Origin of the sequence: Pseudocolwellia sp. AS88 (genome assembly GCF_030551755.1) — a bacterium.
In the GTDB taxonomy this organism is placed as follows: Bacteria; Pseudomonadota; Gammaproteobacteria; order Enterobacterales; family Alteromonadaceae; genus Pseudocolwellia.
Map to the genome: position 1 here is coordinate 1 of NZ_JAUPEC010000028.1, position 57,671 is coordinate 57,671.

General features: G+C 35.4%; 47 protein-coding genes, 1 tRNA gene and 1 pseudogene (1 of these 49 running past the window's edge). 11 read left to right on the top strand and 38 right to left on the bottom strand.

The annotated features are described in order from the left end of the window. Positions 1-83 precede the first annotated feature (83 nt). On the bottom strand, positions 84-1,205 hold the full coding sequence (locus tag Q5N69_RS15950) for an alanine--glyoxylate aminotransferase family protein (protein WP_304370080.1): 1,122 nt from the start codon (positions 1,203-1,205) through the stop codon (positions 84-86). A 210-nt stretch (positions 1,206-1,415) separates the two neighbouring features. On the opposite strand from Q5N69_RS15950, the gene Q5N69_RS15955 reads away from it, so the two are divergent. Both Q5N69_RS15955 and Q5N69_RS15960 read left to right on the top strand, forming a co-directional pair. Beyond that, on the top strand, positions 1,416-1,949 hold the full coding sequence (locus Q5N69_RS15955) for a YaeQ family protein (RefSeq protein ID WP_304370081.1): 534 nt from the start codon (positions 1,416-1,418) through the stop codon (positions 1,947-1,949). 248 nt (positions 1,950-2,197) lie between these two features. Next, positions 2,198-3,550 (top strand): M20/M25/M40 family metallo-hydrolase, encoded by a 1,353-nt coding sequence (locus Q5N69_RS15960; protein ID WP_304370082.1) that lies wholly within the window; start codon positions 2,198-2,200, stop codon positions 3,548-3,550. Between the two features lie 78 nt (positions 3,551-3,628). Here the strand turns inward: Q5N69_RS15960 and Q5N69_RS15965 are convergent, their stop codons facing one another. Continuing rightward, the gene (locus tag Q5N69_RS15965) at positions 3,629-4,069 is read right to left on the bottom strand and encodes a GNAT family N-acetyltransferase (protein WP_304370083.1); all 441 of its coding nucleotides are present in this window, start codon (positions 4,067-4,069) and stop codon (positions 3,629-3,631) included. A gap of 131 nt (positions 4,070-4,200) precedes the next feature. Beyond that, positions 4,201-5,106, bottom strand: a complete 906-nt coding sequence (locus Q5N69_RS15970; RefSeq protein WP_304370084.1) for a DMT family transporter — start codon at positions 5,104-5,106, stop codon at positions 4,201-4,203. 373 nt (positions 5,107-5,479) lie between these two features. On the opposite strand from Q5N69_RS15970, the gene Q5N69_RS15975 reads away from it, so the two are divergent. Continuing rightward, positions 5,480-5,935 carry a methylglyoxal synthase gene (locus Q5N69_RS15975; protein ID WP_304370085.1) on the top strand — a complete coding sequence of 152 codons (456 nt, stop codon included), beginning with the start codon at positions 5,480-5,482 and terminating at the stop codon, positions 5,933-5,935. 95 nt (positions 5,936-6,030) lie between these two features. On the opposite strand, the gene Q5N69_RS15980 is transcribed toward Q5N69_RS15975, so the two are convergent. The 4 genes from Q5N69_RS15980 to Q5N69_RS15995 form a co-directional block, all read right to left on the bottom strand. Beyond that, positions 6,031-7,101: a branched-chain amino acid aminotransferase gene (locus Q5N69_RS15980; RefSeq protein WP_304370086.1), complete on the bottom strand. Its 1,071-nt coding sequence runs from the start codon at positions 7,099-7,101 to the stop codon at positions 6,031-6,033. A gap of 628 nt (positions 7,102-7,729) precedes the next feature. Then, positions 7,730-8,413, bottom strand: a complete 684-nt coding sequence (locus tag Q5N69_RS15985; RefSeq protein ID WP_304370087.1) for a lactate utilization protein — start codon at positions 8,411-8,413, stop codon at positions 7,730-7,732. After that, positions 8,410-9,840 (bottom strand): lactate utilization protein B, encoded by a 1,431-nt coding sequence (locus Q5N69_RS15990; RefSeq protein ID WP_304370088.1) that lies wholly within the window; start codon positions 9,838-9,840, stop codon positions 8,410-8,412. The genes Q5N69_RS15985 and Q5N69_RS15990 overlap by 4 nt, the downstream gene beginning before the upstream one ends. Then, positions 9,830-10,654: a (Fe-S)-binding protein gene (locus Q5N69_RS15995; RefSeq protein ID WP_304370089.1), complete on the bottom strand. Its 825-nt coding sequence runs from the start codon at positions 10,652-10,654 to the stop codon at positions 9,830-9,832. The genes Q5N69_RS15990 and Q5N69_RS15995 overlap by 11 nt, the downstream gene beginning before the upstream one ends. A 186-nt stretch (positions 10,655-10,840) precedes the next feature. Here Q5N69_RS15995 and Q5N69_RS16000 point away from each other — a divergent pair, with 186 nt between their 5' ends. Beyond that, positions 10,841-11,746 (top strand): LysR family transcriptional regulator, encoded by a 906-nt coding sequence (locus tag Q5N69_RS16000; protein ID WP_304370090.1) that lies wholly within the window; start codon positions 10,841-10,843, stop codon positions 11,744-11,746. Positions 11,747-12,022: 276 nt separating this feature from the next. Here Q5N69_RS16000 and Q5N69_RS16005 read toward each other — a convergent pair whose 3' ends face one another. The 11 genes and pseudogenes from Q5N69_RS16005 to rlmE all read right to left on the bottom strand — a co-directional run bounded on the left by Q5N69_RS16005 (position 12,023) and on the right by rlmE (position 22,258). Continuing rightward, positions 12,023-12,949: a cation diffusion facilitator family transporter gene (locus Q5N69_RS16005; protein WP_304370091.1), complete on the bottom strand. Its 927-nt coding sequence runs from the start codon at positions 12,947-12,949 to the stop codon at positions 12,023-12,025. 145 nt (positions 12,950-13,094) lie between these two features. Next, positions 13,095-13,283, bottom strand: a pseudogene (locus tag Q5N69_RS16010) (efflux RND transporter permease subunit); the annotation flags it as partial. Positions 13,284-13,302: 19 nt separating this feature from the next. After that, positions 13,303-15,015 carry a carboxylesterase/lipase family protein gene (locus Q5N69_RS16015; RefSeq protein ID WP_304370092.1) on the bottom strand — a complete coding sequence of 571 codons (1,713 nt, stop codon included), beginning with the start codon at positions 15,013-15,015 and terminating at the stop codon, positions 13,303-13,305. A 151-nt stretch (positions 15,016-15,166) separates the two neighbouring features. After that, complete coding sequence (locus Q5N69_RS16020; protein ID WP_304370093.1) at positions 15,167-15,685, bottom strand: hypothetical protein; 519 nt, start codon at positions 15,683-15,685, stop codon at positions 15,167-15,169. Between the two features lie 161 nt (positions 15,686-15,846). After that, positions 15,847-15,931 (bottom strand) — tRNA-Leu (locus Q5N69_RS16025). A gap of 71 nt (positions 15,932-16,002) precedes the next feature. Then, positions 16,003-16,398, bottom strand: a complete 396-nt coding sequence (secG, locus tag Q5N69_RS16030; RefSeq protein ID WP_304370094.1) for a preprotein translocase subunit SecG — start codon at positions 16,396-16,398, stop codon at positions 16,003-16,005. Between the two features lies 1 nt (position 16,399). Next, positions 16,400-17,158: a triose-phosphate isomerase gene (tpiA, locus tag Q5N69_RS16035; protein ID WP_304370095.1), complete on the bottom strand. Its 759-nt coding sequence runs from the start codon at positions 17,156-17,158 to the stop codon at positions 16,400-16,402. Between the two features lie 137 nt (positions 17,159-17,295). Then, complete coding sequence (glmM, locus tag Q5N69_RS16040; RefSeq protein WP_304370096.1) at positions 17,296-18,633, bottom strand: phosphoglucosamine mutase; 1,338 nt, start codon at positions 18,631-18,633, stop codon at positions 17,296-17,298. A 23-nt stretch (positions 18,634-18,656) separates the two neighbouring features. Continuing rightward, positions 18,657-19,475, bottom strand: coding sequence for a dihydropteroate synthase (gene folP / locus Q5N69_RS16045; RefSeq protein ID WP_304370097.1), 819 nt, complete (start codon positions 19,473-19,475; stop codon positions 18,657-18,659). Between the two features lie 108 nt (positions 19,476-19,583). Next, positions 19,584-21,518, bottom strand: coding sequence for an ATP-dependent zinc metalloprotease FtsH (gene ftsH, locus Q5N69_RS16050; protein ID WP_304370098.1), 1,935 nt, complete (start codon positions 21,516-21,518; stop codon positions 19,584-19,586). A 113-nt stretch (positions 21,519-21,631) separates the two neighbouring features. Continuing rightward, the gene (rlmE, locus tag Q5N69_RS16055; protein WP_304370099.1) at positions 21,632-22,258 is read right to left on the bottom strand and encodes a 23S rRNA (uridine(2552)-2'-O)-methyltransferase RlmE; all 627 of its coding nucleotides are present in this window, start codon (positions 22,256-22,258) and stop codon (positions 21,632-21,634) included. A 192-nt stretch (positions 22,259-22,450) separates the two neighbouring features. Between rlmE and yhbY the strand changes: the two genes are divergently transcribed. Further along, positions 22,451-22,747 (top strand): ribosome assembly RNA-binding protein YhbY, encoded by a 297-nt coding sequence (gene yhbY / locus Q5N69_RS16060; RefSeq protein WP_304370100.1) that lies wholly within the window; start codon positions 22,451-22,453, stop codon positions 22,745-22,747. Positions 22,748-22,883: 136 nt separating this feature from the next. Here yhbY and Q5N69_RS16065 read toward each other — a convergent pair whose 3' ends face one another. From Q5N69_RS16065 to Q5N69_RS16085, 5 genes are all read right to left on the bottom strand, one after another. Next, positions 22,884-23,714: an SDR family oxidoreductase gene (locus tag Q5N69_RS16065; protein ID WP_304370101.1), complete on the bottom strand. Its 831-nt coding sequence runs from the start codon at positions 23,712-23,714 to the stop codon at positions 22,884-22,886. A gap of 191 nt (positions 23,715-23,905) precedes the next feature. After that, positions 23,906-25,204, bottom strand: a complete 1,299-nt coding sequence (locus tag Q5N69_RS16070; RefSeq protein WP_304370102.1) for a PepSY domain-containing protein — start codon at positions 25,202-25,204, stop codon at positions 23,906-23,908. Between the two features lie 209 nt (positions 25,205-25,413). Further along, on the bottom strand, positions 25,414-25,836 hold the full coding sequence (locus Q5N69_RS16075) for a hypothetical protein (protein WP_304370103.1): 423 nt from the start codon (positions 25,834-25,836) through the stop codon (positions 25,414-25,416). 98 nt (positions 25,837-25,934) lie between these two features. Continuing rightward, positions 25,935-26,483 (bottom strand): SRPBCC family protein, encoded by a 549-nt coding sequence (locus Q5N69_RS16080; protein ID WP_304370104.1) that lies wholly within the window; start codon positions 26,481-26,483, stop codon positions 25,935-25,937. Between the two features lie 630 nt (positions 26,484-27,113). Beyond that, positions 27,114-27,662 (bottom strand): SRPBCC family protein, encoded by a 549-nt coding sequence (locus Q5N69_RS16085; protein WP_304370105.1) that lies wholly within the window; start codon positions 27,660-27,662, stop codon positions 27,114-27,116. A gap of 2,170 nt (positions 27,663-29,832) precedes the next feature. On the opposite strand from Q5N69_RS16085, the gene Q5N69_RS16090 reads away from it, so the two are divergent. Further along, positions 29,833-30,351: a hypothetical protein gene (locus tag Q5N69_RS16090; protein ID WP_304370106.1), complete on the top strand. Its 519-nt coding sequence runs from the start codon at positions 29,833-29,835 to the stop codon at positions 30,349-30,351. A 176-nt stretch (positions 30,352-30,527) separates the two neighbouring features. Here the strand turns inward: Q5N69_RS16090 and Q5N69_RS16095 are convergent, their stop codons facing one another. Both Q5N69_RS16095 and Q5N69_RS16100 read right to left on the bottom strand, forming a co-directional pair. Further along, positions 30,528-31,718 (bottom strand): DEAD/DEAH box helicase, encoded by a 1,191-nt coding sequence (locus tag Q5N69_RS16095; RefSeq protein ID WP_304370107.1) that lies wholly within the window; start codon positions 31,716-31,718, stop codon positions 30,528-30,530. A gap of 185 nt (positions 31,719-31,903) precedes the next feature. Next, positions 31,904-34,180 carry an EAL domain-containing protein gene (locus Q5N69_RS16100; RefSeq protein ID WP_304370108.1) on the bottom strand — a complete coding sequence of 759 codons (2,277 nt, stop codon included), beginning with the start codon at positions 34,178-34,180 and terminating at the stop codon, positions 31,904-31,906. 276 nt (positions 34,181-34,456) lie between these two features. Here Q5N69_RS16100 and Q5N69_RS16105 point away from each other — a divergent pair, with 276 nt between their 5' ends. After that, complete coding sequence (locus Q5N69_RS16105; protein ID WP_304370109.1) at positions 34,457-35,134, top strand: flavin reductase family protein; 678 nt, start codon at positions 34,457-34,459, stop codon at positions 35,132-35,134. A 130-nt stretch (positions 35,135-35,264) separates the two neighbouring features. Here the strand turns inward: Q5N69_RS16105 and Q5N69_RS16110 are convergent, their stop codons facing one another. From Q5N69_RS16110 to Q5N69_RS16150, 9 genes are all read right to left on the bottom strand, one after another. After that, entirely contained in the window at positions 35,265-37,835 is a 2,571-nt protein-coding gene (locus Q5N69_RS16110) for a glycoside hydrolase family 3 protein (protein ID WP_304370110.1), read from the bottom strand. Then, complete coding sequence (locus Q5N69_RS16115; RefSeq protein ID WP_304370111.1) at positions 37,822-39,111, bottom strand: sugar MFS transporter; 1,290 nt, start codon at positions 39,109-39,111, stop codon at positions 37,822-37,824. Before Q5N69_RS16115 ends, Q5N69_RS16110 begins: the two co-directional genes overlap by 14 nt. A gap of 117 nt (positions 39,112-39,228) precedes the next feature. Next, a complete protein-coding gene (locus Q5N69_RS16120) occupies positions 39,229-42,219 on the bottom strand; it encodes a TonB-dependent receptor (RefSeq protein WP_304370112.1) in 2,991 nt (996 codons plus the stop codon). 72 nt (positions 42,220-42,291) lie between these two features. Then, the gene (locus tag Q5N69_RS16125; RefSeq protein WP_304370113.1) at positions 42,292-44,940 is read right to left on the bottom strand and encodes a glycoside hydrolase family 16 protein; all 2,649 of its coding nucleotides are present in this window, start codon (positions 44,938-44,940) and stop codon (positions 42,292-42,294) included. A gap of 308 nt (positions 44,941-45,248) precedes the next feature. Next, entirely contained in the window at positions 45,249-46,103 is an 855-nt protein-coding gene (locus Q5N69_RS16130) for a LytTR family DNA-binding domain-containing protein (protein ID WP_304370114.1), read from the bottom strand. Positions 46,104-46,110: 7 nt separating this feature from the next. Further along, positions 46,111-47,217 carry a sensor histidine kinase gene (locus Q5N69_RS16135; RefSeq protein WP_304370115.1) on the bottom strand — a complete coding sequence of 369 codons (1,107 nt, stop codon included), beginning with the start codon at positions 47,215-47,217 and terminating at the stop codon, positions 46,111-46,113. A gap of 152 nt (positions 47,218-47,369) precedes the next feature. Continuing rightward, positions 47,370-47,813 carry a GNAT family N-acetyltransferase gene (locus Q5N69_RS16140; RefSeq protein ID WP_304370116.1) on the bottom strand — a complete coding sequence of 148 codons (444 nt, stop codon included), beginning with the start codon at positions 47,811-47,813 and terminating at the stop codon, positions 47,370-47,372. Positions 47,814-47,906: 93 nt separating this feature from the next. Next, positions 47,907-48,407, bottom strand: coding sequence for a hypothetical protein (locus Q5N69_RS16145; protein WP_304370117.1), 501 nt, complete (start codon positions 48,405-48,407; stop codon positions 47,907-47,909). Positions 48,408-48,503: 96 nt separating this feature from the next. Continuing rightward, the gene (locus tag Q5N69_RS16150; RefSeq protein WP_304370118.1) at positions 48,504-49,175 is read right to left on the bottom strand and encodes a hypothetical protein; all 672 of its coding nucleotides are present in this window, start codon (positions 49,173-49,175) and stop codon (positions 48,504-48,506) included. Positions 49,176-49,408: 233 nt separating this feature from the next. On the opposite strand from Q5N69_RS16150, the gene Q5N69_RS16155 reads away from it, so the two are divergent. Continuing rightward, the gene (locus tag Q5N69_RS16155; protein WP_304370119.1) at positions 49,409-49,597 is read left to right on the top strand and encodes a hypothetical protein; all 189 of its coding nucleotides are present in this window, start codon (positions 49,409-49,411) and stop codon (positions 49,595-49,597) included. A 127-nt stretch (positions 49,598-49,724) separates the two neighbouring features. Here Q5N69_RS16155 and Q5N69_RS16160 read toward each other — a convergent pair whose 3' ends face one another. The 3 genes from Q5N69_RS16160 to Q5N69_RS16170 all read right to left on the bottom strand — a co-directional run bounded on the left by Q5N69_RS16160 (position 49,725) and on the right by Q5N69_RS16170 (position 52,390). Beyond that, a complete protein-coding gene (locus tag Q5N69_RS16160; protein WP_304370120.1) occupies positions 49,725-50,183 on the bottom strand; it encodes a DUF1456 family protein in 459 nt (152 codons plus the stop codon). Positions 50,184-50,309: 126 nt separating this feature from the next. Continuing rightward, positions 50,310-50,894: a methylated-DNA--[protein]-cysteine S-methyltransferase gene (locus Q5N69_RS16165; RefSeq protein WP_304370121.1), complete on the bottom strand. Its 585-nt coding sequence runs from the start codon at positions 50,892-50,894 to the stop codon at positions 50,310-50,312. Continuing rightward, entirely contained in the window at positions 50,891-52,390 is a 1,500-nt protein-coding gene (locus Q5N69_RS16170) for a DNA-3-methyladenine glycosylase 2 family protein (RefSeq protein WP_304370122.1), read from the bottom strand. The genes Q5N69_RS16165 and Q5N69_RS16170 overlap by 4 nt, the downstream gene beginning before the upstream one ends. Positions 52,391-52,724: 334 nt before the next feature. On the opposite strand from Q5N69_RS16170, the gene Q5N69_RS16175 reads away from it, so the two are divergent. Both Q5N69_RS16175 and alr read left to right on the top strand, forming a co-directional pair. Next, positions 52,725-53,984: a D-amino acid dehydrogenase gene (locus Q5N69_RS16175; protein ID WP_304370123.1), complete on the top strand. Its 1,260-nt coding sequence runs from the start codon at positions 52,725-52,727 to the stop codon at positions 53,982-53,984. 10 nt (positions 53,985-53,994) lie between these two features. Beyond that, complete coding sequence (gene alr, locus Q5N69_RS16180) at positions 53,995-55,074, top strand: alanine racemase (protein ID WP_304370124.1); 1,080 nt, start codon at positions 53,995-53,997, stop codon at positions 55,072-55,074. Between the two features lie 92 nt (positions 55,075-55,166). Here alr and Q5N69_RS16185 read toward each other — a convergent pair whose 3' ends face one another. Beyond that, on the bottom strand, positions 55,167-56,438 hold the full coding sequence (locus tag Q5N69_RS16185; protein ID WP_304370125.1) for a valine--pyruvate transaminase: 1,272 nt from the start codon (positions 56,436-56,438) through the stop codon (positions 55,167-55,169). Between the two features lie 376 nt (positions 56,439-56,814). On the opposite strand from Q5N69_RS16185, the gene Q5N69_RS16190 reads away from it, so the two are divergent. Then, on the top strand, positions 56,815-57,671 hold the 5' portion of the coding sequence (locus tag Q5N69_RS16190; protein ID WP_304370126.1) for a methyl-accepting chemotaxis protein. Its footprint extends 286 nt past the window's final position; the window shows 857 of its 1,143 coding nt (coding positions 1-857); it begins with the start codon at positions 56,815-56,817; its stop codon lies beyond the right edge, outside the window.

Genomic DNA, 57,671 nt, shown 5'->3' on the forward strand with positions numbered 1-57,671 from the left:
AAAATATAAAACGCCCAATGAAGTACATCAGGCGTTTTAATTAAATGACTGTCAACCTATATTAGGACGGGTCATAACCAAATTTATTTACTTAACGCATCTTTCAAAGCAGCCAAGCATAAAGCTACATTTTCACTACGTGCTGCATAACCCATCAAACCAATACGCCAAGCTTTACCGGCAAATTTACCTAAGCCTGCACCTATCTCTAAATTGTACTCGTTCAATAAATAATTACGCACTTTCGCATCATCAATACCTTCAGGTATAAACACTGAATTCAGCTGTGGTAAACGTTCATCTGAGGGCACAATATAATTAATACCTAAATCTGCAAGGCCTGCTGCTAAAGCTTCATGTTGTTTTGCATGGCGTGCCCAGCTATTTTCTAAACCTTCATTTTTTAACATCAATAAAGACTCATGCAACGCATATAATGAGTTAACTGGCGCAGTATGATGATAAGTACGCTTGCCATCTCCAGACCAATAATCCATCACCAAAGACTGATCTAAAAACCAGCTGGGTACAGGCGTTTTTCTATTTTTAACAATTTGAGTAGCACGTTCACTAAAGCTAACAGGTGAAATACCAGGAACACACGATAAACATTTTTGGCTTCCAGAATAAATAGCATCAATGCCCCAATCATCAACACGAAGTTCAACACCACCTAGTGATGTAACCGCATCAACAATAGTTAAACAATCATGTTTTCTGGCTATCTCACACAAAGTTTTAGCGTCTGATAAAGCGCCCGTTGATGTTTCAGCATGAACAAAAGCAACAAAATTAGCTTCAGGGTTTTGCTGTAATGCAGCTTCTAAGGCTTGAGGTTCAACCGCTCTTCCCCACTCACCTTCTACCACTACAAGTTTAGCGCCTAAGCGTTTAACGTTTTGAGTCATTCTCATACCAAAAACACCGTTAACACACACAACAACGGTATCTTCAGGCGTAACTAAGTTAACAAAACAGGCTTCCATACCCGCTGAACCAGGTGCAGACAACGCAATAGTAAAAGCATTTTTAGTTTGAAAGGCATATTGTAATAACGATTTGACCTCATCCATCATTCCCACAAAAAGCGGATCTAAATGTCCAATAGTTGGGCGAGATAAAGCAGACAACACTTGCGGACTAACATCAGAAGGACCAGGTCCCATTAATGTACGCGGTACAGGAATAAAAGATTGAATAGTCATTACACATTACCTAAAAATTAAAGTGAAAATCATCTTAACACTACCTTTCGACACAAGAGCAATTCGTCAGACTTATACTAAGTATTCATTGTGACTATATGTTTATCTATTGCCCCCAAATAAACTCTACTAAATTTATCTCAAAACTCTTGCATGATCTTGTTACATAAAGGGTATAATTAACCATACTTACATTGAGATGAACTCAACATGGCTTTAAAAGCAACCATTAACAAAGCAATTATTCACTTATCAGATATGGATCGTAACTATTACGACACCTTAAATTTGACGATTGCTCAGCACCCATCAGAAACTGACGCCCGTATGATGGTTCGTTTAATTGCATTTATATTAAATGCCAACGAACACCTACAATTTGGTAAAGGCGTAAGTGACGAAGATGAAGCAGCAATATGGCAAATAAACTACTCTGAAGAAATAGAGTTGTGGATTGAATTAGGCCAACTTGATGAAAAGCGCATTAAAAAAGCCTGTAATAGAGCACAACAAGTAAAACTGTACTGTTATGGCAGCAGTGTTGAAACTTGGTGGAAGCAGTCAGAAAGTAAACTACGCCAGTTTGGTAAACTTTCAATTGAACAATTTAGTGAAGAAACCACAGACGCATTAGCTGAGCTAATTTCTCGTTCGATGGAATTTCAATGTAGCATCCAAGACGGACAACTATGGTTAACTGCTGGTGATGAAAGTTTGTTAATTGAAACAACTAAACTGCTTTAAGGCTTGGTTGTTTTAACTTGATATATTACCACTTTGTATAAATAGGCCTTTATTACACCTAATGATCTCAAAGTGGTTGTTTATTAAATCATAGGTACACATCTCTTTTTTACTTTGTTTTTCTCACAATTAACTCCAATTAACGTTTTCTAACATAAAAAAGTCACTAAAATCTGTATCTAGGTTGCAAAGCTGTTGTTTTTCCTCAATAGTAAGTCTTTAGAAATCCCGAAATACAGATACTTACTATGTTAAAAAACACTCCAATACGCGCTATTACTTTCGGCGCAAGCATTAGCCTTGCTAGTTGCTTAAGCTTGATATCAACCACGACTATCGCAGAAAACATTTCAGCAAAGCAAATGACGAAAGACATCACTTACTTAGCCAGCGATAGCTTAAAAGGCAGAGCAAGTTTCTCACCTGAAATTGATATAGCTGCTAATTACATTAGCCAACGTTTTGCTGAAATAGGTTTAAAAACCTTTGACGGCCTATCAACTTACAAACAAACCTTTAACATAACCAGTATTACCCCTGATAAAGTTTCAGTTAACTTAAACGGTAAAAGTATCGATAAAGATAACATTACTGTTGCAAGCACCATGAAAAGCTTTAGTTGGAAAAACAAAGCCGATATTAAAACCCATATTCTTGCTGCTGATGACGATTACCGAAGTGTGTTACGCGGCGTAAATAACGAAGGCGGTCAACATCTTATTTTGGTTGATACAGCACATGCAGATATTTTTAAACGCTACCAACAGTTTTTAAATAGTGGGTTAACTAAGCTGACATTCGATGATAAAAACAAAGCAGAACAAGGTGCTATTGTTTTAGTATTAACTAACGCGTTAGCAATAGAAAACATAGATATTGAAGTCACGACCAAGTTTAGTGAAAAATCGCTATCTAACGTTGTTGCTGTATTGCCAGGTAAAAGTAAAGCTGACGAAGTTGTTATGTTCTCTGCTCATTACGACCATTTAGGTACAACACCTGACGGTAAAGAGATATTCAACGGTGCTGATGATGATGCATCAGGTACTTCTGCAATTATTAATTTAGCTGACTATTTTTCTAAAAAAGGTAACAACGAAAGAACCTTAATATTTGCTGCTTTTACAGCGGAAGAAATTGGCGGTTATGGCTCTCGTTATTTCTCTCAACAATTGAATCCTGATGATGTTATCGCGATGATCAATATTGAGATGATTGGCAAACCATCTAAGTTTGGTGCTGGCACTATTTGGATGACAGGTATGGAGCGTTCAAACTTAGGTGAGCTTTTAAATAAAAGCTTAGAAAAACACGATATTGAAATATATAAAGATCCGTATCCTGAGCAAGGCTTATTTTACCGTTCTGACAATGCTACATTAGCGCGATTAGGTGTTCCAGCTCATAGTTTTAGCAGCACACAATTAGATAAAGATCAACATTACCATAAAACCACTGACGATCTTAGCAGCTTAGATTTAGATTCTATGCACAAGGTAATTGAAACTTTCTCTATCGCCAGCGAAGATTTAGTGAATGGTAAAATAACCCCAACACGTGTTGATGTGTCTAAAGTTGAAGGTCACGGTAAGATTTTTTAATCGCATAAGCTAAGCATTTATTGAAATTTATAGGCTCTAATTTACACTCTGTTGTTATTAGAGCTTTTTTATTGAACATTATTCATTATCACAACGCATTTTGTATTCTAACTTCAATTGCTCTTCTACATAAAAACCATGTCTGAGATATAAGCTTTTAGCTGGATTATCGAGTAATACATTTAGAGTGACAGGTAATTTACGTTCACGTGCTTTCTTTTTAGTAACATCTAAAACAAAGCTACCGACGCCCTTGCCATGAAAGGAAGGGAGTATTTGAAATTGTCGGATATGAATTCTATCCGCAAGCACGCCTAGCTTAATTAAGCCGATACTTTCTTTGTGGTTAGTTATGATAAAAGAGTCATTAAAAAACTCTTTGATCCGAGCTATGTGATCTTCATCTGAAAAGTAAAAGCCTGCATTATTCAAATGCTCGGTCATGGTTAATTTTCTAAGCTGTAATAGAAAATCAACATCAGTCGCTACTGCACGTCTAAAACCAACAGACAATTTCATTCAAATAATATCTCTTAAAAAGTGTAAATTTTATTGCCAACTATTATGCCTCTTAAATCTGTTCACAATAGCAGGGCTAATAACAGTGAGAAGAAATGCTTAAAACTTAACATAGCTCCCCTATTATTAACTTAGGTTGAAACGGTAACTCGTGTTCGCTTTCTGCCGCCCCATTGATATAAAGCCAAGCCCACCATAACAAATGCAGCGCCTATCATCAGGTGTTTACTCACAGATTCATTATTAAGTAATGCGCCAATACATATCGCCACGACAGGCGTGATCATCGTAATCAGTGCTACTGTACTCGCGTTTAAACGCTGTAAAATATAATAATACGCAATAAAGCCAATTAATGAACCGAATATACCTAAATACAAAATGGCGAGCAATGAACGTGTTGTCCACTCTTCTACTGGCAATGTACCATCAGAAATCAGCCATACAGCAAAAAATAGTGGAATTGAAAAAGTTAAGGAACCTACTGTTGAAGCAAGCGCATTAATTTTATAACCAACACTTTTAACCAATACACCACTAATACTGAAAAAGAACATGCCAGCAAAAACGGCTGCTAAGCCAAAGTAGCTACTTGTAGATAAGCTAGTGCCTTGCATGAAAATTTTATCGTAACAAACAATAGTTAAACCAGATACCGCTAGAAACAACGCGAGCTTTTTCGTTTTACTGAACTTTGGTTCACCCAATATTTTTTGAGCCAAAACACCCGACATAATAGGCGATAAGCCAAAAATTAACGAAATCAAGCCTGACGCAATATAACGAGCAGCAATATAAGTAAAAAGCATTCCGCCGAAAATACCTATGGTTGAATAGGCATAAACTTTAAAAGCTTGTCGGTTTATTGGCAGTTCAATTCTGCCAATTTTTAAAATCAGCCAACCTAAAACAACCGCTATTGTCATTCGTCCTAATACAGCTAATGTTGGATCTACGCTTTCACTACTCCACACTATACCTAATGGCGTAGTTGACCAAATTAATACAACAGCAAGATATGCAGCTGGTACCGACATTCTGTTTTCTCCTTGTTATGCCTAAGCAACTCTGCAAACTTTGTTTTTAAAAAGAAAAAAGCCGCAGAATTTACGTTCTGCGGCTTTAAAATAATTAGTTACTTTATTATCAATTCACCACAGTAAATACTGCCCAACACTTAGCCGTAACGACCAGGCGGTTGAGGATAGGATTTAATACTATAATGCGGCGATTAAGCATAGTTTACTGAACTCGTTAAAGTGTAAGTTAAAAAGATAATAAGCTCATACATAATCACTATTGTGCTTAACTAAGTCAACAACTAAAAAGCTTGTTTAGCTATTTGTTTGTTTACTTTATCTTATTAATATTTAAAGATAATGACAATAATACAGAAAACACGAGTTAACCATGTTATACAAAACCTTTACATCACCACAAAAAAAATCTATCGCTCTTGTTGCTCACGACAATATGAAAAAAGATTTAATGAAATGGTGTCAAAAATTCGAATCAAAATTAGCTTCTCACATCTTGTATGCTACAGGGACAACGGGAACATTATTATCTAAAAACACAGGCTTAGATTTTAATACTTTAATTAGTGGTCCATTAGGTGGCGATCAGCAAATTGGCGCTCTCATCACAGAACAAAAGATAGATATGCTTATTTTCTTTTGGGACCCACTGGAAGCACAGCCACACGACCCAGATGTAAAAGCTTTATTAAGAATTGCAGCGGTTTGGAATATTCCCGTGGCGTGTAATCAGGCTTCAGCAGACTTTTTAATTCAATCATCGTTATTTGATACAGAATACGAAAAGAAAATACCTGATTACGAAAGTTATCTAAACGGAAGAACGTAAAGCCTATTAATTTTTTAAGTGAATTAAAAACAAAAAACCTAAGTAATATTGCTATTACTTAGGTTTTTTTAATTAGGTTGATTAAGTTTTAAAGCTTAACCCGTAACTGATTGTATCCAGTTAAACTTATCTTCACGAGTACCGTATTGAATACCTGTTAACTCATCGTATAAATGCTTAGATACTTCACCTGTTTCATTGTTGTTTACTACAAAGTCTTTATCTTTATAACAAAGTACGCCAACAGGAGAAATTACAGCCGCAGTACCACAACCAAATACTTCAGTGATTTTACCGCTAGCAATATCAGCTAAAATAACTTCAATGTCTAAACGTTCTTCAGCTACTTCATAGCCTAATGTAGGTGCTAGTTTTAATAATGAATCGCGTGTAATACCAGGTAAAATACTGCCACTTAAAGATGGTGTCACAATACGCTTGCCTTCATACACAAAACAAATGTTCATTGCACCAACTTCTTCGATGTATCGACCCGATACCGCATCTAACCATAAAACTTGCGAGTAACCTTTTTTAACTACATCTTCAGAAGCATATAAACTTGCTGCATAGTTACCGCCAGTTTTAGCTTCACCAACGCCACCCACTACAGCACGACGATATTTATCTGCAACGTGAACAGCAATAGGTGTTAAACCGCCTTCAAAATAAGTGCCCGCAGGTCCACAAATAATAAAATGTTGATAGTTGCTACTTGCACCTAAACCTAGCTTAGGGCTTGTTGCGATCATTGTTGGGCGAATATAAAGAGATGCGCCATCTTTAGCCGGCACCCAAGCTTTATCTAAAGTGATTAAAGATTTAATAGCTTCTAAATGTAAAGCTTCGTCAACTTCAGGCATAACCATACGTTTAGCTGAACGGTTAAAGCGTTTAATATTTTCTTCTGGACGAAATAAGTTAATACCACCATCGTGAGCTCTATACGCTTTTAAACCTTCAAAAATCTCTTGGCTGTAATGAAAGACAGCAGCAGAAGGATCAAGTGATAATGAATGATAAGGACTAATTAGAGCATTATTCCAGCCTGAAGTTGCGTCATACTCTTGTGTAAACATATGATCTGAAAACGTTGTACCAAAGGCAAAATTTTCAGGACAAGATTGACGTTGATTCTCATCAAGCGGCTGAACCGTGATAGACATTATATTTCCTCAGTTATTCATTTTTTGTTAATAATACCACTTTATACTTCCTAAAATGAATATATGAATTCAAAATGTGAGTTTTTATTCACAATAAGGATAATGATATTTGGGACATAGATTCTTTATGATTTTTGCTTAAAAATCCACAAATAATTCAGTCAAATACTCAAAAAGTTACACATCATACCAAACGGATTAATTTATTGCTCACTTAGCGAGAATTTAAAGGCTTAGAGGCACAGGTTCATAGTTCCAGACTGAACCTAAGCACCTACATCCATGTAGGAACCTTGTCAAAATCAATAACGCGGCATATAAGCTTTTAAATTCTCGCCCTTGGTGAGCTCATTAGCAAACTGATAACATCACAAAATTAAAAAAATATAGAATAACTATGTTTAATCAATTTTGCTTGTTCTAAGCTTGCTAATATAGTTCTAAGTTGCTCAATAAATTAATCCGTTTGGTATTAAATAAACAGCCTTAAATATGAAGTTAAATCTTGAGGAAAATAAAGCTGAAATCACCATGGAACATTATGTTTATTAGGTATTTATCAGAGGTGTTCAATTAATATTAGTTAGCATCTAATCATAGGTACTAACTCACATTATTCTATCTAACGTTATTCATCCTCAACAATAATAATATGTAAAACTTCAGGCCCGTGAGCGCCTTTAACTAATACACCTTCAATATCTGTTGTGCCACTAACGCCTGATATTAAACACATATTTCGTGGCGTTTGTTTTTTCTTAGCTATTTCATTTGCGATAAGCGCGTAGTCATCCATGTAGTGAAGTATTTTTGACTTAGGTATAATGGCAATCAAATACAACGGAAGGAAGTTAAGTAAAATAGGCATTTCAGGACTCGAATGAGCAACAAACGAACCTGTTTCAGCAACACCATATTCAGCCCAACATAAACCCACAGTGTTATCGTTTACAATGTCGATATCTGTTGTTATACCCTGCCAATTTAATTTATTTAAGGGTTCAACACTCTGGACTTTAAGTTCAGCTGGTAAAGAGTTTCTGTCAAAAAACTGCTTTACCGAATGAGGTAACATATCAAGGGTCGAAATTTTCTCGCAGGTTGTTCCTATAACTAAACCCGCATCAATTCTTAACATTAATGCTTCAGTTGCGTCTTCAGACATTAATTGAGGACGCGCAAATTCACTCTCTTTTAAAAGTTCAAGTGCTTCATCTTCAATAGTTTTAGCATCGGCAGTGATAGTTGGTTTTGCACTTTTAATCGCATTGAATATTTTTTCTCTGCTCATATCGCTTATGTGTTTATTCATAATTTACGCTCCATCACTTTTAGATTTTTTAATTTTTTATATTGATGCATAAATGTTGTTGTTTCTGGCTCTATTAAGTCACGATTTTTCGTCCATCCAGAAGTAAAAGGCATAAACTTGATCCAGCCATTACGACTAAATATTTTCATAAATATAACGCCACATGACGAGAACAACTGAAACAATTGAGGTCTTTTAGCTAATTGGCCAAAAAACTTAACAAAAAAGCGATTGGTCAGTGGCTCATACTTTTTCTGCCACGATTGCGCACGCAGTGAGCGTAATAGTTTAGGAAGAGGAATATTAACAGGGCAAACATCTTCACAACGCCCGTTCATGGTACAAGCATGAGTTTGTTTATTGGCGACTTCAAGGCTTTGTAAGTGAGGCGTAAGTACCGAGCCCATAGGCCCAGGATATACAGAGCCATAAGCATGTCCGCCAATATGTTTATATACCACACAATGATTCATACAAGCTCCACAACGAATACAGCGCAGCATTTCTTCCATGCCTTCAGCGAGCATTTTTGTTCGACCGTTATCAACTAAAACAATGTGACATTCTTCAGGACCATCAGCATCGTTCTTTCTTTTAGGACCATTATGAAAAGTTATATATTGCGTGATATCTGCACCAGTAGCAGAGCGTGTTAACAAACGTAATAAAGGGATTGCATGTGCCATTGATGGTACAAGCTTCTCAATACCTGCAGTAACTATGTGTACTTTAGGTGGAGTAATTGTGAGTTCAGCATTACCTTCATTGGTTACTGTACAAGAAGAACCACTGTCGGCAAGTAAAAAATTAGAACCACTAATGCCAATATCTGATGTTAAAAACTTAGTTCGCAGGTCTCGACGTGCACTTCTTACCAGATCAGTAATTTCTTCTGAATAAGTTGGATCGCTATGAAACTCCCTAAAAAGTTTAACAACGTCTTCCCTGCTTCTATGCATAGCAGGCCAAATGATATGAGATGGTGGATCACCCGCCAGTTGAATAATATGTTCGGCAAGATCGGTTTCAATGCGCTCTATATCTGAATTATCAAAAGCGTGTGTTAAGCCTATTTCTTCCCCCAACATAGATTTGCTACGAGTTACTTTTTTAGCTTTGTGTTCACGGCAGATATCTAACACAATTTTTGAAGCTTCTTCAGCAGTACTCGCCCAATGAACAATAGTACCTTGAGCTAAAGCATTTTTTTCAAATTCAGCCAAATAATGATCCATATGCTTAATGGTATGGTCTTTAACTTTTTGACCTTGTGCTCGTGCTTTTTCAAATTCAGGAAAGTTTGCAATGGCATCAGTACGTTTTGCTTCAGCTTTGTCGGTTGTACGCCTGATGATCATTTTTAAATCAGGCTGCGCTAAAGCATCAGTAACATTTTGAGTAAAATTTTCAGGTTTATTAGCTTGCATCGTTAGCCCCTATAATCTTTGGTGCTAAACCCGCTAAAACTTCAGCGGTGTGCAATGCAGTAATTTTTTGATTACCTTCTCGGTTAAGCTTTCCAGCGATGTTCATTAAACATCCCATATCGCCACCAAGTAAATAATCAGCGTCAGCAGCAACAACATTTTCTACTTTTTCGCTAACAATGGCGTTAGATATATCTGAATATTTAACACAAAATGTTCCACCAAAACCACAGCATTCAGAATGACCATTCAATGGTTTATGCTCTAAACCTTTAACGGTAGAAAGCATTTCTCTTGGTTGCTCGTAAACATTAAGAGAACGATAACCAGAGCAACTATCGTGATAAGTGAATGTACCATCAAGTTCAACACCATTCGGTTTAAAATTACATACATCAACTAAAAATGAGAGTAGTTCATGAGTTCTGTCAGCTAAATGTTGAGCTCTTGCTTGCCAACTGGGTTGTTCTTTAAATACTTCTATAAAGTTCTTTTTGATCATTGAAGCACATGAACCCGAAGGTAAAACAACATAATCAAATTCTTCAAACTGTTCGATCACTTGATAAGCGATTTGACGAGTACCTTCGTCGTCACCTGAATTAAATGCGGGTTGTCCACAGCAAGATTGAGCTGCTGGAACTTCAACAGTACAACCTGCTTGCTCAAGCAAAGTGATGGAAGCAAAACCTACTGAAGGACGCATTGTATTTACCAAACAGGTAACAAATAGCCCAACTCTCTTCTCGGAAATATTTAAACATTCAATCGTGTTAGATTGATTCGCGTCAGTGTAATTATTTTTTTCAGACATTTATCCGCCCTTATTCTACCAAGGTAATTTGGATGTTACTTGCATTAAAATATATAGAAATGAGTATATGTATTTATATATCACCACATACTTTCTACGATATAAGCAATATACTCCTTCGAAATTTACCTGTATATTCGCAATAGAAAAACAAACTATTTCCATTTTAGATACAATGAGCAATATATGAACGGCGCATCTGAGTTAGCAATTTTTGCTGTAGTAGTAGAAGAGAAGTCTTTTAGCCTGGCAGCTCAAAAAACAGGTTTATCCAAAACGGTTGTGAGTAAGAAAATATCGGCACTAGAAAAGCAGCTAAATACACAATTACTTTATAGAACAACTCGAAAGCTTAGCCTTACTGACGCAGGTAAATTACTTTATAAACATGCCAAAGGTATTAACCAGCAAGCAAACGATGCTTTTACCGCGGTTAACGAGTTATCTAAAGATATTTCTGGTCATATTACTATGTCTGTACCTACCATTTCAGGTGAGTTATTACTGGCAGAGTTAGTATCAAGTTTTTGCAAAATCTACCCTAAAATCACCATTGAATTAAGGCTTGAAAATAAGCTTGTCGACTTAGTTGAAGAAGGTGTTGATTTAGCTATTAGAACAGCTGTTCTTGAAGATTCTTCTCTAATCGCAGTACCTTTAATAGAATCTAAATGGATTGTATGTGCATCGCCAGAATATTTAAAAACCCATAAAGCATTAAACACAATTGATGATCTGAAATCACATAACTGTCTTTGTTATGATCTGCAAGCAAATGGAAGTAATGAATGGCGATTTTATGATAATGACAAATATGAATCTATATTAGTAAAAGGCAGTATGTCTTCCAACAATGCTTATTCTTTAAAAAAAGCAGCATTAAATGATATTGGGATTATTTATGTGCCTAAATGTAGTGTTTATGAAGAGTTACAAGGTGGTCTGTTGGTCAATGTACTAAACGATTATAAAGCACGTTCGTTAGGAGTTTTTGCTGTTTATCCATACACACGATATAAACCAGAAAAAATAACCTTATTGATTGATCATATTAAGCAAGGTTATCTAGCCCTCGCTCATTATTTTGAATAATAAAACGAATAATGTAGAGCCTTTACCATATAATTTTATATAAAGTATTTGAAAAGCTAAAACCATACTGTAGATGTCATTCGTTCCATTACAAATTATGGCTGATTCAGTGATAAATAAAATCCAATAGAATATTTATTTTCTCTCGCCATTTCTTTCTCGATCATCGATGCAGTGAATATTGCATCGACAATCAATTTCTATTTCTATTTCTAGTGAGTGGTATTTTAATACTTCCTATGCTGTTAAAAAATTCGTTCTTGAATCTGAAAATATTTACTTTCCATTTTCAATTTTATAGCAGTTATTTTCATATGCGTGGCTAGGGCTATTCTCTATTGTGGAATGATGTATGCCATATTTATCTTTAAGAAGATCTTTAATAGGATTGAGATCATGCACAGAATTTGATGGTGTAAACGCTAAGCTTGTTTCAAGGAATATTTCTTTATCATCAAGCTGCCATACATGTAGGTGCCAAACTTTTTCAACCATGTTTAAATCGTGAAGTTCTGCACTTAGTTCATCAATATCAATGCTTTCAGGTACGGCTTGCATCAAAATTATCATGGTTTCCTTAGCCAGACTGTATCCGTGATAAATCACATAGAATGAGATAGCAATTGTTGCTAGTAAATCGACTATATACCACTGATATAAAATAATAAGGCTGCCTGCAATAATAACGACAACTGACGCTAAGGCATCAGACATGTTATGAATAAATACTGCTTTTAAATTTAAATTATGTTCAGCGCCAGATTTATAGGTAAGCCATGCAGTTACGGCATCAATGATGAGTGCAATTGATGCAATCCAAACGACTATCCAGCCATCTACAGGTTGTGGATTGAAAAATTTACTTATCGCTTCGTATATAAGATACAAGCCAACAATAATAAGTGTTGTGCTATTTATTAATGCCCCTAATATTTCAGCTCTTTTAAAACCAAACGTCATTTTACTGTTAGCTGGTTTTCTAGCAATTTTTCTTGCAAATATAGCAATCAAAATGGCGCCCGCATCACTCAAGTTATGTAATGCATCAGCAATAAGAGAAAGGCTACCAGATAAAATACCGCCAATAATTTGAGCAATAGTTAATAAAATATTAATAAATACGGCTAAATTTAATTTTCCATCATGTTGATGAGCATGGTGGTGTGTATGGCTGTGGCTATGATGATTGTGACTATTTGACATACTTTGTACCTATTAATCTTATTTGACACAGGAGTAATCCACATCACAATTTGTAACGATGAATGTGTAATGTGGATTAGTATTTAATGAGTCGGCTGCTTAATTCTTTCAATGAATTAGGCGCTTAGCGCTCTAATCTTATCTTTTAAAATCTATATAAAACAGGTAAAAAAAACGTTAGCAAGGTCGCTGTTACTAAATATCCAACAATTACAGTTGCTCACAGCCTTTGTATTTCAGCTCCTACACCATTTGACATTAACATGGAAATTAATGCAGATGTAATCGCTGTCGTTAATACAGGCATTAAGTCTGAGGTAGCTCTTTCAAGAATAATCGAGCTCAATGAATTACTACAAAGTTAACTCTAGCTCGTTTAAACGCTCAAATAATGGGTCTTTTTTAGCTTCAGCACCCTGAGTGTTGAATTCGATAACTTGTTCACTCTGTTGATTATAGCTTTGCCAAACAGGCTGATTAATAGCAGTTGGCTTGCCTGATTTAGCAAAGTTAACCCAGTAGTTATGCATAATGTCTGCAACCTTTTGGTCTTGTGCTGTGAAATAAGTTCCGTATTGCTGATTGGCGGTGTTAAATACAAATGGAATTTCAGTGGCATGATAAGCGCCTTTAACTTTATTCACTAAATGTGTTGGTACGTAGCTAAATCTATATAACCAAACCGGTTGCGAGTTTTCCGCAAGTTTACGGGCTACATAACGTGATGGTTCTACAAAAGCAATATCGCCATGGATCATAGAACCTAGCAGGGCTAAATCTATGTCTCTTGTATTTTTATTACCTCTTATAAGATGTGGCTGATATGCATTCATAAATTGCTTACGGCGATCGCCCGCTTTCTCTAAAGCTTTTCCAGAAATACCTTTGGCTGCTTGAGGTGCGAAATCATCTAAAAATCCCCATTCAAGTTCGTTAGCACCAACAATATGCGGTATTTTCATTTGATGACCTTTGCTAAAACCTTCTTCATCACTTTCAACAACGAGTTGTCCGTCGATCATGGGGCCGCTATAAGTCATTACATTGTTCATCGTGCTTAAGTTTAAGCCATTCACTACTTTATCTGCAGGTAAGCTACGCAGTTGTTTTAAAGCTTTTTCATCTGAACCTTCAACACCAACACTTTTAGCGAAAGCTATACCATAGTCTTCAGCATATTGTGTTTGTTGGTTAACTTGAGTGAGTTTATTTAATACGTTTTTATTAAGGTATAAATCAGGGCTCACTTTAGAGCTTCGTCCACCGCCTGATTGAGCAATAGCTTTATGAAATAATCCTTTAGCTAAAGGTGAAAGCATTAAAGCATTTACTGAGCGGCCACCCGCTGATTCACCAAAGAGTGTTACATTGTTAGCATCACCACCAAAATTTGAGATGTTTTGTTGTACCCATTTCAATGCAGCAATTTGATCCATAAAACCATAATTGCCTAAGACATTTGCATCATTTTCAGTACTAAGTGCTGGATGCGCAAAAAAGCCAAAGCGCCCTAGTCTGTAGTTAAAACTAACAAGAATAACGCCAGAGTTAGCAAAAGCTTCGCCACTGTATATGTCAGGTGATGTGCCACCATTAACGAAGCCACCACCATGTATCCAAACCATTACAGGTAATTTTTTACCTTCAGCTTGCTTTGGTTTCCATACGTTTATAAATAAGCAATCTTCGCTAACAGTTCCTGTTAACGGTGCAGCATCACCAGGAAATGGAAGTTGCATACAGTCAGCACCAAACTTAGAGGTGTTTTTGATGCCCTTCCATTGTTTATAAGGTTTAGGTGCTGTCCAACGTAATGCCTTAACAGGAGCTTGTGCGTAAGGTATTCCTAAAAATGCAACATGGTCTGCAGATTCAATGCCCTTTATAGCACCTGTTTCAATTTCTACTATGGCTAACGGCTTAGGTTTTATAAGCTGGGTTTGGCTTTGCGTAGTTACAATATCTGTCTGTAACGGTTCTTGTTTTACATGAAGAGAGCAAGATTGAATGAACAACGCACTGAGGGATAAAAGTATTGATATACGAATAGTAGAGTGGATTTTCATTCCATAGTGTCCTGTTGGTACTTAAATAAGAATTAAAAATGGATACAGCTGAAGGAGGATAACAAAATTGAGATAAAGATGCCCTAGCATCCCTCTAAAATAAATTTAAGATTAAATCAGAGGGATAAAAAGGCTTTGATTAGGCTAGGTCTTAAGATCCTAAAATAACAACAATCAGTGCAAATAAAGCACCAGCGAGAGAGATTTTAATACCATTTTTGAACGTTTTAGCTTTAGGCATAAACATTAAAAATGCTGAAATAACGAAGAAAAGTAAAGTGATACCAAAGCTGATATTAAGGATAAACAGTGGACTGTTATTAGTGGCTTTATGTAACTTAACTAATTTAGCTAAAGGTAATGGATAATCCATTTTGTTGATCACCGTTTCACCCGTTACTTTATTGTATTCGCCTGAATTAAAAACAATCACACTTTGAGATTCTGATGTTATTTCAAAACCTTTAACACGAATACTTTTACCTAGTTTTCTCGCTTCAAGTCCGGGCTCTAATTGACGTATTTCTGTAGTTGGGAATTTCATGAACTCAGTAGGTCTAAATATCAATAAAATACCGCTTATTGCGTATATAGCCATAATTCCGGCTAAGAAAAACCCAAGCCAACGGTGATACTTACGAAAACTATTATGTAACTGAGCTGATGCCATTTTTGCCTCTGATTAATCTGTTATTTTTAATAAAGTAATTTTTGCTTATTAAATAATAATTAAAAGTCATTTTTATGAAATATTAAATTTCTGACAAAAAAAAGAGCTTTGATACGATTAGGTATTAAAGCTCTATTTCATAATTTCAAGACTATATTCAGTGGTGCGGATGGGGGGACTTGAACCCCCACGACCTAAGTCACCAGCCCCTCAAGCTGGCGCGTCTACCAATTCCGCCACATCCGCATTACTAAATATAAACTTTATAATCTTTAAGTTATTTTGCTAATTTGAGGTTTTAGCTAACTTAATTTTTATTACTCAGGAATATCGCTTTCTTTCACGGCTTTAGGAGTACTCGCTGGAACGTCTGCATTATTAACTGCTGGAGTAATAGTATCTGTTGGGATATCGCTGTCAGAAGGAATTGATTGTTCAATACCTGCTTCTAAGTTGTTCCACTCATCAACTGATTTCACTTTGTTAGCTGTTAAGTTACCTAAAACTAAGCTAATTGCGAAGAAAGCTATTGCTAACCAAGTTGTTGCTTTTGTTAAAAAGTTACCAGAACCACTTGAACCAAAAATAGTTGCTGAAGAGCCTGCTCCAAATGAAGCGCCCATGTCTGCACCTTTACCATGTTGAATAAGCACTAAACCTATTAAACACAAAGCTACGATTAAATATATAATGATTAATACTTGATATAACATTTTATGATCCTTGAGCTGCCGAACAAATAATTTTGAATTCGTCGACTTTTAAACTAGCACCACCGATAAGACCACCGTCTATATCAGTTTGTGCGAATAATTCTTTACTATTAGCAGCATTAACACTACCGCCATATAATAATGACACACCTTCGGCAATTTCAGCATTGTTTTTAGCTAAAAACTGACGAATAAATTGATGAGTTTCTTGTGCCATTTCCGGAGATGCTGTTTTTCCTGTACCTATAGCCCATACAGGCTCATATGCAATAACAACATCTTTAAAACTTTCGATACCTATTTCATCTATAACAGGTTGTAATTGTTGAGATAATACAGCATCTGTTTTTTCTTCTACACGTTCAGCTTCTGATTCACCTATGCATAAGATAGGCGTTAAACCGTTAGCTAAAGCGAATTTTACTTTTAGAGCGATTTGTTTATCAGTTTCACCAAAGATGCTACGTCTTTCAGAGTGACCAATAATTACATAACTAGCAGACATTTCGTTTAGCATATCGGCAGAAACTTCACCAGTATACGCTCCACTTGCATGCTCACTTATGTTTTGTGCGCCTAATTTAATATTGTTATTTGCAATTTTTGCAGATAACGCACTTAAATATACAAAGCTTGGACAAATTACAACTTTTACATCATCCGAGAATTTAATGTTATTCAACTCACTTGTCATTGTGTCAACAAGTGCAAGATTTCCATTCATTTTCCAATTTGCAGCGATTATTCTTTGTCTTGGCATAGTTATTCCTACATTTAAGCGGCGAGATATTAACTAACTAGCGAATAAGATACAAGTATTATGCTTAATATCTTATTCAACTGTTGATTATTTAAACGTAAAAGGATTTCTACGAATAAATTATTATTATTTTAGATTTAAGAAGCGAGTTTTACTTCATCTGCAATTGAGTTTGCTAATGCTGTAACTTCGTCTAAATCAGGCCCTTCAACCATAACGCGAATTAAAGGTTCTGTACCTGATTTTCTTAATAAAACGCGACCTCTACCTTCGAGTGCTTTATTAACTTCATCTACTTTAGTTGTCACATTTACTGCTTCAATAGGATCGTTATCACCTTCGAATCTTACATTCACTAAAATTTGTGGCAACATTTTCATGCCTTGACGAAGTTCATGTAAGCTTTTTTCACTGATACAAAGCGCAGTTAATACATTGAGTGCTGCAATAATACCATCGCCCGTTGATGTATGCTTAAGGTTAATTACGTGACCTGAGTTTTCAGCACCTAATTGCCAACCTTTTTCTTTTAGCATTTCCATAACATAGCGATCGCCAACATTACTACGTGCGAATGGAACACCCATATCTTTAAGCGCAAGCTCTAGACCCATGTTGCTCATTAACGTACCAACAACACCGCCTTTCATTTTGCCTGACTTGATGTCGTTACTCGCGATAACAAATACACATTCATCACCATCAAGTACATAACCTGTATGATCAACCATCATTAAACGGTCACCATCGCCATCGAGTGCGATACCTAAGTCAGCTTTATGCTCTACTACCGCTTTACTGATAGCGTCCATTGATGTGGCACCACAACCATCATTAATGTTAGTGCCATTAGGTTGTGCGCCAATTTCAATAACTGTTGCGCCTAGCTCTCTAAATACATCAGGAGCAATGTGATATGTAGCACCATGCGCACAATCGACAACAATCTTTAGATGGCTTAATGAGAATCTATTTGGGAAGTTACTTTTACAAAACTCGATGTATCGACCTGCAGCATCTTCAATACGAGTTGCTTTACCAAGTTTGGCTGATTCAACACAAATCATTTCTTTGTCTAATTCAGCTTCGATGGCTAACTCAATATCATCAGGTAGTTTTTGCCCGTCTTGCGAGAAGAATTTTATACCGTTATCGTAAAATGGGTTATGTGAAGCACTAATAACAATACCAGCTTGTGCACGGAATGTTTTAGTTAAATAAGCAATACCTGGAGTAGGCATAGGTCCTAATAAACCAATATCTACACCCGCAGCTGAAAAGCCGGCTTCTAATGCTGATTCAAGCATGTAACCTGAAATACGAGTATCTTTACCAATAAGTACTTTTTTTGTGCCTTTAGCAGCTAATACTTTACCTGCGGCATAACCTAGCTTCATTACAAAATCTGGAGTTATTGGGTATTTACCTACCAAACCTCTGATACCATCGGTACCAAAATAGCGTCTTTCCGACATATGAATATCCTTGTTATTATTTTTTAAAATTGATTTACGGTGGCAAGTATTTTTAATGCATCAACGGTTTCTCTAACGTCATGAACCCGAATAATACTTGCGCCCTGCTGCGCTGCGATAACAGCTGTTGTGATACTGCCAGCTAAACGTTCTCCTACTTCTCTATTGAGTAAGTTCCCTATCATTGATTTACGCGATAATCCTGCAAGAATAGGCAAACCAAAAGATTTAAAAGAGGAGATTTTAGCGAGCAATTCATAATTCTGTTCAAGTGTTTTCCCAAAGCCAAAACCAGGATCTAAAATGATCCTGTCTGTTGCTATACCTACTTCATTACAAGCAGCTATACGTGCTTCAAAAAAACTGTGTATGTCTTTTATTAAGTCATCATACTGCGGCTTTACCTGCATGGTTCTTGGTAAGCCTTGCATATGCATTAAGCATATAGGTAAGTCTGTTTGCGCCATAACAGCTAAACAACCGTCATTTTGTAATGCTCTAACGTCGTTAATTATATCAGCTTGATGTTCAATTGACTCTGCCATTACATTTGCTTTGCTTGTATCAATTGATACTTTAATGTCAAAGCGTTGTTTTATGGCTTTTAAGAGAGGAATAACTCGTTCGGCTTCATCTTTCTCTGAAACATCTACAGCACCTGGTCGAGTAGATTCACCACCTATATCAATAATAGAAGCCCCATCTTCGATCATTTGCTCTACTTGTAATAAAGCACGATCAATTTGAGTAAACTTACCACCATCTGAAAAAGAGTCTGGGGTGACATTTAAAATGCCCATCACGTCAATAGTATTTGACTGGGTGTATTTAATATTTTGCATACAAAAACAGTGGTTTTTAACCTTCAGATAAAACAAAGCCTCGATACTTGGGTTCTACTTAAAGTAGAAGCAACGTATTGAGGCTATGGACAACTCTAAATGTTTCTATTATTTAGCAGGAACATCTGTTGGAGTAGTTAAATCAGCTTCGTCATCTTTTTTAACATCAGCTTTTGGTGGTTGATTGCTCGAATTAGAATCTGAGTTACTACCACTAAAACCGGCTGGTTCACGAACTTCTCTGCGTTCCATTAAGTCATCAATTTGTAAAGCATCAATTGTTTCGTACTTCATTAATGCATCTTTCATTGATTCTAAAATGTCTCGGTTATCTTTAAGAATTTGTTCTGCTCTGTTGTAATTGCGAGTTACAAATTCTTTGATTTCAGCATCAATTGCTTTAGCTGTATCATCAGACATGTTTAATGATTTTGAAGAAGTTCTTCCTAAGAATACTTCACCTTCCTCCTCAGCGAATAACATTGGACCCATTTTTTCAGATAAGCCCCACTGAGTAACCATTTTACGAGCAAGTTCTGTTGCACGTTCAATATCGTTTGATGCGCCTGTTGATACTTTTTCAAAACCATAAATAAGTTCTTCAGCAATACGACCACCATATAAAGAAGAAATGTTACTTTCTAAATGTTGTTTGCTATGGCTGAATCTATCTTGCTCTGGTAAGTACATAGTTACACCTAATGCACGACCACGAGGAATGATACTTACTTTATACACTGGATCATGATCTGGCACTAAACGACCAACGATTGCATGACCTGCTTCATGATAAGCTGTCATCGCTTTTTCGTCTTCGCTCATAACCATTGAACGACGCTCAGAACCCATTAATATTTTATCTTTCGCTTTCTCAAACTCTTCCATTGAAACTAAACGGCGAGCTGTACGAGCAGCAAATAATGCAGCTTCGTTTACTAAGTTAGCTAAATCAGCACCAGAAAAACCAGGTGTACCACGTGCAATAACTGATGGTTTAACATCATCACCTAATGGTACTTTTCTCATGTGTACTTTAAGAATTTGTTCACGACCACGTATATCAGGTAAACCTACAGTTACTTGACGGTCAAAACGACCAGGTCTAAGTAATGCTGGATCTAATACGTCTGGACGGTTAGTTGCAGCAATAACGATTACGCCTTCATTACCTTCAAAACCATCCATTTCAACAAGCATTTGGTTAAGTGTTTGTTCACGTTCATCGTGTCCACCACCCATACCAGCACCACGTTGGCGACCAACAGCATCAATTTCATCGATAAAGATGATACATGGAGCTGCTTTTTTAGCTTGTTCGAACATATCACGTACACGAGACGCACCAACACCAACAAACATTTCAACAAAGTCTGACCCTGAGATACTGAAAAATGGAACTTTAGCTTCACCAGCAATAGCTTTAGCTAATAACGTTTTACCTGTACCAGGTTGACCCACCATTAAAACACCTGATGGAATACGACCACCTAGTTTTTGGAATTTTGATGGATCTCTTAAGTAATCAACTAATTCTGATACTTCTTCTTTTGCTTCATCACAACCAGCAACATCGGCAAAAGTTGTTTTAATTTGATCTTCGCTTAATAAGCGAGCTTTACTTTTACCGAAAGACATAGCGCCTTTACCGCCACCGCCTTGCATTTGACGCATGAAGAATATCCATACACCAATCAGTAAAATCATTGGAAACCAAGAAACAAAAATAGTCGTTAAGAAGCTTGTTTCTTCAGGTAATTGACCTGAAGCCTTAACACCTTGCTTAACTAAATCGTTAATTAAGTCACGATCGTAACCACCAGGGATAACAGCAACAAATTCTTCGCCTGTTCTTTTAACACCTTTAATAACACCGCTTCTATCAACGGTTGCTTCACGAACTTGTCCTTGACGAACACTTTCGATAAAGCGGGTGTAATCAACTTGTTGTTCATTGCTGTTGTCTGGCGTAAAACTTTGAAATACCGACATCAAAACTACTGCAATAACCAACCATAAAATAAGATTTTTTGCCATATCGCTCAACTTAATGACCTCTTTGTAACGTTTGCATAATGTTTAAAAAATGTGCTTAGTCAAGATAAAGCTAATAACTAAACTTATATTTACTGTAATTTACTATAATTTACCCTTGGCTGCTATTTAAATCCGGTAGCAACGAGATAAACTTCTCTTGATCTTGCTCTTGAAGAATCTGGTTTTCGAGTTCTTACTGTTTTAAAAACCTTACGAGCTTCTTTAACAAAATTATCAAAACCGTCACCTTGGAACACTTTAACCACAAATGCCCCATTAGTTTTAAGTACTTGATGGCACATATCTAAGGCTAGTTCGACTAAATACATACTTCTTGCTGAATCAGCAGTTTCGTTTCCTGTCATATTTGCTGCCATGTCTGACATAACAACATCAATATTTTTTCCACCAATACGAGTTAATAAGGCATCTAATACAGCCTCTTCTCTAAAATCTCCTTGAAGAAAGTCGACTCCAACAATTGGATCCATAGATAAAATATCGCAAGCAACAACTTGCCCTGACTCACCTACTGCTTTAACTGCGTATTCAGACCAGCCGCCTGGCGCTGCACCTAAATCAACAACTTTCATTCCTGGTTTGATCAATTTGTCTTTATTATTAATTTCTTCAATCTTAAAAACAGCTCGAGAACGTAAGCCTAATTTTTGTGCTTTTTTTACATATTCATCATCGAAATGTTCTTGCATCCAGCGTGCGCTGCTAACGGTTTGTTTATTCTTACTCATGAACTCTGCTTAAATTGATATAAATTGGTATTCGTTAATTGACCTGCCAATTATAAAACATAATGATGAAAGTTTTATGTTTTATAATTTTTAATACGTTTAAACCACCAATAAGTGAACATTAATTAGTATTACAAAGAAGATGGAGTTAAAATAGTGATAATTCAAGCTAACTTGTAACGAAAATTGTTAATGAACTTAAATAAAAAACAAATCCAACACGTAAAAGGTTTAGCTCATTCGCTTAAACCAGTAGTTTTACTAGGTAATAACGGCTTAACTGAAGCTGTTGTTGCAGAAATAGATTTCGCATTAAATCATCATGAATTAATTAAAGTTAAAATTAATACTGAAGATCGCGAAACAAAAGCGCTTATCGTAGAAGCTATTTGTAGAGAAACAAATGCAACTAAGATTCAGGTAATTGGTAAAACTTTAGTTATTTACCGTCAATCTGCTGAAAAGAAAATACATATCCCTAAAGTTTAAGGCTATGTTTTTTAGATAAGAGGTTTTCTAGTAAAAACTATAAACAAAAGCAGATCTTATGATCTGCTTTTTTATGTCTGCTATTTAACATTTATAGGCAATAGCTTAGAGGTAACAGCTAAGAACACTATCAGTACTAACCTTTAATAAGAATTTTATCTAACCAAGTAAAAGGCAATATTCTTTTTAAGAAAGCCATAATGTAAGTGGGCTTAGTAACGTAATACCTTGTCTTAGCTTTTTTACTCGATAAAGCATGTATCACTTTTTCAGTAACTGCAGATGCTGGCAAAGTAAATTTATTCCCGCCCTCTTCTTTACTTAAACGGTCTATTTGTATTTTGTAGTTTTCTTTATGTGCTGAGTTTTCTACATCAATAAACTCTCGTGTTTTAGCTAAAGCATTGGCTCGAAATTGTGTTTCTATTGGACCGGGTTCAATCAGAATCACTTGAATACCACTACCTGTAAGCTCTAACCTTAATGTATCTGTGTAACCTTCAATCGCAAATTTAGATGCATTATAAGCCCCGCGATATGGCATAGCAACTAAACCTAGTACGGAACTGTTTTGTATAATTCGACCAAAACCTTGTTTGCGCATAATAGGAATAACAAGTGTTGTTAGAAAGTGCCAACCAAAGACATTAGTCTGAAATTGCTCTTTTAAAGCTTGCGATGGTAAATCTTCTAATGCGCCAGCTTGTCCATAAGCACCATTATTAAATAATGCGTAAAGCTCTCCACCCGTTTGCTCTATTACCCAGTTGAAAGCTTGTTCAATTGAAGTTTCATCCATTAAATCTAATTGATAAGCCTGTAAATCTAGCGTTTTTAACTTATCTACATCTGACTGTTTACGAGCTGTAGCGAAAACGTTGTAGCCCATATCTGAAAGTGTTATTGCCGTATCAAATCCAATACCTGTAGAACATCCTGTAATTAAAACACTCAAGTTTTTTGTCATGTATTTTCTCTTTATACTTTTGTTTAGCTTATATAAATGAATAGTAACTCAAAGCTACTGCTTTAATAACAAAATAGAGGACAAGCTATTCCCTTCTTTCATTTCAACTTTTATATTTTATCTCATAACTTTTACGTATCAACGCACAATGAATAGCTTTTAACTTAGTGGTAGCTATCATGATTTAGTTATTATTTATTACTATGTTTAATCTGACGTTTTATTTGAAAAGATTTTATTCTTTCCCATGTCCAAATAGTAATCAAGCTCGCACCAAATAATGGAAAGACGACACCAAGCAGAATAATGAAAGCAACTAAAACTTTATCTACTCTAAAACGTTCTGGTACTTTAGGTATACCCCACTGTCCTTGTGGTTTTCTCATAAAATAAGAAACTGTGCCAGCAACCGTACTCATAATAAAAAACAAAGCGACAGCCAACAAAACACTCCAATTAACTAAACCATATTCACCTTGATGTAAGCGCATAAATACTTGACGTAAGTCCATCATGATCCCTACTTGCTCCCATTGTAGAGATTTAATTGGGCTGCCAGAGTATTGATCAATATGAATTACATGCTGATCGCGTAATAATAACGCTCGATTACTAATAGTGTAAACGCCTTCATCTGACAGAGGGAGTTTAATTGAAATATCTCCTCCTAATTTGTATGACTGAGCAATATTAGCCACTTCATCTAATGATAAAGGCGATATCGTGTTTACATTAATGTCATTCGAACCACTAAGATTATTGGAGTTTAAGCCTCTACTATTCGTCCAATGTTGAGGGTAGCCAGTATTGGTTTGATTTTGTAACCACTTAAATTGACCGCCAAAAATATCGGTCCATGGCATTCCTCCAGCTAAAATAATAAACATAAAAATCGATAACCAAAAACCAGTAACTGAATGTAAGTCTCGAAACAATATACGCTTACCACGTGAAAATCGTATCGTTAAAAAACCAGCCAAGCCGCTATTTTTCTTAGGCCACCAAACATATAATCCAGTTAAAATTAAAACAATAAACCAGCTTGCTACTAATTCAACAACTGTTGTTCCTGCTTTACCAAGTAACAGTTCGCCATGTAATGTGCTAACGGTATGCATTAATGTTTGATCTTGCTCGATAACACCTTTTACTTTGGCTGTATAAGGATCAACATATAAATCATTATTCATCCAACCTTCAGTTGCGACTTTAAAAACGGTCGCCTCATCTGCTAATTTAGGTAATGTTAAGTCAACTATTTCGGCTTGAGTAGCTCCTTGTGCTGCTTCCAGCTGTTTAGAAAGAGGGAGCTTATTAATACTTGTTGGTGTGATAAACTTAGTGTCTTGGTAAATTTGGTTATTTATATTGTCTTTAAATAAGTAAACAGTCCCCGTTAAGGCAAGTAACAACATAAAAGGTAAAGTTAATAGCCCAGCTATAATATGCCACTTCCAAAGCCATTGATTTAGAGTATTGTTTTTAGTCATTTTGAAATCCCTTTCTTAATTTAATTTTTATGCACGATAAAACCATCAATGAATTGCTAATAGTTAAATCAAGACCATTAAAAGCAAGCCAGAGTTCCCAAATAAATTGGCGATATTTCATTATTTTCACTTCTTTGATTTAATCTCAATAGCTTATTACGTCAGACGCAATAGGCTGTTAATAACTAACCTAGATCAGGTTTAATAAATTAAGAAGTGTAAGGAGGTGCTCTTGAAAGAGAAGTTGAATAAGTAAAGGAGGTATAAGGGCGTTGAGCTATAGCTAAAACAAGTGCTCGATATTTTATTTCACTTATTTGTACGTCTAACGGTGTTGATAGCTCAAATGTATGATGATCAATTAAGTAAGAATATGAACATTTGATTTGGTGATATTCAGAAGGAGTGTTTTCAGGTTCATCAATATAAATTATTTTACCTTCTTCAATAAAAGCAGATTTAGACATCCACTTAAATGAAGTGCCTGAACAAATAAGTACGGCATCATCTTTGGCGTAGTTTTGTGCCAGATTTGTATTATACGCAGCAACTAAAACAGAAAAAGTGCTATTAAAAACGAGTACAAACAAAATGAATGCTGATTGTATTTTACTCAGCCAACTATTTTTCAATTGTGTGTATCACCTTTATTTATAATAAACGTATATTACGAATAATTTTGCTTTATTTAAAGATAAGAATTCATATCTTAAGTTAAACTTATAATATGTTATTTATCAGTGTCTTCCAAAATAACTTTCAAGTTATTTAATCCTTTAAGTACATCATTACCAAGCCTTGCACCATAGTCGTAAAACACTAAAATAATGTTCTTTGGATAAGGAAGCTCTTTATTCGTAGTCCATGTAACTTTTGTTTTATTATCTCCAAGACTTTCTGTGGTCATATGGCTCGGGATAACTAAATCAAACGGGTATAAAAAACGCAATTCAAAATCAAAGCGCTCGCCTTGATCAATTCGAGTTATTTCTTTCTCGCCCTCGGTTTTTACACCACTATTATTTTTCCAAAAAGAAGTATAACCCACCTCTCCATCTTTACCTCTATAAACCCAAGTTGTGTCTTTGGTTAAGTCTGTCCAGATGATAAAGTTGTTATGACTCTCTAAGTATTTAATATAATTAAAAACCTCTGCATTAGGTTTGTTAATTACAATAGATCTCACAACATCATATTTTTTAGTTGTGAATAAAGCCACAACTAACAAGATAATAATAGATGTAATTAAAGTTGCGGCAACTTTCTTCAACTTCGTCACAATCATTACTCCTTGGTTACTTTTATTTAAGTTTGGCTCAGTAATATAAAATAATCAATTTTTGATATTATATTTAACTGGTAGCTTCATTTAACCCAAAACAGTATTTAACTTGAAACAATAAAGAGCTTAATTGTTAGCTGGTAAAGACCTTAGTTGTCTGAACACATATACATAATAAAAAACAGATCACGGTTTATTTTTTTTCACTCATCAGATGAGATTTTCCCGTTTGTCGGAATAAATGCAGCAACGTACACTGACCTTGATTTGAAATCTCCCCGATTTCCTAATTATGTTATATAGTTATGTTTAATTTGTACCATTTTTTATGGGTAGCCTTTTGGTTACCCATTTTTTTCGTCTGAAATAAAGTGACTTAATAAGAATCTACTGAAGGTAAGTTTCATTTTGTACTAACACTTACATTCATATTCGCCCAACGAACTTACCAAATAGAAAAACAATAAACATTGAATAAAGGAGTTAAAGCAATAGATAAAAAGATGAGTGAACAAAAAAATACATTCATTTATTAAATGAGATTTCCCTGTTTGTCGAAATAAATGCAGCAATGTACTTAATCTAAAGATAAGAATTCATTTTTTGGGTTGAGGTGACAAAGATAGATTACTCATTACTATCTTCTAAAATTACTTTTAAGTTATTTAATCCTACAGATAAATCATCACCAATTTTCGCACCATAATCATAAAACACTAAGACAATGTTTATTGGATAAGATAGTTTTCCGTTAGTAGTCCATGTAACTTTAGTTTTATCAGGACCAACAGATTCGGTGTTCAAAGAGCTAGGGATGATGGCTTCGAACGGTTCTAAAAATCGTAATTCAAAATCAAGACGACGACCTTCATTAATGTCAATAATTTCTTTTTCACCAACTGTTTTTACGCCTTTAACATTTTTCCAAAAAAATATATAACCAATCTCACCATCTCTACCTTTGTATACCCAAGTTGTATCACCAGGAAGATCTTTCCAGATGATAAAGTTCTTATGATTCTCTAAGTATTTAATATAATTAAAAACCTCTGCTTTAGGTTTATTAATAACAATAGATCTTACAACATCATATTTTTTAGTAGTAAAGGCAGCCACGATTAACAAGATAATAATAGATGTAATTAAAGTTAACACGACTCTCTTCAACTTTGTCACAATCATTAGTCCTTGGTTACTTTTATTTAAGTTTGGCTCAGTAATATAAAATAATCAATTTTTGACATTATATTTAACCCAAACGGTATTTAACTCGAAACAATGAAGCACTTAATTTTTAGCTGGTAAAGGTATAAAAAACAATTACCTGTCTGGATACATATAAATATAATAAAAAATCGATTACGGTTTATTTTTCTTCACTTATTAGATGATATTTTCCCGTTTGTCGAAACAAATACTACAACGTACACTGACCTTGATTTGAAATCTCCCCGATTTCCTAATTATGTTATATAGTTATGTTTAATTTGTACCATTTTTTATGGGTAGCCTTTTGGTTACCCATTTTTTTCGTCTGAAATAAAGTGACTGAATAAGAATCTACTGAAGGTAAGTTTTATTTTGTACTAACACTTACATTCATACTCTCCCAACGAACTTACCAAATAGAAAAACAATAAACATTAAGAAAAGGAGTTAAAGCAATAGATAAAAAGATAAGTGAACATAAATCAAATTCATTCACTTATTAGATGAGGTTTTCCCGTTTGTCGAAACAAATACTGCAACGTACACTGACCATGATTTGAAATCTCCCCGATTTCCTAATTATGTTATATAGTTATGTTTAATTTGTACCATTTTTTATGGGTAGCCTTTTGGTTACCCATTTTTTTCGTCTGAAATAAAGTGACTGAATAAGAATCTACTTGAAGGTAAGTTTTACTTTTTTACTAACACTTACATTCATACTCGCCCAACGAACTTAGCAAATAGCAAAACATTGAATAAATAAGTTAAATAAATAGAAGAAAAGATAAGTAAACATAAATCAAATTCATTCACTTATTAGATGATATTTTCCCGTTTGTCGAAACAAATGCAGCAACGTACACTGACTTTGATTTGAAATCTCCCCGATTTCCTAATTATGTTATATAGTTATGTTTAATTTGTAATATTTTTATGGGTAACCTTTTGGTTACCCTTTTTTTCGTCTGAAATAAAGTGACTGAATAAAAATGAATTTAAGGATAAGTTTCATTTTTGTACTAATACTTATGTTCGAGTTCGTCAAATAGCAAAACACTAAATATTGAGTAAGTGGGTTAAAGCAATAGATAAAAAATAAGTGAACATAAATCAAATTCATTCACTTATTAGATGAGATTTTCCCGTTTGTAGAAACAAATGCTGCAACGTACACTGACCTTGATTTGAAATCTCCCCGATTTCCTAATTATGTTATATAGTTATGTTTAATTTGTACTATTTTTTATGGGTGACCTTTTGGTTACCCATTTTTTTCATCTATAAAAAACTGAAGCATTTATCATCGTAATCCACAGATAAGTTTTAATAGCTCCCTCAGCTCCAAAAACAAAGATGACTTTATTATCATCAAAATAAAACTTTAGCCTATGTTATGCCCTGTTAATAACCACTCAACATAAAAATCAAATACACATTCATAAACATTAAATAATACCTAATTGAAAAACTTGAGTGTCAGAAACCAAAAAAGCTCCTATCTAATTAGATAAGAGCTTTTTGTTAAATCGGCAATGCTAGAAAATTGATTTAGATTTGAGACCTCCCCAGATCTCAGAATGATACATAGTTATGTTTAATTCGTACCATTTATATGAGTATTCTAAAATACTCACTTTATTTCGATTATAGAAAAACTCACACTCATAATTCACACACTAAATTAGCTATAAAAATAAAAAACCGAGTGGCTTTACTATAAACCCAGCTTAATCAAGAAATAAAAAACATATATTTATTTTTTAATTTAGGCTGCAATTTTAAAATCTCCCCAATTTTAAAATAACGTTTTTAACTATATATAACATTATAGGTTAATTATTCAGCTTTAATAAGTATAAAATTTATTTTTTTTAAAACACTAAAAAACAGTGATTTTTATTCTAAACACCTTATATCATTAGAGTTTTTACTCCACACCTTTAGTGCAATTACTCTACACAGCATTTAGTGCAAATGCTCTACCCATTTTTACTGGCCAAACTCAAGGTTTTTTATAGATGATGAAAATTCATTTATAGGGTTTAATTAACTCGTTTGTAGGCTCTCCCTAAATTATTTACATTAGCATCGTCATCAACGCGGTGACACAAACTAAACCTTTTGGAGAACAAACATGAAACTTAAACCTTTATTACTAACATCAATCATCAGCTCAGTATTAGTTGTAGCACCAACAACTGTAATGGCAAGCGAATCTAATTTGAAAGTTGCAGTTATCAAGAACACAGCAATGTCTTCTGAAATTGCTAAAGGTGAATACCAAGAAATTATTGCTAGCCTTTCAAGTACTTCAAGCGACAGTGAATACAATGATTTTGAAAAGAACACAGCATTATGTGTAGCTTACTTAAAAACTAGTAACACAGTTGAATCTGAAGCAGCTTGTTCTTCAGCAATTGAAAGCGCTAAAACTTTAGAAGTTAGCAGCAAAAAAACAAACTACTTAAAATCTATCAGTTATAGCAACCGTGCAGTAGCTCGTTATTTGAAAAACGATGTGGTTGGTGCAATGAGTGATTTAGCAGTAGCTAACTCTATTGATAGCAACAAAATCAGTAAAATCAACTTAGAAGTAATGAACAGCAAGCTTGATCAATCTGGTTACGATGAGTCTGTATCTTTAGCTGATTAATATAAATGGGGAAAAAGTATGATTAATAATTTAAAAAATAAAATTCAATTAGCACGACAGCAAAGGTAGTTAAGGCATGGCCTTAAAGTAAGGCGGTAGAACATAAATATGTTAGTTAATAAATACACTAACAACTACCGCCTTCTGCTACCAACGCATTAATAATCAGAATAAAATTAGGAATGTTGTTTATTTTTAGGTACAAAATTTAAGATTGATACAGGTACAACCTTTTTCACCGGAAACTCTTCAAACTCTTTACGCTCAATAATATGTCCAAGCTTACTTTCAATAGCACAAAGGTTTCTAAAATTATCTTTAGCGACAAATGAAATAGCTTCACCACTCGCTCCAGCTCTTCCTGTTCTACCAATTCTATGAATGTAATCATCAGGTCTATCAGGTAAATCGTAATTAATAACTCGGTCTAGATTATCAATATCAATTCCACGTGCTGCTACCGCTGTTGCAACTAAAAATTGAATTTTTCCTGCTTTAAAATCAGCTAGTATTCTTTCTCTGATCTCTTGGGTTTTCCCGCTGTGAATACATTCTGCTTTAATATCACGCTTTTCTAATTGGCTAACTAACTTAGCTGCGCCATGCTTAGTTTCAATAAAGATAAGTGCTTGCTGCCAAGTATTTTCTTTAATCAAATGGCTGAGTAATGCTGACTTATTGGTTTTATCTACAGTGACTAACCATTGCTCAATTTTAGGTTTAGACTTTTCGTCTTGCTTAATTGAAATCTCAACAGCATTTGAACTAATAGCTCGCTTGGCTAAAGAACGAATTTCATCAGACAAAGTGGCTGAGAACAATAAATTTTGACGTTCACTTGGTAAACGCTCTATGATTTTATTAATGTCTTCTCTAAAGCCCATGTCTAACATTCTATCGGCTTCATCTAGCACTAAAACTTCCAGCTCATCAAAATGTAAAGCTCGTTGGTGAGCCATATCAAGTAAACGCCCTGGTGTAGCAACAATAATGTCTACGCCCCATATTAAACGTTGTTTTTGAGGCTCGGCATCTATGCCACCATACATTGCCATAGAAGTTAGCTCTAAATGCTTACTATACTGAGCGATACTCGCTTCAACTTGCACAGCTAATTCTCTTGTAGGTGTAAGTATAAGCGCTTTAATACGCTTGCCTCTTAGTCTATATCCGGTATTTAATCTTTCTAATATTGGTAATACAAAGCTTGCAGTTTTACCTGTGCCCGTTTGAGCAGCCGCGATTAAATCTTTCTTAGATAAAATAACAGGAATAGCACGTTTTTGGATATTGGTTGGTTGCGTATAGCCAATTTCTGCTACCGCTTTTAGAATAGGTTCAGATAAACCTAAGGTTGAAAATGACATGCGTGCCTCTACTCAAATAATTACAGGCGCGGAGTATAGCAGTATATTGCCATAGTGATAATAAGAAGGCCTGTAGTATCAAAATTTTCAGATCATTGAAGCTGATTAAAGCAAACTATTTAAAAGTTTAAAGTATCCGTCAACTTTAAATAAGCGATATAATTCAACCCAGTTATGGTTAAAAATTAAGAACGATGCTTTAATAAACTACCATCATTTAATAACAATGAAATATCCTCAGGTTTTATTGGCTTACTAAATAAATAGCCTTGAATAATATCGCAGCCTAACAACTTAAGAATATCAAACTGTTCAAATGTTTCTACACCTTCAGCGATAACTTTGTAGCCAAGGTGATGACCCATTTCGATCATAGAACCAATAAGAAGTTCTGTTTTATGGTCCAAGAACATGTCATGAATAAAATATTTATCAATTTTAATATAATCGACTGTTAAATACTTTAAAGATGCGAAAGACGAGTAACCTGAACCAAAATCATCAATAGCTAACAACACACCTAATTCTTTCAATGATTTAAAAATAGAAAAATCTTCATGATTGGTTTGTACAACACTTTCGGTTATCTCTAATTCCAAACATTGCGACTTCATACCTGTAGATTCAATAACACGCTTAATAAGTGGAATAAAATCAGCATCAGCTAAATGTGTAGGAGAAATATTTACCGTGACTCTTAAATCAGTAAAACCTGCTTTATGCCATTTAACTCCTTGGCTACATGCTTCATATAAAACCCACTCTGTAAGCTGTTTGATCATACCGATACGCTCAGCCATTTCTATAAACTCAACTGGTGAAACAACACCAAGCTCAGAATGAGTCCATCGAGAAAGCGCTTCTACACCAACTATCATTCCGCTATCAATATCTACTTGGGGTTGATAAACAAGCTTAAGTTGTTTTTTCTCTATAGCTTCACGTAAATACTGCTCTGCTCTGAAGTGATATTCGGCTATGATACTTAGCTCAATTTTATAAAAAGCAAAGCAATTTTTCCCTGTTTTCTTAGCAGAGTAAAGTGCTATATCAGAGGCTTTTAATAAGCATTCTAAGCTGGTGCCATCATCTGGATATCGTGCAATGCCTACACTACAAGTAGGATTGAAATTTCGCCCCGAGAGCTTAATGGTTTTTGATACGGTATCTATTACTTCTTGTGCAATTAACGCTGCGTTGTCTTGATCTGATAAGATCACACAAAACTCATCACCTCCAATTCTAGAAACAGAATCCACTTTATCGCCTAAGCTGATCAAGCGTTGAGCAATAACTTGTAATAAATAATCTCCTATATCGTGACCCAAACTGTCGTTAACACTCTTAAAGTTATCTAAATCAATATAAAGTAAACTGAAAGGTTTATGCTTTTTTTCTGACGCACTAATGAGCTCTTTAATGCTTGCAAACAAGTGAGATCTGTTCGCTAAACCCGTTAATTCATCGGCATAAGCGAGTGATTTAATGCGTTTCTGATTTTTATCTCGCTCCATAACAATGCTAGTTAATCGAGCAGCAGCACTTAGAGCAAATGATTCTTCCGTATTCGGAACACAAGGATAGTCTTTATACATAGCAAAGGTGCCTAACACCTCTCCTATTGATGAAATTACAGGCTCAGACCAACAACTGCGCATACCATATGGCAGTACAATATGTTTAATGCTGGACCATTTAGGATCTGTAGCGATATCTTCTACAATAACTCGTTTGCCTGTGTATGTAGATGTTCCACAAGAACCTATATTAGGGCCATTCATAAGGCCGTCTATAACTTTACAATATTCTTGCGGCAAACTTGGCGCACTTCCATGTTTAAGAATATTTCCTTCTAGCTCTATCATAGAGCAGCGAATCCCATTATGTCGTCCCTCATAGATATGGATAATTTCATTATAAACATCGATTGCAGGCTCGCCTTGAGCAATCATTTTCAACACATTGTTATAACGATGTTCAAATAACTCAGCTTTACGTTGCTGGCTTATATCAACATGATTACCAATCAAACGGATCGGTTTATCTTCAGCATCTCTTGTAACCTGTACCACTCGAGTAATGGTATGCAAGTAATGACCACTCTTATGCCGCATCCGCATCTCATGCTCAAAACCTTTGTGATTACCATAAAGATAATTTTGAATCTTAGCTAAAATAAATTCTTTGTCCTCAGGATGAACAAGCTTAGCCCACACATCAAAATGAGGTTCAAGTTCATGCTCCTCATAACCTAAAATACTTTTCCAAGATGCAGAATAATAAACATTATTTGTTTTTAAATCCCAATCCCAAGTACCATTATTTACCTCGTAATGAGTAGAAACTGAATATTCACCGTCTCTAGAATAGCCTACGGTTTTAATTTCGTTTAATTCTCGCAACGCATCAAGTTCATTACGTAAAGTAACGATTTCTTTTTTTAATTCAGATACGGACTTCATATAAGAGTTAAACCTCAAGTAAATTAACGCTCTGTTTACAAATTAATTTAAATAACAAAAACAAAAACAAAAACAATATTTAAAGAACTTAAAAACATATTGAATTGAAACAATAAGCTTATTATTTGTTAACTTAAAACTAGTCAAGGATCTTTAATATGTAAAGATTTTGTATATAAATTGACATTGCTCAAGGTCAATAATTTAAAAACTAAGAGAATTCAATTACACTGCCTTTTCATAAATTCACTTCTTCTGCAATGAGTTACCCATAATATGATTTTAAATTTTTCAGATTACTCAGAAAATCAGCGCTATCATTTAATGACACAAACGATTATTCCTCGCCCCATTGCATGGGCGTTAACTTTTTCGGGTGATGATATTGTTGTAAATGAAGATAGCCAACACGTAGAGCACGATGATTTAAACCTGGCACCTTTCTCATACTTCACAGCAGTATCAAGTACTCCTGCATTATTAATGTTATCTGTAGGTAAAAAGCCTACAGGAGAATCGAAAGACACATTAGCCAATGTAATTAAAAACAAAAAGATGGTGATTCATATTGCATCTGAACAACAAGCTGGGCTGGTTACAGAAACAGCAGCAACTTTACCTCATGGTCAATCAGAACTTGAATTAACAGACGAGTCGAGTGATTCAGACTTACACCTTAAAACACTTGCTTTTGATGGATTTCCATTACCCAGACTAGAACAATGCGATATTGCTTATGGTTGCGAGTTATACGAAATAAAAGAGATCAAAGACAGCCCACTTACTTTAATACTTGTTGAAGTTAAACAGGTATACATAAGTGATAGTGTAATGGATGTAGATGCAAAAAATAGAATTAAAGTACATGCCGATAAGGTGAATCCTCTCGCCAGACTTGGTGGTGGTGAATATGCAGGTATAACAGCACCTTTTGCTAAAGTACGCCCTGCATAAAAAGCTAATAACATTAAACACATAACAGTTATTGTTAGGGTTATAGCTTTTCTATAACCCTAACTCCAAATACTTAAACCAAATACAATATTAGCTATTAAGTCCAAATAAGCGCTCTAAACTATCTAAACTACATAGCTCCACAGCTAATTGTTGCACTAACCTCAGTGTTATCGGTAATAACAATGTCAGCAATACTCAGCTCTACTTTTCCTTTTGATGAAAACTCAAATGGAATAACGGCCTTAGAAAAATCCATTCCTTTTTTACTAAAACAAGTTAAATCTATTGAGAAAGTTTGCCAATCACTCACTGGTAATTTATTTAAGTAAGAGCTGATGTTAATGCTAGAACCACAAGTTTTGTCAGCAGAACAATAGGTTGATAAATAAACATCTCCATCTGTTCTATTTGCTAGACTAACGCTAAATTGCAAACGAGAGTTTTCTGATACGCTTTCACCTAAATCATGCGCTGTTGAAGCAACATGCTTTATCATTACACCAGAAGCCTGACTATTAGAAGGTTTTTCACTTCCTGTTAAGCTTATTTTAAACGCATCTTCCTGAACAAGCTTATCAACAGTACGATAGTTTAATTCAGCTAACTGATGAGCATTAGCATAAACAGCAATTTCTTTCTCTCCAGAATACAACCAAAGAGACCAAGGTTGTTTAATAGAGTTTTGGAATATCTCACTTACCTTATCGTCACTTTTAACACTACCAGCAGGAATGTTTATAGTTTCATCTAATGTATCGGTAAGGATGTCTTTATCGCCATAAGTTAAGCCAAATCCGTAAGGGAATAGAGGATCATAGTTTTCATCAAATCGATTAACTTCAGTTTGCATTGCATCCTTAGGCCATGAAAATGATAACTTACCTGTAAAGTCGTTTTGAATTTCATTATTTGCGTTAGCTAAAATAACATCTGCAATACCTTGCCCTTCAGAGCCAGGTAACCAAGCTGCTACAAAAGCATCTGAAGCATTAATTTCAGCATTCACCCACATAGGTCGACCGGTAATAAAGACTGAAACAACAGGAATACCTTGCTGTTTAAATTGCTTTAATAAAGCTAACGATTTTTTGTTATCACTTTCAAAGTAAAGGTGTTCTATATCGCCCTGTCCTTCGGCATAAGGTTCTTCACCAAATACAACAACAGCTACATCAGGTTTTTCTTCAAAGCTACCATCAACACTTAATATTGCAGTTCCACCCGCTTTTGATACTTGTTGTTCGATACCTGCATAGATAGACGTACCACCTGGGAAATCTTTGTTAGTATTTCCAGTACCTTGCCAAGTAATTGACCAACCACCCGACTGCTTACCAATATTATCAGCGCCATCACCAGCCACTAGAATGTTCAGCTTAGGTGATAATGGTAATAAGTTAGCTTTGTTTTTTAACAGCACAAGCGATTCTTGAACAGCTTGTCTGGCAACTTTGCGATGTTCATCACTACCAATTAATGCGGTTTTACCTGAAAACATACGCTTCGCCGGGCTTGGCTTATCAAATAATCCTGCTCTGAACTTTACACGTAATATACGTTTAACAGCATCATCAATACGTGCAATAGAGATAGTATTGTTTTTAACTTGCTTGATAGTATTTTCATATAAAGGTTTCCAAGCATCTGTAGGTACCATAAATATGTCTAGCCCTGCATTTACAGCTTGAGGACAACTCTCATTGCTACAACCTTTAACTTGTCCGTGACCATTCCAATCGCCTACAACAAAGCCATCAAACCCCATTTTTTCTTTTAATACTTCAGTTAATAAATAATGACTGCCATGGATTTTTTCACCATTCCAGCTATTAAAAGATGCCATAACTGATTGAGCGCCAGCAGCTAAACCACTCACATAACCTTGTGCATGTAGTTTGTATAAATCATGTTCTGATGCTCGGTTATCACCTTGGTCATCACCATCTTGTGTGCCGCCATCACCAACAAAATGTTTAACAGTACTGATCACACGATCGTCACCTAAAAAGTCTTCATCCGCACTACCCTGCAAGCCTTTTACAACAGCACTGGCGTAGAGTTTTACTATTTCAGGATCTTCTGAGTAACCCTCATAAGTTCTTCCCCACCGGTCATTTCTTACCGTAGCAACCGTTGGCGCAAAAACCCAATCTATACCTGTAACCATCACCTCTGTAGCGGTAATTTGGGCTATTTTTGTCATTAACTCAGGATTATTTGCAGCGCCTAAACCTATGTTATGCGGGAATAACGTGGCTCCGATCACATTGTTATGACCATGAACCGCATCAGTTCCCCACATTGTAGGAATTGCACTACCATCTACTGAATCATCAATAGACGCTTGATACATAGTTTCAGCAAGCTCAATCCAATCTTGAGGTGTTGAATGTTTGTTATTTTTCGGAAAAGCTCCACCGCCATTTAAATATGAACCAAAGCCATACTTGCGCATATCTTCTTCTGTGATGTCACGTATTTCAGGTTGGATCATTTGTGCAACTTTCTGTTCTAATGTCATTGAACTTAATAACTTACTTACTTTAGCTTCAATAACAGGATCTGTTTTTACTTCAGACTTTATTGGTGCCCAAGGTTTTGATTCTTTAGTATTTATTTTGTCAGACAGTTCAACTGAACAACCTGTAGCTAATAAAATAAGTGAGCTAGATAATAGTGTGATTTTAGATAGCTTCATGTTTGCCACCCTCTTTAATTTGATTTGAACTAGCGACTGGTTTAGAACCAATCAGGGCGTAATAAACAATGAATGCGTAACAAAAAATAGGTAAAACAAACGACAATTGAATGCCGAACATATCCGCCAAAGCACCTTGAACTAAAGGTAAAATAGCACCACCCACAATGGCTAAACATAAAACACCAGCACCATGACTAGCAGCATTACCTAATTGATTAATTGCTAGAGTAAAAATAGTAGGAAACATAATTGAATTGAAAAAACCTACAGCAAGAATCGCTAGCATAGCAATTGAGCCGTCTGTCACTATAGCGATAAAGACTAAAACAGAAGCACAAACAGCATTTATAAATAACACTTTATTAGCTGATACAAACTGCATAACACCAGCACCAATAAAGCGTCCAACCATAGCTCCGCCCCAATAATAAGAAATATATTTGGCCGCTTCAGCTTCAGTAATGCCTGCAATAGTTGGCTCTGCTAAAAAGTTAATTAAAAAGCTACCAATAGCAACTTCAGCACCAACATAAACAAAAATACCTACAGCACCTAAACGTAAATGTTTGAACTGCCATGCCTTGCTTGGTGATATTTGTGCTTGTGCATTTTGACCTAAATTAGGCAGCTTCAATAAAGAAAATATAGCCGCAAGTGCCATTAAGGTTAATGCAATACCTATATAGGGTATTTGTACTGAGCTAGCATCTACCGCTTCACTAGTTTCAACACCACTAAAGATAAGCCAAGCACCAAAAAGCGGAGCTACTGTTGTACCTAAAGAGTTAAAAGCTTGTGTTAATGTAAGTCTTGAAGATGCGGTTTTACTCGGACCTAAAGCGCTTACATAAGGGTTTGCTGACACTTGTAATATAGTGATACCTGTTGCTAAAACAAATAACGCTAATAAGAATACTGCATAAACACCAATTTCAGCGGCAGGATAAAATAATAAACAACCAAGGCTAGCAATGGATAATCCAGTGACTATGCCTTTTTTATAACCTAAGCGGCTAACTAAAGCACCAGCAGGAAGAGAAACAATGAAATACGCGCCAAAAAAACAGAATTGGATCAACATAGCTTGGGTATAGCTAAGATCAAACATACCTTTCAAATAAGGGATCAAAATGTCGTTAAGGCAAGTAATAAAGCCCCACATAAAAAATAATGACGTTAGTGACACTAAAGCAAACATATTATTTTGTGGAGGATTGCTTGATGAGCTTTCTGAACTATTCTGTGTATCGATAATAACTGCAGAACTAGCCATAAATATATTCCTATATACAAATTAAGTTAAATCACATAACCCTACAGATATTAGTGTTGGGATATGCTTAGAATAAAAGCCTTGTTATAACATTCAACAAGGCTTTTTTGGGCTTAGTTAAAAGCTATAACGAGCGCCTAAGCTATAACGAGGTCCGTATTGAGCTGCACTAATAAATTGGCTATCAAAACGGCTAAATGAACGTTCAGTTTCGTTAGTTAAGTTAACACCATCAAAAAACACAGTCACATTGTCATTTACTTCATAGTTAACACTTAGATCCCACTGTAAAAATTCTTCAGCATATACCGGAGCTGAATCACCTCCAGTATCAGGAAGACCTAATCCCACTAAGTATTCACCACGCCATGCACCAGTAACTTTCACAGACAAACCATCTTTCTCATAGAAAACTTGTAAATTGGCAGAGTCACTGACCCCTTCAAGTACTTCTTGGCGGCCAATATAGTAATTATCAACATCAATATCACCGTCAACAATGGTGCCATTTATACCAATACCAAAACCAGTTTCACCAAATAAATGCTGAACAGCCAACTCAATACCATACACTTTACGTGCTTCAACATTTTGAGGAGAACTGATATTCCATTGAATTAAAGGATCTGTTGCAGGGTCAGGCAATACTCGATTATTCTCTCCAATACCAACACCATTAGCGACAATTTCATTATATATAGCGGTATCAGTAGCTTGCTCACCTCTACCTTCAATAACATCTACTGCATTATTCCAGCGTTGGCCTAAATAAACGTCATATAAACCTTCATAGGTTGTAGTTACTGAAGAACCAGTGATCCAATCATCTACATTTTTATAAAATAAACCTACAGAAGCGTAGCTTGCTTCATCGTAATAATACTCTAAAGATAGATCGACATTGGTTGATTTAAATGGCTTTAGGTTTGTGTTCCCGCTACTTCCACTTCTTGAACCAACTTTTGGTGAAGGAGTTAAACTAAGATTACCTAACATATCGCCTAATGAAGGTCGTGTAATGGTTTGACCAAATGATGCTCTTGCTACTAAATCGTCACTAAGATCGACTTTAATATCTAACATTGGTAGAAATAATTCGTAATCTCCTTCAAATTCTACTTCCTCAAATTCTCCACCACTTGCAAATTGAGTAACCCACTCAGAACCACCAGCCCAATAAACCTGTTCAGCTACTCGGCTTTTAGCTGGGCTAACTGCGTCAGTTTTTTCATAACGGAAACCAAGGTTAACTTGTACATCGTAACCACTTATCTCGAACGCCCAATCGGTAGTAACAAATAAGCTGAAAGTTTCTTCTTCTACCTCATTTTGTGGAAAAATATCTTCACCGAAAGTACCTATTTGATAAACATCGCTACCAACAACATCTGCAGTTAAAAATGCAGCTTGTCTTGCAAAGGCTTCATCAAGGTCATAGGTATAAGCATAATTAGGTGAAACACCAGCAGAACCAAAAGAGAATTCATCTAAAAAGCCATTTAAATCAAGTCTTTCAAACATACTATCAGGGAATATTTCCGCAAAAGTACCATTACTAAAGCCTGGCGCATTAGCATTATTTGAACCACCTGAACCTTTAAGTGTTTGTTTTGTATAGGCGGTACCAAATTTAACAGTTTCTAAACCGAAATTTGTATCTACTAATAATTTACCGTCCAATTGAACTTGAGTTACTTCAGACTCAGCCGGTGTTCTGCTAAAAATACTGAAGTTAGAACCAATTTCATTAGGGTTAATTTCTTGTGAGCCATTATTCCAGTTAACATTAAAGCCTGGTACATCACCTTCTCTAAAGAAATACTCTTTACTGGATAAATCTGCCGAGCCTAAAATAATTCGTGCGTTAGCACCTAACCCATCATCTTTACCATTGTCTGTCTCAGATTTTGAATTATGCAAATCTAACGTAAAACTTAAATCATCTGTTGCAAACCATTCAACATTAAAACCAGTGGCTTTTGAATCAACTTCAGTAGTTTCACGAAATGCGGTAAATGATCCATCATCACCAGATGAGTTGTAATAAATAGCCGTACCATTTTCATCTAACTCGTACGAATTAGCATTACCACCAAATGATCCATTCCAAACACCCCAAGAAAGGGAATTGTTACCAGTTACCGCATTTGAGATTGTATGATCAAGTGTAAAAACTAAATCATCTGTTGCAGCATATTGGAAGGTAACTTGAGCATTAGTTCGCTCACGTTGCACATCATCTTGTGAATAGCTTATTTCTTGCGGAAAAAATGAAGCAGCAATAAATTGATCATTTTCAGCATCATAATACTGTTTAGCAACGTTGCCATCGGCATCTAATGGGCGGTTATCAATATAGTTTTCAGGTTCTAAATTTATACCGTGAGTTCTAGACCATGAACGTACATTAGCGGCTTGTCGTTGAAAGTCTCTGCTATGATAAGAGAAATTAGCTGAAACACCAAAACGATCATCATCAAAGGTATTACTATACATACCTGCGAATTCAGGCGTTATATCGTCACCTGCTTCTACCGAACTATCATGATTACCCTTCGCCATAAAAGTAAATTTTTGACCTGGGCTTTGTAATGGTTTGGCCGTAACAATATTTACGGTTGCACCTAAGCCACCTGTAGGGATATCTGCACGAGCTGTTTTAATGGTTTGTAATTCGCTTACACCTTCAGACGATAGGTTTTCAAAGTTAAATGAACGTGTAAAGCCGGTACCTGCCATTTGACGACCATTTAAAGTAACCAAGTTAAACTCAGGACCAAAACCACGAGCAGTAATTTGACTACCTTCACCATTACTACGGCTAATTGTTATGCCTGTAATGCGTTGTAATGATTCTGCTAAGTTAGTATCAGGGAATTTCCCCATTTCTTCTGCAGAAATAGCATCTACAACACCCGACATATCACGTTTAATATTCATTGAACGTACTAAACTACCGCGTATACCTTTAACTTCAATAACTTCTATTTCAGCTTTTGGCTCAGTTAATGGTGCTTCTTCAGCGAATACACTATGGCTTAAACCTGAAGCTAAAATTAATGAGATACATGTTGCTATATGTTTTTGTTTAAATTTAATGTTTTTCATGTGAACCTACTTTTTAAAAATTTGTTTAGAAATGAGCAGTAAAAACCGCTCGATTTTTAATTATGGCTTGGACTAAGGGTTACTAATAAGTACGTTATCGATTCGGTACTCAGCACCCTCGCCTGTGGCCCATGCAGGGAAAAACATCACAACATCTATCTGGCTAATATCTAAACCGGCATCAAATAAAGTTTGTAAAGAAAAAGTATAGGTTTGCCATTCACCCGTTACAGGGGCAACACCTTCTTGACTATCCGTCATCGGGAGCTCAGCAAAAGTCGCATTATCACCTGACTCTATTTTGAAAATCCAAGTAGACTCAGGATCAGTTGGTGCAGTAATCACTTTCATGTCAAATTTAACAACACCAGTTGCTAATAAATGAGAGGCATCTAAATAAACGTCATCGTCAGCTAAAAGCCCCATAACAGTAGGTGTAGCGCCAATAACAAATTGAGCAGTCATGCCATGTTCAGTACCGTCGTTTTCAAGTGTTGGTGTTGAACCACCACAACAATCCCAAATACTCCACATGTCTTTAGCTTGTTCATCAAATAAAACAAAACCATCTGAATTACTTTCAGCTGTAGGATCGTAAATCTTTACGTTATCAACACGGTAAACTGCACCTTCGCCTGCGCCCCACGCTGGGAAAATCATAAGAACATCAATAGCACTTAAATCAAAACCAGCCGTTGCTAAATCAGATAGGTTAAAAGTATAAGTTTGCCATTCGCCTTCAACAGGAGCAGTAGCTTCAACACTTGTTGTTAAAGACACTTCAAAAGCAGATGCTGCATTGTCGGTTTCTACTTTAAAAATCCAATCAGTGCTTGAATCGCTTGGCATGTTAACTACTTTCATCTCAAACTGGATAACACCATTAGTAATAATACCTGTAGCATCAAACGGAGCAGGTTGAGTTGTATTAGGGTCTCTTGAAATAAAGCCCATTACTGTTGGTTCTGAACCAATAGAAAACTCTGAAACATTAGTATGAGCATCATCATCTAATTCAACAGTAGGTGTAGAACCGCCACAACAGTCCCAAAGTGGCCAGCTTGGATTTGCACTTTCTTCAAAAATAACAACCTCTGGAGATACCGTGTCAGCAGCAATGCTTAAATTAGTGATTTGGTATACAGCACCTTCACCAGCTCCCCATGCAGGGAATACCATAACAACATCAATAGCACTAAGATCTAGGTCTTTGTCAGCAAAAGCTTGTAATGGAAAAGTATAGGTTTGCCATTCGCCTGCAACAGGAGCAACGCCTTCAACACTTTCTGTTAACAAGAAATCTGCAGCTGTTGAACCTTCTGAACTTTCCATTTTCACGAACCATTCAGCGCTCGCATCATTTGGAGCTGAAACAACTTTCATGTCAAAACTTAACGTACCTGTTTCAACAAGTGGCGATGCATCAAATGGGCTAGGTGTACCTACTTCTGCATCAATAAACGCAGCACGTGATATAAAACCATTAACTGTTGCTGTTTCACCAACAGAAAACTCCATTACGTTGCCTTTTTCAGCGTCAGTCATTAATGTAGGAGTTGAACCACCACAACAATCCCATGCAGGCCAGTTAGGGTTAACCGAGCCAGAAAAAATAGTTAAGTTTTCCGCAATACCCGTAGATGGAGGTGAAGGAATTGGTGCTTCGCCTTCTACTAATGCATCTTCTAAGCTGTCGTAACCAGGACGAACAGTTTCACAACCTTTACCTGTATCAGGGTTTTGCTGACATTCGTAAACACGAACATAATCAATCTCAAATGTCTGACCATTTGCAAATGCTTCAGCGTCTATGCCTAAGTTATTTACATTTTCAGGCCAATCACCACCTACAGCAAAGTTCAAAATAAGAAAGAATTCTTGATCGAATGGAGCGTTTTCCCAGAAAGTTGTTAACTCACCACTTACATTATCAAAGTTTTCAGTGAACCAACCTCTGTGTGATAAGCCAACAGCCTCATCTCTACTGTTAGTTCTAACTTCAGATTTACGTTGTGTAGCATATAAATAATCATCTACATACCAACGGATCTCACCTTCTTGCCATTCAACAGCATAAGTATGAAAATCATCAGCAGGATTTATGTTATCGGGAAGTTCGTAAGAAGTACCTGAACTAGAATTTTCAGGCCATTCTTTACCATAATGCAATGTACCGTGAATGTTAGCTTCTACATTACCATCGGCATCTACAGTATTAAGGTTTACCGATTCTAAAATATCTATTTCACCTGACTTAGGCCAGCCGCCATAAACTTCATCAGTTGGTAACATCCAAAAAGCAGGCCAGCTACCTTGACCGCTTGGTAATTTAGCGCTTATTTCAAAACGACCGTATTTAAAATCAGCTTTGTAACGAGTGATAAGTCTTGCAGAAGTATAAGGAAGGTCGGCATCATCGCCAGCAGGAAGTGCAACAATATTTAATTTACCGTCGTTAACAAAGGAGTTATCTGCGCTATCGGTATAACATTGTTTTTCGCTATTACCACCGCCGTCACAATTAACTTCATGAGTCCAGTTTTTAGCGTCTATCGCTGCACTATCAAATTCATCTTCCCACACCAATTTCCAGTCAGATACAGGTTGAGATGGATCAACAGCAGTTGTATTTGTGTTTGTTTCAGCTCCGCCACCACAACCCAATAAGGTGAGTGTAGAAACCAAAGCTAACAATGGCGTTGCTTTAAAGTTTTTATTCATAAGTGTCCCCGGTATTTCATTATGTTTTCGTTGATGCTTTAGTATTCTGTTTAGTTGTATTCTTGATTTTGGCGTGTTTTATAAGAATTTTTGTCACAGCCATACTGAAGCGAACGAATATTTAGATATCAACTCTTTTATGATTTCAAATAGAAGTGATACCTTAGAAACATATTGATTCAAAAAAAATCAACTAACAATTCAAATGCGGCATCATGGTTAAACCATGCGGTAATAAAAGATTTACAGGAGGTAAAGAGGTGAAGCGAAACAAAAATAAGACGAAAGGTTCACAAGGGCCCTAACCTTTAATATTGTTTAGACTCAACAATTTGTTGTATCGCCGAACTGTAGTTACGACTTACTTTCAGTTGAACATCGTTACCCAAATCAAGAATACTTTCGCTATTACGCATAGGTTTAATACTCTTAATATAGCTGACATTTACTAAAGTGGACTTATGAATGCGGGTAAATATTTTAGGGTCTAACTGGCTTTCAAGTTTTTTCATGGTGATACGTACAATATGTGTTTCATTGTTTTCATGAATACACATGTAATCGCCAGCGGCATCTATCCATTGTATGTCTTTAACGGGTAAAAACACTTTTTCATGATCATTATTTTTAATCACTAATTCTTGCATATATAAAGAAGGTAGAGGATTGTCTGACTCTAACCAATCTTCTAATTCAGAAACTGAAAGACCTGAGCTTTCACCTAATGCTTTAAGTAATTTAAATTTTTCTTTAGCTGAATTGTTTTCAGGACCCTCTTCAGCCTGATTAACTTTTACTCGCTGCATTATGCGCTCAACCGTCTTTTGTAAACGTCCTAAATTAGCGGGTTTTAAAACATAATCTATGGCGTTTAGTTCAAAGGCATCAATGGCATATTCGCCATAGGCGCTCACAAAAACAATCATAGGCAAAGTATCAGACTGTAAGGCTTGTACAACTTCAATACCGTTAAGACCCGGCAAACGTAAATCTAAAAATAATACATCGGGTGTTAAGCTATTGCATAAATGAATAGCTTGATCGCCATCACTCGCTTCGGCAATCACATTTATTTCAGGAATTTTTTCTAATCTAAGACGAAGGCCTTCTAATGCAAGAGGTTCATCATCTACAATTATTGCCGTTAAAGGTGTTTCATTCATGATTAACTTACTTCTCAAAAGGAATAGAAATTAACACGGTTGCTCCGCCGTTTTCACTATTGGCAAGATTTACATCGAAGTCTCCATTAAACATAGCATCTAATCGAGCTTTTGTATTCGACATACCTATACCAAAACCTTCATTTAATTTTTTATTTAAACCTTGCCCATCATCAATAACTTTTAACATAAGTCGGTCATGCACCTTTTGTGCTTGAATAATGATAGAACCACCCTCTTTACGTAATTCAATCGCATACTTAATCGCGTTTTCAACAAGAGGCTGCAATAACATGCTCGGCACTCTACATGCTAAAGCATTACTATTTATATCTAGCTCTACATGTAAACGGTCGCCAAATCTAACTTTTTCAATAGATAGATATAAATCGAGCAGCTCTAACTCTTTTTTTAGAGTCGTTTTACTTTTATCGTTTTTGTCTAATGAATAACGAAAGAAGTCACACAACTTATCAAGCATTTCGTTCGCTTTTTCGTTTTCATTTTTATATATAAGGGTAGAAATAGCATTCATGGTATTAAACATAAAATGAGGATTTAATTGATAACGCAACATTTCTAACTGAGCTTCTTTAGCCAGAGTTTGAGCTCTGAGTAACATCTCATGCTCTTTCTGTAATTTGGTGTTGTACAACATAATAAAAAAGATGGAAGTCCATACAAACATAGTAGTTAACGAGAACAACAACCAGCCACCAAATTCCAGCATATTCCACGCTTCATTCCACTCTTGCTGATAAACAATCACTTTAAAGAAGCTCAACTTCATAACATTGAAAATCACCCCAAATGCTGAGGCAGATATAAAGCTATAAAACAAGGTCTGGTTAAGAGGGAGATGAACAATTTTACGTATAAGTAACCACTGTAAATACGACAATAAAAAACCACTAAAGGTTTCTAATACTAAATTTAGAAGTTGTCTGACAAAGTCAAAATCGGGATGATCTAATTGTGGTCTAATAATCGCTAAAAACACGATAATACTATATCCCAGCCAACCAGCTATTTGTAAGGTCCAAAATTGATGACTTTGTTTTGAGAAGGATTGCGTACCTAACTCTAATGTACTTTCTGTATGATTTGTTTCCATAACATCAATTAAACCATTTAATGAAAAGAATGTGTATACACATCAGTCGGTGACTCATCACCCAAAGAATAAATATATAGTAAAGTATGCGATAAAAAGCTTTATTTGCGACAACACGTGCAGATAGAGAGATGAATAATGCGTTATGATAATCAATTCAATTGATTTGTCCGGTAAACTATAAAATGAGCCCCTACGCCATCTACATGAAATTCTTTACCAATAACCTTATAACCCGCTTTAACATAAAAACCTATCGCAGTTGCCCGAGCATTTGCCCATACATAATCAGCACCTAAGTTAAACGCCATATTTTCCGCTTCACGTAAGAGTTTTAAACCTACACCTTGTCCTCGTACTTTTTCACAAGTTGCCATAGCTCTTATTTGATAGCCAATGCCACTATGTAGATCTTCACTTGATCGTTTATAAATAGAAACAATACCGCTTAAATCATTATTTATCATGCAACCTAAGTGGTAAGTGGAAATATCAGAATCACCAGGATAATTACACTGCTCTAAACTAAAATCAGGTCGAAGAATCTTTTTTCGTAAAGCTAGCGTATCACTAGCTTGGATTTTCTGAATTTTCATTAAACCTTCCTTGATGTGTAATGCCCTAATAAGCGACTAAATATAATGGTCTAAATAGGAACTAAACGTCCTTTTAGATTAGTGATAGATACACTAATTTTTAGACCAGTATGAATAAAACGGGAGCATTACTGCATAGAAAAGCGCGGACGTAGTACCGAAGCTAATCGCATGTTCCCCAAGAAAAGGCTCGTTAAATGCCCAGTTAATACCGCCAACCGGATACAAGTTATATACGTAACTGTGAGATAAAATCAGAAACATGCAAATAACTAAATGTATTTTTGAAATACGAGTTAAAAATAATAATGGTTTTTTTACATCTATGAGCCAACGCTTTACAAATGATCCTTCTTCTTTATTTTTATCTTCTTTTTTACTAAGTTCTTCAGTTGACCTAACGATCTGAACTCCAATAAATATAATAAGTAACGGAAAAACGCAGAATAAAGCTAAGATAGTAAAAGGCTTAACAATTAAAAATAATATTTCAAAGTTAAATATTGATGCAAATGCGCCAAAGATAGATATAAGACCAAGAGCTGCACTAATATTAGCGCAAAAAGACCAGAATTTAGTTGTATTAAACTTCATAGAAACCTAATGCTTAAATAAGCGGAAATTTATAGTTGCCTATACTTTTTGAAGAACGAAAAAACAGCCAACTGTAATTTGATGTTCTTGTTATAGCTAAACACGATCAAGCCAAGCAAGATCAAATAGTGTGGGTAAGCCATTAACTTGTATTTTACTTAAATGCGCAAAGTCCTCTTCTGGACAAAATATAAATTTAATATCGCTCCATTTAAAATCCATATCTTGATGATGACGCCACTCCCTTTCATGACTAGCATCGAAAGAGCTATTCATCACATTTATATATGGATGTAACTCTTTAGGGACAAAATTATATACGCTACGATTATGTTCATTGCTATTAAATGATAATTTGCTTTTAAAGATATTACTTGGAATATTTATACAAGGAGCAGCTCCTTTGTTAAACAAAAACTCTCGGTCAAACGATAAACCATATTTTGCCCCAAACATATCTCTATGAGCCTTTAAACCAGAAAGCGTTGATTCTGTAAAACACACTGATTTATACTCCATTGTATAAGCAAGTTCACCCACTTCAGGATTAAAGTATTTGGCGTGAGCTGCGCTATACCAGCCTGTTTTTGATGCTAATAGTTTAGCTTTTTGGGATTGGCTATGTAAATCAAGTATGAGACTCATAATATGTTGAGCATCACTATCTGTTTTACCATCATTTTGTCTTATCAAATGAGTAAGTAAAAAAGAACAGTCAGGGCTTTTTCGCGCAAGTTCTTGTGACTCTTCTGCATTAGTTTTTCCCACAACCTATCCTTTAGCTATAACAATTTAATATGAGGACACCATCTGCCTTTCCACAAAGACCATCAATCCTCTTTAATTAACATCGACATTACTCGATTGTTATCGTTAGATCAATGACTTAAAAAAATTTAACACACCGTAAAATTACGTCTGAATAATTGTAATAACAAAAGAATAATTCGAATTAATTTTATTGATAGAAACTCAGCTTAAACTAAAAAATTTAAGTAAAAATGAATATAGTTAAAGTAGTTATCACTTTGTACTTGAGTTTATCTGACGACACTAATGATGAATCAGGCCATTTTCAGTATAAATCTAGTCGTTTCTTACGAGGAAACAGTGAATTAGAAGTGTTGGTATATCCAACTATTGTTGAGATAACAATGTCGATATACGGTGTCTTAGTGAAATTAGGTTAACTAACTTGGTGAATCTAATAATAAGCGCACTATTTTTAGATGTTTTTCAATTAAAGTAACAATTTAATATTTAAGATTAAAATGCTACTTTAATGGTTACAAAGACATATAGTATCAGTCGTGAGCTTTACTGTTCGTGCTTAATTTTAAGACCTGATAAAAATGCTGATAAAACATCATCAGAACATTCTTTATAGTTTTTATGATTAACGTTTCTGAAAAAGGCGCTTAACTCATATTTACTTAAAGTTATTTTACCTAATTCTAAAATAGCTAACACTTCATCAGCTTTTAAAGATAAGGCTATTTTAAGTTTATTAAATATAGCGTTATTGTTTAAGCTATCTTCTGCATCACGTTTAGGACCATCACTTGGACCACGTTGATCTTCAATTAAACCATTTAAAAAAGCGGCTAATTCAACATCTAATAATTCTTTATATGTAGGGTCATTTTTTTCAATAAAAATTTGAGTAAGTTGTTCTGCTGAAATCTGACATTGTCCAAGTTCAAAAATAGAACACACTTTATCATTGTTAAAATCAAAAATATTACACACACGTCGAAGAATTACATTATTTATCATTAAGTTGCCTAAAAGGTATAAATTGCTTTGAAAGGTATTTTCAAAAGATTTATCTATTATAACTCAAGCGCTAAGAATTAGGCTTATAGATTTATTAAAAATTAACCTTTTAGGTATATTTTTAAGCTATGTCAAAAACTGGGTTTTAGATTGTCGAGATTTGATCACATTTTTCAGATTTAATGTAGCGTTTTCTTTTGAAGGTTTTAGCTCAATGCCTTCATGATTCAATAACCATAGTTTTCGCTCTATTCCGCCAGCATAACCCGTTAACGAACCATTAGAGCCTACAACTCTATGGCATGGCACTATGATACTTATCGGGTTTCTACCATTTGCACCACCTACAGCTTGCGAACCTTTAGGTTTATTCACCATTTTTGCTATATCAAGATAACTCGCTGTTTCACCGAAAGGTATGGTTGATAAACACTGCCATACACTTTTCTGAAATTCTGTACCTTTAGGATCTAGCGGTACATTAAACTGACTCAACTCACCGTTAAAATATTGTTCTAGCTGCTGTTTACATACTTCCGTGATGTGATTCGGTTTAATTTCTGAGGTTTGATCACCGCAAAAAATTACATGAGCTAAACCTTTGTCTGTGGCTTTGCATTCAATTAAACCTAACGGAGAGTTGAAATAATCAATATAACTTTCGCTTTTATTTTTACTGTTTTCATTGGCCGTACTTTTATTAGCGATCATGATAACTGGCTCCATAATTGAAACGTTAAATAACTGCGCCAAGGTGAAACTTGCTCTGGCGTGAAGTCGGTATTAAATTGATCTTTAAGTTGTTCTATGGCTTTTTTCACACCTAAATCACCACCTAAAAAAATGTCTGGATCACTTAAGCCTCTTAGTTGAGCATATTCAACTGTCCAAGGACCTATACCTTTTAGCTTGAGCCATTCGGTAGGGTCGTTCGGTGCATTACTCGTTATATAATGTTCCGCTAAGTTTCTTAGTGTTTGTTTGCGGGAACCTGGCATTTTAAAAAAGTCTAACTCGCAATTAACAATAGCTTGAGGCGATGGAAATAAATAACGTTCTTGCTTTGGCTTAGTATCTTCAACATTAACGTTTTCAGTATTCGTGTATTGGATATTATTCTCGACTTTAACACCTAAATTAATAACCAAAGTTTCAACTAAGTTTCGTGCTGCTGTCACTGAAATTTGTTGTCCGAGTATGGCTCTTATTCCCGCTTCATACATATCCCAAATGCCAGGTAATCGAATTCCTGAATTAAGAGAGAATCCTTCAACAAAGCTTTGTTGTAGATCATGCTCTACAGACTGTATGTCTACGTCTAAATCTAAAATGCGTTTTATATTATTCACAATACTTTTTAAATGCTTTACGTCATTAAGTTCAATTTCAACATCAAATAAATGTTTGTCTTTATTATGTGTTGCAGTAAAGCTACCAGTGGTGTTTAACCAATTAAAAGTACGGCCATAGCTGTTACTATCGCACCACTCTAAGCCTTTTATTGCTCTGGCTTCGAGTAACTTTTGCATATACGGCCAGTCGAATGGTGGGCGATAATATAATTTAAGCTTTAACTTATTAAGAGAATTCATCTTAGATTTCCGTAACGACGATGGTGTTAAATTTAGCTGCGATTGAAAGCAATCATTAAAACGTCTAATACTTGAAAAACCACTAGCTAAAGCGACTTCAGTAATCGATAATTTCGTTTGATGAAGTAACTGTTTAGCAAATAAACATTGTTGATAAAGTGCATATGCCTTGGGCGACATACCTAAATACTTATCGAAGAGTTTACGTAAATATCGATCACTTATGCCTAACCTTTCTGCAAGTTCAGGTAATGAATTTTGCTGTAAAGCGCCTTCATCAATTAATCGAATAGCTCGATCAAGTGTTGCGTTTACACCTTTCCATGCGGGCGAGTTTGGCGCACTGTCAGGTCGACAACGTAAACAAGGACGAAAACTTGCATTGGCGCATTCAACAGCGCTTGAAAAATATAAAACATTTTCTTCTTTAGGCGGACTAACTGGGCAAATGGTTCGACAATATATTCTAGTGGTTTTAACCGCTGTAAAAAATTTACCATCAAAACGCGGATCACGAGACAATCGTGCTTTTTGACAAACATTAGGGTCTAAAGGAGGTAATCCTAAAGCAGCTCCCCCAGAGGTATCTGAGTTTAAAACATCTGAATCTAACATAAACACCTAACCGAATTTAACCGAACCATGCAACTGCAACAAACGACTGAGGCACATCATAACGTGTTTTTTGGTATAAACTAGCCAGATTCGGAACTGAAACTAAAGAAACTCCTTTTACAAACAACATATCTACGTTCCCCTCATTATTTACCTTCACGCACTTGCTCATTTAAACAACAATACAGATTAGACCAGCTTATTTTCAGACTAAAACACCAAAAACTATTTTCAAAGCAGTTTTTTATCCTGAAAAACTCATAAATACCCACATTAATTATTACTGATGTCATCTATGATTGCTTTTTTAACTAAGAAATAAGTAGAGGTACAAATGAAAGTTTTAGTCTTAGGCTCTGGAGTTATAGGAGTCACCAGTGCTTGGTATTTAGCTAAGTCTGGCCATGATGTCACTGTTGTTGACAGACAACCTAGCGTTGCTAACGAAACAAGCTTCGCCAATGCAGGTCAAATATCTCCTGGTTATTCTGCACCTTGGGCAGCTCCGGGTATTCCAGCCAAAGCTATAAAATGGTTGATGCAAGAGTTAGCACCTTTAAAAATTAGCACACGAGATTTAGATATGGAAACCTTGCTATGGATGACCAAAATGGTTGCCAACTGTAATAGCAAAGATTATCACATCAATAAATCACGAATGATGAGAGTGGCTGAATATAGTCGTAATTGTTTACGTGATCTTCGTAGTGAAATTAATATTGAATACGAGCACAGAACACAAGGTACTCTACAATTGTTCCGTACTGAAAGCCAAGTTAAAAGCTCTAAAAAAGACATTCAAGTGTTAAACGAATGTGGTGTTGATCATCAAATACTAACACCTGATGAATGCTTAGCTTATGAACCAGCATTAAAACACACAATCAATAAAGTGGTTGGCGGTATTCGTTTACCAAATGATGAAACAGGCAACTGCCATATGTTTGTGACTGAATTAGCAAAAGAGTGTGAAAAGTTGGGTGTTAAATTTGTTATGAATACCGACATCAAGAAGTTAAATAAACAAGGCGATGAAATAACCAGTGTTACAACAGATAAAGGTGAGTTCACCGCTGACGCTTATTTAATGGCGCTGGGCTCTTACTCTACTCACATGCTTGCAGATATTGGTATCAAAGTACCTGTTTATCCTGTTAAAGGTTATTCATTAACTATACCTATTGAAGATTACTCTGCCGCTCCTGAATCAACAATCATGGATGAAACCTACAAGGTTGCAATTACCCGTTTAGGCGACCAAATACGTGTTGGTGGAACAGCTGAAATAACATCTTATAACTTAGCGCTAACTGAAAAACGTCGTAAGAATATTGAATTTTCAGTGGCTGATTTATTTCCTCATGCTGCTGATTTAGCCAAAGCTGATTTCTGGACAGGTTTAAGACCAATGACACCTGACGGTACACCTATTTTAGGTAAAACCAATATCGATAATTTATTCTTGAACACAGGTCATGGAACTTTAGGTTGGACGATGTCTTTAGGCTCGGCGAAATTTATTAGCGACATAATTAGTTGTAAGCCGCCAGACATTGATGACTCTGGCTTATCAATCGCGCGTTACGCACATTAGGAGGTGACATATGGCTAGATCAGCAACTGCAGTTATTAAATTAAATGCAATTAAACAGAACTATTTATATGCAAAGTCACTTGCTAGAAACACTAAAGCCATTGCCACAGTTAAAGCGAATGCTTACGGGCATGGTGCTGTAGAAGTGGCTAAAGCATTAGCAGATGTCGCTGATGCTTTTGGTGTAGCATGTATTGAAGAAGCAAAAGAGTTACGCGATTCAGGTATTACACAACCTATTTTATTGTTAGAAGGTTTCTTCACCGCTGATGAATTAGAGTACATTAGCGAGAATAATTTATGGTGTGTTATACATTCACAGTATCAACTAGAGGAATTAAAAAAAGCAAAATTAAGTCAGCCCATTCATATTTGGTTAAAAATGGATTCAGGCATGCATCGTTTAGGTTTTTTACCTGAAGAATATTTTGATGTGTGGCATAAACTAAACCAGTTAAGCCAAGTAGAACAGATTGTTCATATGAGTCACTTCTCATCTTCAGATGATGTAACTTCAATAGAAACCCAGCAACAAACAGAGTTGTTTATAGACACGCTTGGAGATTTACCTGGAGAAATTAGTTTAGCCAACTCTTCAGCTATTTTAAATAATGCCGTATCTCGACATCAATGGATCCGCCCTGGAATTATGCTCTACGGTGCTTCACCTATTGATAGTGAATTTGTTGGCAAGTCTCTTCGGCCTGCCATGATGTTTAAAGCCAAAGTGATATCTCAACGCACTGTTAATCCAGGTGAAACAGTTGGCTATAACTGCCTATGGAAAGCTGAAAAAACCACTCAAATCGGCACCGTTTCAATTGGCTATGCTGATGGGTACCCTAGACATGCAGCTAACGGTACGCCTGTTTATATAAATGGCAAGCAGAGTAAAATATTAGGTCGAGTATCTATGGATATGCTGATGGTGGATTTGTCGATGTTTGAAGGTCAGAACTGTATTGGCTTTGATGTTGAACTTTGGGGAGATAATATTTTAGCAAATAAAGTCGCTAAATATTCTGAAACCATTGCCTATGCTTTGTTTTGTGGATTAACACGGCGAGTAAGTAAGCAGTATATTAGGTAAGTTTACATGATTTATAGGATGTTTAAATCACTCTAAAATCTAATGAACAATTAACAGCACCAAAGTATCTTCGGTGCTGTTTTAAATCTCAATTATGCTTGAGCTAATTCAAGTTGCTCTTGGTATACAGCTCTCACTTCATCAGCGATTATTTTTACGCCCTGCTCTACAACAATGTCTTCTTGTGCGTAAGATAAACGTATACATTCGTATTTATGTTGCCAGCTATCATCTATGCCAATAAAGAAGTCTTCACCAGGAATAACTAATACACCTTTAGCTTTTAAGCGCTGATAAAGCTCTTTCGAATGAATAGGCAAACCTTCAAACCAAACCCATAAGAAAATAGCGCCTTCTGGCTTATGAATTTTAAAAGGCACATCAGCAAGATTATGTTTTAAGAGATCAAAGGTTTTCTCTGCTTTTTGTTGATAAAAAGCCTTAACGTGATTTGTTAATCCTTTAATATCATTATTATTAAATAAGTTTTTACTTAACGCTGGACCTAAATTACCGCAAGAAAGATTGGTAATAATATTCGCATTAGTAAAGTCTTTAATAAATTGTTCGCTGGCTATCACTATTCCCGTTCTAATACCTGGCAAACCGAGCTTAGATAAACTTAATACAACAATAGTATTTTCATTCCAGTAAGGTTTAGCTTCAGTAAATAAAATATTAGGAAATGGCAAACCATAAGCACCATCAATTATTAATGGAATACCCGCTTCTTGGGCTAACTTATCTAAATGAACAATTTCATCATCAGTGATCACATTACCTGTAGGATTTGTTGGACGCGATACCGATAAAGCCGCCATGCTTTCATCTATAGTTAGCTTTGAGAAATCTACATGATATTTAAAAGTATCGTCATCTATAATTTCAATGCTAGGTTTAGTTGATGAGAAAAATTCATCTGATAATCCAGCATCGGCATAGCCAATATATTCAGGAGCTAATGGAAAGTGTATGGTCTTTTTATCACCATTTGGCATTGTGCCTGCCAGCATATTATAAAGAATGAAAAAAGCTGACTGACTACCATTTGATACAGCAATATTCTTGTCGCTAACAGCCCAGTTAAATTCTTTAGCTAAATAATTAGCTAATTGTTCACGAAAACCTTTCTCACCTTGAGGCGATTGATATATACCTAATAAGCTATGTCGTGCAACAGGATCTTTTACAATAGCTGATAGTTGCTCTTCAAAATAAGCTTCAACTTCTGGCACCCTACCCGGATTTCCGCCTCCCATAAATAACATATCTGGGTTTTCATTAAGTGCGCTACCAAGGTCATCCATTAATTCAACAATACCTGATTTTCCTGCGAATTTTTGACCAAAGTTAGAATAATTCATTTAAAGTTCTCGTATCTAATAAAGTGTAATCAGTATTTCAATGATTCATATTTATGAGTAAGTTGGGGGTAGTTATAAATGATACACTTAAAGCTTTTTAAAATAAGCTCTTAAGGCATATATTTTTATGAATAAATGTAAGCCTTAATGAACAGAGAATTCATAATTAAAGTAATTTTCAAATATTCCAATCGTGACAGATTTTCCAACACCTTCCCCATTTAGGTGCATATACCTATTCAATACAAAAATATAGCCCAGTAAAAACAATAACTTAACTATGGCTCATGTTTTGCAATGCAATAAGTAACTTGTATTCAAGTTGAATAGTTTATGTGAGTGGCTTTAAGTTAATGTAGATAAAGGAGTATGTACTTTGAATTTTCTGTTATCGCCAATAAATTTCCTAATAAAGATAGTGGGTTTTACCTATTTAACTATTTTTATTTTGCTTTACACCATCGCGCTTTATGGGGCATCTTTAACTTTACAAGGTATTAGCTTAGCTATTGTGTTTTTATGTTATTTCTATTTAATTGTTGCGGTGATTTTTATTATTAGAAATCAGATAAGTCATATCACTCAAGTGTTAGAGCAAATAAATGTTCACGACTTTGATCATAGAAACGTACATTTTAATAGTATATTCAACCCCAAATTATTAGAGCAGCTTTTACGAACATTTAGAGAGTTAGGCCGTATCAACAATTACAATATAGAACGAAATAAAGAAGTTGAGTTTTCGGCAGTACAGGTAATTGAAACATCGACAAAAGTAAAAATGAATGTTCAAAAACAATCTGATGCGACAACATCAACCGCTGCGGCTATTGAAGAATTAAGCCAGTCGATAAATGAGGTAAACAGAGAAATATCTAGTACTCATGAGTCTTCACGTTTGGCTTCAGATACCACAGAGCAAGGTAAGCATTCTTTAAATTTATTAAATACTGCGGTGAATGATGTAAGTGAACGTGCTCAATCTACTCAAAAGCGCATGGTGCTCTTAAATGATTTAGTAAAAGATGTAGGGAAAATTACTGAGTCTATTCAACAAATATCACAACAAACAAACTTGTTAGCACTTAATGCTTCAATTGAGGCGGCTCGTGCTGGTGATATGGGTAGAGGATTTGCTGTAGTTGCCAATGAAGTACGCGAACTAGCGTCAAAAACGTCAAATGCTACCGACTTAATTGTTAGTAATATAAATGCAGTATTAGATGAAACATC

Coding starts and splice junctions, on each gene's coding strand:
- Q5N69_RS15950 (WP_304370080.1), bottom strand. CDS start 1,205: ATGACTATTCAATCTTTTATTCCTGTACCGCGTACATTAATGGGACCT.
- Q5N69_RS15955 (WP_304370081.1), top strand. CDS start 1,416: ATGGCTTTAAAAGCAACCATTAACAAAGCAATTATTCACTTATCAGAT.
- Q5N69_RS15960 (WP_304370082.1), top strand. CDS start 2,198: ATGTTAAAAAACACTCCAATACGCGCTATTACTTTCGGCGCAAGCATT.
- Q5N69_RS15965 (WP_304370083.1), bottom strand. CDS start 4,069: ATGAAATTGTCTGTTGGTTTTAGACGTGCAGTAGCGACTGATGTTGAT.
- Q5N69_RS15970 (WP_304370084.1), bottom strand. CDS start 5,106: ATGTCGGTACCAGCTGCATATCTTGCTGTTGTATTAATTTGGTCAACT.
- Q5N69_RS15975 (WP_304370085.1), top strand. CDS start 5,480: ATGTTATACAAAACCTTTACATCACCACAAAAAAAATCTATCGCTCTT.
- Q5N69_RS15980 (WP_304370086.1), bottom strand. CDS start 7,101: ATGTCTATCACGGTTCAGCCGCTTGATGAGAATCAACGTCAATCTTGT.
- Q5N69_RS15985 (WP_304370087.1), bottom strand. CDS start 8,413: ATGAATAAACACATAAGCGATATGAGCAGAGAAAAAATATTCAATGCG.
- Q5N69_RS15990 (WP_304370088.1), bottom strand. CDS start 9,840: ATGCAAGCTAATAAACCTGAAAATTTTACTCAAAATGTTACTGATGCT.
- Q5N69_RS15995 (WP_304370089.1), bottom strand. CDS start 10,654: ATGTCTGAAAAAAATAATTACACTGACGCGAATCAATCTAACACGATT.
- Q5N69_RS16000 (WP_304370090.1), top strand. CDS start 10,841: ATGAACGGCGCATCTGAGTTAGCAATTTTTGCTGTAGTAGTAGAAGAG.
- Q5N69_RS16005 (WP_304370091.1), bottom strand. CDS start 12,949: ATGTCAAATAGTCACAATCATCATAGCCACAGCCATACACACCACCAT.
- Q5N69_RS16015 (WP_304370092.1), bottom strand. CDS start 15,015: ATGAAAATCCACTCTACTATTCGTATATCAATACTTTTATCCCTCAGT.
- Q5N69_RS16020 (WP_304370093.1), bottom strand. CDS start 15,685: ATGGCATCAGCTCAGTTACATAATAGTTTTCGTAAGTATCACCGTTGG.
- secG (WP_304370094.1), bottom strand. CDS start 16,398: ATGTTATATCAAGTATTAATCATTATATATTTAATCGTAGCTTTGTGT.
- tpiA (WP_304370095.1), bottom strand. CDS start 17,158: ATGCCAAGACAAAGAATAATCGCTGCAAATTGGAAAATGAATGGAAAT.
- glmM (WP_304370096.1), bottom strand. CDS start 18,633: ATGTCGGAAAGACGCTATTTTGGTACCGATGGTATCAGAGGTTTGGTA.
- folP (WP_304370097.1), bottom strand. CDS start 19,475: ATGCAAAATATTAAATACACCCAGTCAAATACTATTGACGTGATGGGC.
- rlmE (WP_304370099.1), bottom strand. CDS start 22,258: ATGAGTAAGAATAAACAAACCGTTAGCAGCGCACGCTGGATGCAAGAA.
- yhbY (WP_304370100.1), top strand. CDS start 22,451: ATGAACTTAAATAAAAAACAAATCCAACACGTAAAAGGTTTAGCTCAT.
- Q5N69_RS16065 (WP_304370101.1), bottom strand. CDS start 23,714: ATGACAAAAAACTTGAGTGTTTTAATTACAGGATGTTCTACAGGTATT.
- Q5N69_RS16070 (WP_304370102.1), bottom strand. CDS start 25,204: ATGACTAAAAACAATACTCTAAATCAATGGCTTTGGAAGTGGCATATT.
- Q5N69_RS16090 (WP_304370106.1), top strand. CDS start 29,833: ATGAAACTTAAACCTTTATTACTAACATCAATCATCAGCTCAGTATTA.
- Q5N69_RS16095 (WP_304370107.1), bottom strand. CDS start 31,718: ATGTCATTTTCAACCTTAGGTTTATCTGAACCTATTCTAAAAGCGGTA.
- Q5N69_RS16100 (WP_304370108.1), bottom strand. CDS start 34,180: ATGAAGTCCGTATCTGAATTAAAAAAAGAAATCGTTACTTTACGTAAT.
- Q5N69_RS16105 (WP_304370109.1), top strand. CDS start 34,457: ATGATTTTAAATTTTTCAGATTACTCAGAAAATCAGCGCTATCATTTA.
- Q5N69_RS16110 (WP_304370110.1), bottom strand. CDS start 37,835: ATGAAGCTATCTAAAATCACACTATTATCTAGCTCACTTATTTTATTA.
- Q5N69_RS16115 (WP_304370111.1), bottom strand. CDS start 39,111: ATGGCTAGTTCTGCAGTTATTATCGATACACAGAATAGTTCAGAAAGC.
- Q5N69_RS16120 (WP_304370112.1), bottom strand. CDS start 42,219: ATGAAAAACATTAAATTTAAACAAAAACATATAGCAACATGTATCTCA.
- Q5N69_RS16125 (WP_304370113.1), bottom strand. CDS start 44,940: ATGAATAAAAACTTTAAAGCAACGCCATTGTTAGCTTTGGTTTCTACA.
- Q5N69_RS16130 (WP_304370114.1), bottom strand. CDS start 46,103: ATGAATGAAACACCTTTAACGGCAATAATTGTAGATGATGAACCTCTT.
- Q5N69_RS16135 (WP_304370115.1), bottom strand. CDS start 47,217: ATGGAAACAAATCATACAGAAAGTACATTAGAGTTAGGTACGCAATCC.
- Q5N69_RS16140 (WP_304370116.1), bottom strand. CDS start 47,813: ATGAAAATTCAGAAAATCCAAGCTAGTGATACGCTAGCTTTACGAAAA.
- Q5N69_RS16145 (WP_304370117.1), bottom strand. CDS start 48,407: ATGAAGTTTAATACAACTAAATTCTGGTCTTTTTGCGCTAATATTAGT.
- Q5N69_RS16155 (WP_304370119.1), top strand. CDS start 49,409: ATGAATATAGTTAAAGTAGTTATCACTTTGTACTTGAGTTTATCTGAC.
- Q5N69_RS16160 (WP_304370120.1), bottom strand. CDS start 50,183: ATGATAAATAATGTAATTCTTCGACGTGTGTGTAATATTTTTGATTTT.
- Q5N69_RS16165 (WP_304370121.1), bottom strand. CDS start 50,894: ATGATCGCTAATAAAAGTACGGCCAATGAAAACAGTAAAAATAAAAGC.
- Q5N69_RS16170 (WP_304370122.1), bottom strand. CDS start 52,390: ATGTTAGATTCAGATGTTTTAAACTCAGATACCTCTGGGGGAGCTGCT.
- Q5N69_RS16175 (WP_304370123.1), top strand. CDS start 52,725: ATGAAAGTTTTAGTCTTAGGCTCTGGAGTTATAGGAGTCACCAGTGCT.
- alr (WP_304370124.1), top strand. CDS start 53,995: ATGGCTAGATCAGCAACTGCAGTTATTAAATTAAATGCAATTAAACAG.
- Q5N69_RS16185 (WP_304370125.1), bottom strand. CDS start 56,438: ATGAATTATTCTAACTTTGGTCAAAAATTCGCAGGAAAATCAGGTATT.